Origin of the sequence: Roseovarius sp. A-2 (assembly GCF_002072155.1) — a bacterium.
Lineage (GTDB): Bacteria > Pseudomonadota > Alphaproteobacteria > Rhodobacterales > Rhodobacteraceae > Roseovarius.
The window spans coordinates 1-57,122 of the sequence record NZ_BDIY01000020.1 but is presented as its reverse complement, the minus strand read 5'-3'; the positions used below and the strand labels follow the sequence as shown (position 1 = coordinate 57,122).

Annotated in this window: 53 protein-coding genes and 1 riboswitch; of the genes, 28 read left to right on the top strand and 25 right to left on the bottom strand. The window is 59.7% G+C overall.

The annotated features are described in order from the left end of the window. The first annotated feature begins 213 nt into the window (after positions 1-213). From BHD06_RS17765 to repC, 4 genes are all read left to right on the top strand, one after another. Positions 214-552 carry a DUF736 family protein gene (locus BHD06_RS17765; protein ID WP_027238685.1) on the top strand — a complete coding sequence of 113 codons (339 nt, stop codon included), beginning with the start codon at positions 214-216 and terminating at the stop codon, positions 550-552. A gap of 492 nt (positions 553-1,044) precedes the next feature. Next, positions 1,045-2,256 (top strand): plasmid partitioning protein RepA, encoded by a 1,212-nt coding sequence (gene repA, locus BHD06_RS17760; protein ID WP_080458319.1) that lies wholly within the window; start codon positions 1,045-1,047, stop codon positions 2,254-2,256. A 103-nt stretch (positions 2,257-2,359) separates the two neighbouring features. Further along, positions 2,360-3,355 (top strand): plasmid partitioning protein RepB, encoded by a 996-nt coding sequence (gene repB / locus BHD06_RS17755; protein WP_080458318.1) that lies wholly within the window; start codon positions 2,360-2,362, stop codon positions 3,353-3,355. Positions 3,356-3,515: 160 nt separating this feature from the next. After that, complete coding sequence (repC, locus tag BHD06_RS17750) at positions 3,516-4,796, top strand: plasmid replication protein RepC (protein WP_080458317.1); 1,281 nt, start codon at positions 3,516-3,518, stop codon at positions 4,794-4,796. A 12-nt stretch (positions 4,797-4,808) separates the two neighbouring features. Here the strand turns inward: repC and BHD06_RS17745 are convergent, their stop codons facing one another. Further along, entirely contained in the window at positions 4,809-5,906 is a 1,098-nt protein-coding gene (locus tag BHD06_RS17745; RefSeq protein WP_080458316.1) for a tyrosine-type recombinase/integrase, read from the bottom strand. 156 nt (positions 5,907-6,062) lie between these two features. Between BHD06_RS17745 and BHD06_RS17740 the strand changes: the two genes are divergently transcribed. From BHD06_RS17740 to BHD06_RS17710, 7 genes are all read left to right on the top strand, one after another. Continuing rightward, complete coding sequence (locus tag BHD06_RS17740) at positions 6,063-6,947, top strand: DUF1403 family protein (RefSeq protein ID WP_080458315.1); 885 nt, start codon at positions 6,063-6,065, stop codon at positions 6,945-6,947. 2 nt (positions 6,948-6,949) lie between these two features. Next, positions 6,950-7,540, top strand: a complete 591-nt coding sequence (locus tag BHD06_RS17735; RefSeq protein ID WP_080458314.1) for an SMC-Scp complex subunit ScpB — start codon at positions 6,950-6,952, stop codon at positions 7,538-7,540. Between the two features lie 300 nt (positions 7,541-7,840). Continuing rightward, positions 7,841-9,175, top strand: coding sequence for a DUF4365 domain-containing protein (locus BHD06_RS17730; protein WP_080458313.1), 1,335 nt, complete (start codon positions 7,841-7,843; stop codon positions 9,173-9,175). Then, positions 9,172-10,647: a hypothetical protein gene (locus BHD06_RS17725; protein ID WP_080458312.1), complete on the top strand. Its 1,476-nt coding sequence runs from the start codon at positions 9,172-9,174 to the stop codon at positions 10,645-10,647. The genes BHD06_RS17730 and BHD06_RS17725 overlap by 4 nt, the downstream gene beginning before the upstream one ends. 243 nt (positions 10,648-10,890) lie before the next feature. Further along, the gene (locus BHD06_RS17720; RefSeq protein ID WP_080458311.1) at positions 10,891-11,487 is read left to right on the top strand and encodes a helix-turn-helix domain-containing protein; all 597 of its coding nucleotides are present in this window, start codon (positions 10,891-10,893) and stop codon (positions 11,485-11,487) included. Next, entirely contained in the window at positions 11,480-12,697 is a 1,218-nt protein-coding gene (locus BHD06_RS17715) for a type II toxin-antitoxin system HipA family toxin (protein ID WP_254892466.1), read from the top strand. The genes BHD06_RS17720 and BHD06_RS17715 overlap by 8 nt, the downstream gene beginning before the upstream one ends. A 12-nt stretch (positions 12,698-12,709) precedes the next feature. Then, on the top strand, positions 12,710-13,501 hold the full coding sequence (locus tag BHD06_RS17710) for an AbiJ-NTD4 domain-containing protein (protein WP_080458309.1): 792 nt from the start codon (positions 12,710-12,712) through the stop codon (positions 13,499-13,501). A gap of 210 nt (positions 13,502-13,711) precedes the next feature. Here BHD06_RS17710 and BHD06_RS17705 read toward each other — a convergent pair whose 3' ends face one another. The 3 genes from BHD06_RS17705 to BHD06_RS17695 all read right to left on the bottom strand — a co-directional run bounded on the left by BHD06_RS17705 (position 13,712) and on the right by BHD06_RS17695 (position 17,009). Beyond that, positions 13,712-14,890 carry a reverse transcriptase family protein gene (locus tag BHD06_RS17705; RefSeq protein ID WP_080458308.1) on the bottom strand — a complete coding sequence of 393 codons (1,179 nt, stop codon included), beginning with the start codon at positions 14,888-14,890 and terminating at the stop codon, positions 13,712-13,714. 199 nt (positions 14,891-15,089) lie between these two features. Then, complete coding sequence (locus BHD06_RS23140; RefSeq protein WP_217805690.1) at positions 15,090-16,304, bottom strand: hypothetical protein; 1,215 nt, start codon at positions 16,302-16,304, stop codon at positions 15,090-15,092. Between the two features lie 123 nt (positions 16,305-16,427). Beyond that, a complete protein-coding gene (locus tag BHD06_RS17695) occupies positions 16,428-17,009 on the bottom strand; it encodes a plasmid pRiA4b ORF-3 family protein (protein WP_080458306.1) in 582 nt (193 codons plus the stop codon). Between the two features lie 924 nt (positions 17,010-17,933). On the opposite strand from BHD06_RS17695, the gene BHD06_RS17685 reads away from it, so the two are divergent. From BHD06_RS17685 to BHD06_RS17650, 9 genes are all read left to right on the top strand, one after another. After that, positions 17,934-18,272, top strand: a complete 339-nt coding sequence (locus tag BHD06_RS17685) for a DUF736 family protein (protein ID WP_080458305.1) — start codon at positions 17,934-17,936, stop codon at positions 18,270-18,272. Positions 18,273-18,906: 634 nt separating this feature from the next. Further along, complete coding sequence (locus BHD06_RS23820) at positions 18,907-19,083, top strand: hypothetical protein (RefSeq protein ID WP_254892465.1); 177 nt, start codon at positions 18,907-18,909, stop codon at positions 19,081-19,083. Positions 19,084-19,495: 412 nt separating this feature from the next. Beyond that, positions 19,496-20,116, top strand: a complete 621-nt coding sequence (locus BHD06_RS17680) for a helix-turn-helix domain-containing protein (RefSeq protein ID WP_080458304.1) — start codon at positions 19,496-19,498, stop codon at positions 20,114-20,116. Then, positions 20,109-22,049 carry a relaxase/mobilization nuclease domain-containing protein gene (locus BHD06_RS17675; RefSeq protein WP_080458303.1) on the top strand — a complete coding sequence of 647 codons (1,941 nt, stop codon included), beginning with the start codon at positions 20,109-20,111 and terminating at the stop codon, positions 22,047-22,049. Before BHD06_RS17680 ends, BHD06_RS17675 begins: the two co-directional genes overlap by 8 nt. 14 nt (positions 22,050-22,063) lie before the next feature. Beyond that, positions 22,064-23,977, top strand: a complete 1,914-nt coding sequence (locus tag BHD06_RS17670) for a type IV secretory system conjugative DNA transfer family protein (RefSeq protein WP_080458342.1) — start codon at positions 22,064-22,066, stop codon at positions 23,975-23,977. A 225-nt stretch (positions 23,978-24,202) separates the two neighbouring features. Next, positions 24,203-24,460: a hypothetical protein gene (locus BHD06_RS17665; protein WP_217805689.1), complete on the top strand. Its 258-nt coding sequence runs from the start codon at positions 24,203-24,205 to the stop codon at positions 24,458-24,460. A 139-nt stretch (positions 24,461-24,599) separates the two neighbouring features. Further along, on the top strand, positions 24,600-25,823 hold the full coding sequence (locus tag BHD06_RS17660; RefSeq protein ID WP_080458302.1) for an SIR2 family protein: 1,224 nt from the start codon (positions 24,600-24,602) through the stop codon (positions 25,821-25,823). Beyond that, positions 25,816-27,693 carry an ATP-binding protein gene (locus BHD06_RS17655; protein ID WP_080458301.1) on the top strand — a complete coding sequence of 626 codons (1,878 nt, stop codon included), beginning with the start codon at positions 25,816-25,818 and terminating at the stop codon, positions 27,691-27,693. The genes BHD06_RS17660 and BHD06_RS17655 overlap by 8 nt, the downstream gene beginning before the upstream one ends. Before the next feature lie 9 nt (positions 27,694-27,702). After that, positions 27,703-27,906 carry a KTSC domain-containing protein gene (locus BHD06_RS17650; RefSeq protein WP_217805688.1) on the top strand — a complete coding sequence of 68 codons (204 nt, stop codon included), beginning with the start codon at positions 27,703-27,705 and terminating at the stop codon, positions 27,904-27,906. Positions 27,907-27,954: 48 nt separating this feature from the next. On the opposite strand, the gene BHD06_RS17645 is transcribed toward BHD06_RS17650, so the two are convergent. Further along, positions 27,955-28,890, bottom strand: coding sequence for a hypothetical protein (locus tag BHD06_RS17645; protein ID WP_176214392.1), 936 nt, complete (start codon positions 28,888-28,890; stop codon positions 27,955-27,957). On the opposite strand from BHD06_RS17645, the gene BHD06_RS17640 reads away from it, so the two are divergent. The 5 genes from BHD06_RS17640 to BHD06_RS17620 all read left to right on the top strand — a co-directional run bounded on the left by BHD06_RS17640 (position 28,864) and on the right by BHD06_RS17620 (position 35,427). Continuing rightward, a complete protein-coding gene (locus BHD06_RS17640) occupies positions 28,864-29,955 on the top strand; it encodes an exonuclease SbcCD subunit D (protein WP_254892464.1) in 1,092 nt (363 codons plus the stop codon). The two genes, BHD06_RS17645 and BHD06_RS17640, sit on opposite strands and share 27 nt — an antisense overlap. Then, positions 29,952-33,032: an AAA family ATPase gene (locus BHD06_RS17635; RefSeq protein ID WP_080458297.1), complete on the top strand. Its 3,081-nt coding sequence runs from the start codon at positions 29,952-29,954 to the stop codon at positions 33,030-33,032. Before BHD06_RS17640 ends, BHD06_RS17635 begins: the two co-directional genes overlap by 4 nt. A gap of 394 nt (positions 33,033-33,426) precedes the next feature. Further along, complete coding sequence (locus tag BHD06_RS17630; protein WP_080458340.1) at positions 33,427-33,675, top strand: hypothetical protein; 249 nt, start codon at positions 33,427-33,429, stop codon at positions 33,673-33,675. Positions 33,676-33,784: 109 nt separating this feature from the next. After that, complete coding sequence (locus tag BHD06_RS17625) at positions 33,785-34,726, top strand: toll/interleukin-1 receptor domain-containing protein (protein ID WP_080458296.1); 942 nt, start codon at positions 33,785-33,787, stop codon at positions 34,724-34,726. A 179-nt stretch (positions 34,727-34,905) separates the two neighbouring features. Further along, positions 34,906-35,427, top strand: coding sequence for a hypothetical protein (locus tag BHD06_RS17620; protein ID WP_080458295.1), 522 nt, complete (start codon positions 34,906-34,908; stop codon positions 35,425-35,427). A 139-nt stretch (positions 35,428-35,566) separates the two neighbouring features. Here the strand turns inward: BHD06_RS17620 and virB11 are convergent, their stop codons facing one another. The 13 genes from virB11 to BHD06_RS17550 form a co-directional block, all read right to left on the bottom strand. After that, positions 35,567-36,556 carry a P-type DNA transfer ATPase VirB11 gene (virB11, locus tag BHD06_RS17615; protein ID WP_080458294.1) on the bottom strand — a complete coding sequence of 330 codons (990 nt, stop codon included), beginning with the start codon at positions 36,554-36,556 and terminating at the stop codon, positions 35,567-35,569. Continuing rightward, positions 36,556-37,983: a TrbI/VirB10 family protein gene (locus tag BHD06_RS17610; RefSeq protein ID WP_080458293.1), complete on the bottom strand. Its 1,428-nt coding sequence runs from the start codon at positions 37,981-37,983 to the stop codon at positions 36,556-36,558. Before BHD06_RS17610 ends, virB11 begins: the two co-directional genes overlap by 1 nt. Before the next feature lie 2 nt (positions 37,984-37,985). After that, positions 37,986-38,708: a TrbG/VirB9 family P-type conjugative transfer protein gene (locus tag BHD06_RS17605; RefSeq protein WP_080458292.1), complete on the bottom strand. Its 723-nt coding sequence runs from the start codon at positions 38,706-38,708 to the stop codon at positions 37,986-37,988. Positions 38,709-38,713: 5 nt separating this feature from the next. After that, the gene (locus BHD06_RS17600; protein ID WP_080458291.1) at positions 38,714-39,394 is read right to left on the bottom strand and encodes a virB8 family protein; all 681 of its coding nucleotides are present in this window, start codon (positions 39,392-39,394) and stop codon (positions 38,714-38,716) included. 17 nt (positions 39,395-39,411) lie between these two features. After that, positions 39,412-40,425, bottom strand: coding sequence for a type IV secretion system protein (locus BHD06_RS17595; RefSeq protein ID WP_080458290.1), 1,014 nt, complete (start codon positions 40,423-40,425; stop codon positions 39,412-39,414). Continuing rightward, positions 40,426-40,851: a hypothetical protein gene (locus BHD06_RS17590; protein ID WP_080458289.1), complete on the bottom strand. Its 426-nt coding sequence runs from the start codon at positions 40,849-40,851 to the stop codon at positions 40,426-40,428. Between the two features lie 8 nt (positions 40,852-40,859). Continuing rightward, positions 40,860-41,627 (bottom strand): type IV secretion system protein, encoded by a 768-nt coding sequence (locus BHD06_RS17585; protein WP_080458288.1) that lies wholly within the window; start codon positions 41,625-41,627, stop codon positions 40,860-40,862. After that, the gene (locus BHD06_RS17580) at positions 41,624-42,730 is read right to left on the bottom strand and encodes a lytic transglycosylase domain-containing protein (RefSeq protein WP_080458287.1); all 1,107 of its coding nucleotides are present in this window, start codon (positions 42,728-42,730) and stop codon (positions 41,624-41,626) included. Before BHD06_RS17580 ends, BHD06_RS17585 begins: the two co-directional genes overlap by 4 nt. 202 nt (positions 42,731-42,932) lie before the next feature. Next, entirely contained in the window at positions 42,933-45,311 is a 2,379-nt protein-coding gene (locus tag BHD06_RS17570) for a type IV secretion system protein B4 (protein WP_080458285.1), read from the bottom strand. After that, positions 45,301-45,579 carry a type IV secretion system protein VirB3 gene (locus tag BHD06_RS17565; protein ID WP_080458284.1) on the bottom strand — a complete coding sequence of 93 codons (279 nt, stop codon included), beginning with the start codon at positions 45,577-45,579 and terminating at the stop codon, positions 45,301-45,303. The genes BHD06_RS17570 and BHD06_RS17565 overlap by 11 nt, the downstream gene beginning before the upstream one ends. Positions 45,580-45,594: 15 nt before the next feature. Continuing rightward, entirely contained in the window at positions 45,595-45,876 is a 282-nt protein-coding gene (locus BHD06_RS17560) for a TrbC/VirB2 family protein (protein ID WP_080458283.1), read from the bottom strand. Between the two features lie 16 nt (positions 45,877-45,892). Continuing rightward, a complete protein-coding gene (locus tag BHD06_RS17555) occupies positions 45,893-46,450 on the bottom strand; it encodes a lytic transglycosylase domain-containing protein (protein WP_080458282.1) in 558 nt (185 codons plus the stop codon). Positions 46,451-46,529: 79 nt separating this feature from the next. Further along, positions 46,530-46,844: a hypothetical protein gene (locus BHD06_RS17550; RefSeq protein ID WP_080458281.1), complete on the bottom strand. Its 315-nt coding sequence runs from the start codon at positions 46,842-46,844 to the stop codon at positions 46,530-46,532. A gap of 132 nt (positions 46,845-46,976) precedes the next feature. On the opposite strand from BHD06_RS17550, the gene BHD06_RS17545 reads away from it, so the two are divergent. Further along, positions 46,977-47,555: a hypothetical protein gene (locus BHD06_RS17545; protein WP_080458280.1), complete on the top strand. Its 579-nt coding sequence runs from the start codon at positions 46,977-46,979 to the stop codon at positions 47,553-47,555. On the opposite strand, the gene BHD06_RS17540 is transcribed toward BHD06_RS17545, so the two are convergent. The 3 genes from BHD06_RS17540 to mce form a co-directional block, all read right to left on the bottom strand. Continuing rightward, entirely contained in the window at positions 47,549-47,749 is a 201-nt protein-coding gene (locus BHD06_RS17540) for a hypothetical protein (RefSeq protein ID WP_080458279.1), read from the bottom strand. The two genes, BHD06_RS17545 and BHD06_RS17540, sit on opposite strands and share 7 nt — an antisense overlap. 76 nt (positions 47,750-47,825) lie before the next feature. Further along, the gene (locus BHD06_RS17535; protein WP_080458278.1) at positions 47,826-48,035 is read right to left on the bottom strand and encodes a helix-turn-helix domain-containing protein; all 210 of its coding nucleotides are present in this window, start codon (positions 48,033-48,035) and stop codon (positions 47,826-47,828) included. Between the two features lie 305 nt (positions 48,036-48,340). Next, positions 48,341-48,745, bottom strand: a complete 405-nt coding sequence (gene mce, locus BHD06_RS17530; protein ID WP_080458339.1) for a methylmalonyl-CoA epimerase — start codon at positions 48,743-48,745, stop codon at positions 48,341-48,343. A 269-nt stretch (positions 48,746-49,014) separates the two neighbouring features. On the opposite strand from mce, the gene BHD06_RS17525 reads away from it, so the two are divergent. Beyond that, entirely contained in the window at positions 49,015-49,668 is a 654-nt protein-coding gene (locus tag BHD06_RS17525) for a GntR family transcriptional regulator (RefSeq protein WP_080458277.1), read from the top strand. Positions 49,669-49,733: 65 nt separating this feature from the next. Here BHD06_RS17525 and BHD06_RS17520 read toward each other — a convergent pair whose 3' ends face one another. The 4 genes from BHD06_RS17520 to BHD06_RS17510 all read right to left on the bottom strand — a co-directional run bounded on the left by BHD06_RS17520 (position 49,734) and on the right by BHD06_RS17510 (position 53,765). Beyond that, entirely contained in the window at positions 49,734-50,495 is a 762-nt protein-coding gene (locus tag BHD06_RS17520) for an ABC transporter ATP-binding protein (RefSeq protein ID WP_080458276.1), read from the bottom strand. Beyond that, positions 50,492-51,550: a FecCD family ABC transporter permease gene (locus BHD06_RS17515; protein WP_376764862.1), complete on the bottom strand. Its 1,059-nt coding sequence runs from the start codon at positions 51,548-51,550 to the stop codon at positions 50,492-50,494. Before BHD06_RS17515 ends, BHD06_RS17520 begins: the two co-directional genes overlap by 4 nt. Beyond that, positions 51,547-52,557 carry an ABC transporter substrate-binding protein gene (locus BHD06_RS23130; RefSeq protein ID WP_139784781.1) on the bottom strand — a complete coding sequence of 337 codons (1,011 nt, stop codon included), beginning with the start codon at positions 52,555-52,557 and terminating at the stop codon, positions 51,547-51,549. Before BHD06_RS23130 ends, BHD06_RS17515 begins: the two co-directional genes overlap by 4 nt. A 101-nt stretch (positions 52,558-52,658) precedes the next feature. Further along, positions 52,659-52,849, bottom strand: a riboswitch (cobalamin riboswitch). 349 nt (positions 52,850-53,198) lie between these two features. After that, the gene (locus BHD06_RS17510) at positions 53,199-53,765 is read right to left on the bottom strand and encodes a recombinase family protein (RefSeq protein WP_080458274.1); all 567 of its coding nucleotides are present in this window, start codon (positions 53,763-53,765) and stop codon (positions 53,199-53,201) included. 140 nt (positions 53,766-53,905) lie between these two features. On the opposite strand from BHD06_RS17510, the gene BHD06_RS17505 reads away from it, so the two are divergent. After that, complete coding sequence (locus BHD06_RS17505) at positions 53,906-56,857, top strand: Tn3 family transposase (RefSeq protein ID WP_080458273.1); 2,952 nt, start codon at positions 53,906-53,908, stop codon at positions 56,855-56,857. The last annotated feature ends 265 nt before the right edge of the window (positions 56,858-57,122 follow it).

The window sequence follows — 57,122 nt, the reverse complement described above, 5'->3', positions numbered from 1 at the left end:
TCCCTGTGTCTGAGTTGCATGACATGCTGGTCGCAGCTGTCGTCCCGTCCACAAAGGTTGTCGCCGATCTTTTTCCCCTGCCCCTGCGGGCCATTCCTCGCGGATCAAAAAGACCGGCGCCTGCCCCTCTCCGCTGCGCTTCGCCTTCGGTGTGGCCGGGCCTTGGCCAGCTGCAAGGTGACCATCATTGCAACGCAAACTAGGAGAAGAGCAATGACCACGAACTGCATCAAATTCACCAGCGCCGACATCGAAACCGCCAAGGGCGTCGGCTCCATCTCGACCCTGACCTTCGACCTCGACATCACGGTCGAACCCGTCGCGAGCGCGAACCCGATGGCCCCCACGCACCGCGTCCTCGGCCGCTCCCCGCGCGGCAAGCTGGTCGAGTGCGGCGGCATCTGGAAGAAGCAGAACAAGGAGACCGGCGCCGACTACTACACGCTGACCATCCGCGACCACGGTTTCAACGCCAACCTCGGCAAGGCCGCGAACCAGGACGATCTGTCCCTGCAGGCCATCATCCCCTGGGGACCGAAGGACGCCGCGTGACGCATAGAATCGGCTGGGGCAACCCAGCCGATTCCCGCTGTTTCCCTTCGCGCTGAGACGCATTCCCCGCATCTCGGAGTCAGTGGTTGGTGCGCTTGGTGGAGGCAAGTTATCACTGCATTGGCGCAAGGTGACGATGACGCACGCCGGTTCGGAGGAGACGGGTTCGTGGTTCAACTAGCGTTCTGAGGCTTCGAGCATCTTTCATTTTGACAGCCGTGCAGCGTGATAAAATAAAATAATAACAGATAGTTATGGCGTAACTGGCGTGAGGTTGAAGTTGACTGCACATCTGAGCTAGTGACAGTTTCCCCTAGATATTGGGTAGCTACATTCTTCGATCACTACACTTTGTCGAGACATCTAGGCACGCTGGTGGATTGGGTAAGATCTAGCCGCCGGGTGAAAATCGTTGTTAAGACTCGTTTTTCCGTGTAGATGACACTTTAACGAGCGAAATCGCTGAAAAAGCGATATTTAGAGGACAGGCGGATGCGAGAACGGTCTTTTGCGGCTGATACGAAGGATCAACCCTTCGACGAGGTCATCCTTCAGCAAGGAGAGTTGATTTCCGACCGCCTCAATATGTTGCGGCAGGAACAGTATCCTCCGGACGCCCAAAAAGGTCTACGTCAGTTTTCATTGGCCGAAGTTGCCTACTATCTCGGCGTAACACAGTCGACCATTAAGAAGCTTCATCTCGAAGGCAAAGGTCCTGAACCTGAAACATCGTCGTCCGGGAGGCGCAGCTACTCGGCCGAGCAGATGCTGGAACTGAGAGCTTATCTCGACAAGCATGGTCGTCCCGGAAAGCGCCGTTATGTCCCCTATCGGCAGCCTGGCGAAGAACTGCACGTTGTGTCTGTCGTGAACTTCAAAGGTGGTTCCGGAAAGACCACTACCGCCGCCCACCTCGCGCAGCACTTGGCGTTGAAAGGGCATCGAGTTCTTGCGATCGACTTGGACCCTCAAGCCTCGCTCACAGCTTTGCACGGCATTCAGCCAGAACTCGACGACGTGCCTTCGCTCTACGAGACACTTCGGTATGATGACGAGCGCAAACCGATCTCCGAGGTGATCCGGCCAACAAACTTCCCCAACCTAGATATCGTTCCGGCAAGTCTTGAGCTTCAAGAGTACGAATACGATACCCCGGTTGCTTTGACGAGCAGCGATTCCCATGAGGGCCGTGCCTTCTTCACTCGTATATCGAAGGCGCTTAACGAGGTTGATGACCGCTATGACGTGGTCGTAATCGATTGTCCTCCTCAGCTGGGCTACCTCACGCTCACTGCTCTGACGGCTTCATCTTCGGTAATTGTGACAGTCCATCCTCAGATGCTGGACGTCATGTCGATGAGCCAGTTTCTCCTGATGCTGGGCGGGATCATGAAGACGATCCGTGATGCTGGAGCGAACATGCGCCTGAAGTGGTTCCGTTACCTCGTAACGCGATTTGAACCAACGGACGGTCCCCAAAAGCAGATGGTTGGGTTCCTCCAGGCGATGTTCCCAAATCAGATGCTGTCGAATCCTATGTTGAAATCTACGGCGATCTCCGACGCTGGGATTACCAAGCAGACGCTATACGAAGTTGAACGGTCTCAGTTCGTGCGGACTACTTACGACCGCGCCGTGACGTCTTTGAATGATGTGAACGACGAAATCGCTGAACTGATCCACAAGGCTTGGGGGCGAGAATGACTGTGGTTTTGACAGCCGTGCAGAACGCTAGTTTTGACAGCCGTGCAACTGTCGAAATGCGGGCTGCGCGCCGGTTGGATTCTGACGAAAGGGAGATGGCTTGATGGCTCGCAAAGACCTCCTGAAGAGCGTTATGGCCGGTTCGACGGAACAGCCGAAGGATTCCGGTCGCTCTGGATACGCAATGCGCGGTGCTTCGAAATCGATGAAGGTTTCGATCGATAGCCTTGCGGAGAACTCGAAGCGTCTCCTTGAAGGAGAAACCATTGTCGAGATCGATCCGCAACTGATCGATGTGTCATTCGTTTCGGATCGGCTTAGTGATGACGATGTTGCTTTCGACGAACTGAAAGCATCGATCGCAGCGGGTCGTCAGGACACGCCAGTATTGCTTAGACCGCATCCGGAAGCGGATGGCCGCTATATGATCGTCTTTGGGCATCGCCGTGTGCGAGTTGCATCGGCGCTCAGCCGTAAGGTTCGCGCAGTTGTAAAGCCAATGGACAATGTGGCTCATATTCTTGCTCAAGGGCAGGAAAACACTGCGCGCGCAGATCTCTCTTTTATTGAGAAGGCCCTATTTGCGAAGAGCCTCTTGGATATGGGGCAAGCAAAGGACGTGATCCAGTCCGCCCTTACCATCGATGGGACGTTGCTTTCACGGATGCTGTCAGTGGCGCAGAACGTCCCCCGACACGTCATCGAACAGATTGGGCCGGCCAAGCAGATAGGGCGTGATCGCTGGGAAGATTTCAAGAAGTTGGCTTCGGAAACATCGAATGACAAGATCCTAAAGGAAGCTTTGGAGTTCGACGGGTTTCAGGACCTCGACAGTGATGCTCGCTTTGAGTTCCTGCACAGCAAGCTGGCAGAAGCGGGCAGGGCGCCGAAGCGCCGAAAAACGCGTGCCACGCCCAAAAAACGAACCTGGACTGCCGGCAAAGGCCGCATCAAGGGCGTCATCGGTCGTTCCGGTAAGGCATTCAGCATTTCGCTTACGGCACAAGATTCAACCGAGTTCGGGGACTTTCTCTCGGGGCGGCTTGATCAGCTGTACAGCGAATTCCTCGCGACGAAAGAGGAGCAGTCAGAACAATGATCTAGGCAAAAGAAAAGCCCCCAAGCAGCGTGGCCTGAGAGCTAATCTGAAAAGTTTGGTCGCTTAGAAGGTATCTCTCCCGCGAATCACTGTCAACAGGAACGCCACTTCGGCGAACGGCTTTCTTTTGCCTCCACATAACTGGAGGTGAGAAACAGGCATGAAACATACAGGTTGGCGCAAGCCGACACCGGGTCTTGGCATTGCAGAGCAGCTTGCCCAAGCCGGTGAACAGGTAGCTATACCCAAAACACGGGCCTTCGTGGCTGTGAAGCGGGTGGGAGCCTACATTGGCCTCAAGGCCGGAGACATGATGCTCCTCGACACGCTCGGGGCCTTTACCCAGGCCCAGGACTGGGAGGAGGGGCAACGCCCGATCGTCTGGGCGTCGAACGCCTATCTGATGGAGCAGACGGGGTTCTCGCTCTCCGCGCTCAAGCGCCATGCACGGCGTCTGGCCGAGATCGGCGTGATCTCCTTCCAGGACAGCCCGAACGGCAAGCGATGGGGCCGTAGGGACGCCGAAGGGCGCATTGTCGAGGCCTACGGCTTCGATCTGTCGCCGCTGTCGGCGCGTGTCGAGGAGTTCGAGGAGCTCCATGCCGATTTGCAGGCCGAGCGCGAGCTCTGCCAACGCCTGAAGCGCCAGATCACCGTGGCACGCCGTATGATCCGCGCTCGGATCGAGGCGGCCGTCAGCAGCGCGCTGCGCGGGCCCTGGACGCAATTCACGAGTCTCTTCGAGGAGCTTCTGGACCGGCTTCCGCGCCGCCATGAAACCTCCGAGCAACTTGCGCGACTCCTGATGTGGTTCAAGGAGCTTCAGGAGCGTGTCGAGGTGGCGTATCTCAAGGCAACTGAGGTCGCTCAAATTGTGGAAAACACACCCGAAACCACCGAACAAGTATGTGAGAAGACTCAAGATATGAACCCCAGGGAGGTCATTTCTGAACCTCATATACTAATTACAAACCAACTTAATCCTGTAATTAGTAATTCCTCTGAAAAAGAGGAAGCGGCGGGTGCGGTGCCCAATGCTCCACCCGAAGAGCGAGTTGATAGGGAATTGGAAGACTGGGTTGCCGAGGTGAGCAAAAAACGGACGGCGCTCGACCTGCCGACAATCATGCAGGCCTGTCCAGAATTCGCATCCTGGGCGCGCAATATGGGTGGATTCCTGAAGGATTGGGGCGATCTGCACCGGGTTGCCGGTCAACTCAGGCCGATGATCGGGATCTCAGAGCATGCCTGGAATGTGGCGCAGGACCGAATGGGGACCCAGGGGGCCACGGCCGCGTTTGCGCTCGTCTTCGAGAAGCACAGCGCGGGCGAGGTTGCTTCGCCGGGCGGATATCTGCGGGGCATGGTCGAGAAAGCCGGGGCAGGGGAACTGCATCTCGAGCGCAGCTTCTATGGTAGGCTCAGCGGGCAGGCCGCGTGATAGGGCGGGGGCTCAAAGACCGGCGGCCTTGGTCAGGTTCACGCGGAACCGGTCCCGGCGGCGCTGGTAGCGGCGGGTCATCTCGGCTGAGGCATGCCCCAATTGCTTTTGGACATAGCGCTCGTCGACTTCGGCGGAACTGGCCAGACCGGCGCGCAGCGAATGGCCGGAGAACAGCGCCAGGCGGTCTTTCTCAGGCAGGTCCGACCGGATGCCTGCGTCCAGGACCGTGCGCTTGATCAGCCGGGCAACGTGTTTGTCATTCAGTCTCCTTTCCGATGCGCGTTCGCCATCGCGCGAGGTCCCTACGAAGACCGGCCCGAAGTCGATGCGTCCGAAGTGCAGCCATTGCTCGAGCGCATGGACGGGGCAGGTCTGATCCTTGGAGCCGCGGCCGATTTCGACTTCACGCCAACCGGTCTTGGCGTTGAGGGTGAGCAGGGCGCCTTTCTCGAAGATCTCGATCCAACCTCCGGAATCCGGCGTATCGTCTTTGTGCACGTCGAGACTGACGATTTCCGAGCGTCGGAGGCCCCCGGCATAGCCGAGGAGCAGGATGGCCCGGTCCCGTAGCCCGCGCAGATCGTAGGGCAGGGTGGCCACCATTCCGAGAATGTCCTCGGCCATGATCGCTTCCTTCTGCACCGGTGGACGCGCGTGCTTGCGCTTGATCCCGGCCAGCACGGTGGCGATATGGCGGTTCTTGCGATCAAGTGTGAACCCGCGCTGCGCATAGTTCCAGGCAAGGCCTGACAGGCGACGTTCGATGGTACTGACCGATAGGGCAGGGGAGGGGCCCGACCCGGAGGCGAGATCGGCGAGGTAAAGCCCGATCATCTCGGCCGAGGGGGGCAAAGGGTCGGCACCCTTCATTCGGCACCAGCGCGCGAAATGCGCCCAATCCTTTGCATAAGCCTTAAGCGTGTTGTCGGAGGCCGCGGCGCGCGCGTAGTCGCGAGCGGTGTCGACCAAGCGATCGAGATTGCCGGAACCGGCGACATGAGCGGGCAGGGCGATGCTGTCGCTTTTCTCTTGATCGCTGTCGTCGTTCTGAGCGATACTAAACGCACCAGAGTTTGATGATGTCGACTTCTCGTCCTCTGAGGCCATTTTCCAGTGAATCCAGTGATGAAATTAGACTGATTTTCAGCATATCTTTTCACGTCCGATAATGCAAACTTATTGGACATAGCGGAGAGCTGTAAGGTGGGGCGGTTTGCACATCATATAGTGGACAAAAGCGCCGTGACGGGATAGTCTTGTGGCATGACTTTTGCCGGACCCGATCACATCAGCGACTTTGCCACGCTACCCCGGATCCCCGCCTGGGTCACCTCCGCACGCGCTGAAGCCATTGAAGATGTTGCGTTTTTGTCGGGCGCCGCGCTGAACCACCTGCATCTTGTATTGGGACGCGAGGAAGTCCCCCTAGTCTTGTTGCGGGACCGTCTGGCGCTGCGCGCAGCGGAGGCTTGTGTCGCGTACTCTGGCCGACCAGAGAGGGCAGGGGAGCTGCGCGACGCGGTGCAGTTTTTACTGCCCGGCGACCACCCCGGCCCAGCGGGTGAGGTCTACCTGTCGTGGCGGAGAGTCGTCGAGCGGCCAGTGTCGGTCAAGACGTTGTACCGGGCGCTGCCGGCCTTCGAGGCGGAGCAGATTGGTGCTTGGCTGGACGTGGGGCAGGGGATGCCGGTCACTCGGGCGGCGGCGGTGCTGGAGGCGGTTCTGGTCGCAGCGCCGCGGGCTGAGGGATCGGCGCTGATCGTGGCGGAGGCGGCACTGGCACAGGCGTGTGGCTGGGACCACCTGGTTCCCCTGCTCGCCGCCGGGCTGAACCGCACCGACCTGCGCAAGCGCGGCGGGGACCTGCGGCTGGCCTGTCATCGCGCCGTAGCCGCCTCGACCGGTGAGGCCGTGCCCCTTGCGCTGGATCTCGCCCGGCGGGCCGCCCATCTGAACGCGGTTTCGCCGCAACTGCGTGCCAAGGGGGCAGGGGAGGCGGTCGGGATGTTCCTCACGCGGGACGTCGTAGCGCCCGCGGCGTTGCCCTTGCCCGATCGCGCCGCGCGGCGGCTCTGCGACCGGCTGGTCGATCTTGGCGCGGTGCGCGAGCTGACCGGCCGCGACACCTTCCGGCTCTACGGGGTGTGAGCATGGCGAAGGATCGCTCGGAATCTGATCTGGACAGTGAATTGGCCGACCTGCTTCCGGAGCTGCGCTGGCGGGAATGGATGCGGCGGATCGAAGCGGTGCTCTTTGCCTCCGCTTCGCCGGTCCCGCGCGAGGACTTGGCCCGCGTGGTGGGGCAGGGGGTGTCGGTCGACCTGCTGGTCGAGGACCTTGCCGCCGATCTGGATGGGCGGGCCTTCGAGATCGCCCAGGTCGCTGGCGGCTGGATGTTCCGGACGCGGGCGGCCTACGCCCTCGCGATCTGCGCAGTGGCAGATGTCGGCGAACAGCTGCTGGATTTGAGCGAGTTCGACATCGCGGTCCTGGCCTCTATCGCCTACCATCAACCGATCACGCGCGACGGGCTGAAGGACATCTTCGGCAAGGAAATCAGCCGCGACCTGATCGGTCGGCTGCATGCGCGCGACCTGATCGGGACCGGGCCGCGATCGCCAAGGCGCGGGGCACCCTATACCTACGTGACGACAGAGCAGTTCCTGGTCGCCTTTGATCTGGAGTCGCTGCAAGACCTGCCGGATCGGGAGCAGCTGGTGGATGCGGGGGTTGTTAAGTAGCCGCTTCAAGTCGGCGTCGGCTGACGAACTGGCATAGAAATCATCCCGACTTTGCTCTCGCGGATGCTACCTCGCGACATCGTCGTCGGCAGCAACGAATTTCATCGTGACGACAACGTCAGTCGTGTTGAAATCTGGTCGGGAAAGCTTGATAGACCCGTTGACCGGTCAATCCAAGGGTCGCCTACTCTGTTCACCTTCGATCATTCAATCCATCATGGCCTACATGTAGTATCCGAGGCCTTACGAAACGCTGATTGAAGTGCTATCTCTATCATATGGAAGGAACGGGTTGTTGGCGTGAACAAGAAGATTACTGCCAGTCAGCGAATTGGCGAAATCGGAGAGAAGGCGGCTAATCTTCAATTCTTGCGAATTGGGTTCCAATTTGATGGGCGTTCACGGCTGGAAGCAGGGATAGACGGCATCGCTGAGGTGATGTACGATGATCAGCCGACTGCGAAGATGATTGCCGTTCAGGTCAAGGCTACTGAGCGTGGCAGCTATGTCGGCGAGACGGACGCCGGTTTCACCTATCGTGTCCGCGCTTCAGATTTCGACTACTGGCGTGGCTCCAACCTACCCGTGATCGTAGTTCTCTACAGGCAATCAGATGACACGTTCTTCTGGAAATCGCTCGAAAACCTCGTTGGCGAGGCCGAACGCACATTGCAGTTCGACAAGGAGCGCGACGTCTTGGACGGACGTGCGAAAGATCGCCTCGCTGCCCTGACCGTCGCCAAGCAAGGACACGGTTACTACGTCCCGCCACTTGGGGGAGGGGAGGAAGCGATCATCAACATGGCGCCATTGCAGCTTCCTGAGGAAATCTTCGTCGCACAGACACAGCTCTCCACCCAGAAGGCGCTCGCCCGGATGAATAAGGTCCGGGAAGGCCAACGGTACGATTGGATGATCGATGAAACCTCGCTTTGGACATTCTGCGACCCACTAACCACACCCGTTCGCGACCTGGTCGAACGGGATCAGGTCGAACGGATCGAAACCGACTTTCTGGCACAACACGACGCAGTGGATCAGCAATACAAATTTGCTGGTCTGTTGCGACATACTCTGGGCAATGACTTTCGGGATTTGCTTGGATGGGACCGAAAGAAAAAACAGTTCTACTTCTTGGCAACACCTGGAGTCGTGGCGCGCAAGTTTCGCTATCTTGGTGCGAAGCAGAAGACACAGGCCGACGTTGTCAGCGTCTATCAGAAGTCGAAGGGGGAGGGGCCCATCGACTATGTACGGCACCATTCATTCCATCCCCGGTTCGAGCGCTTGGCGGACCAATGGTACCTGATCGTCAACCCATCCTACTACTTCACTTCGGATGGAGAACGCGCGCTCAACTATCCGGATGCCTTGTTGTCCGGGAAGAAGCGCCTCGACACAAACAGCACAGTTCGAGGCCAGGTGATCATGTGGCATCGATTGCTGTCGGGTATGGAATTTGAAGATGCCGGCGCACTGCTGACACCCGACACCAAGACGGATCGCATCATCAAGTTTGGTGACCCGCCTTCCATCGAACTGCCAAAGAGCGTGCCGGAGGACGTGTGGGGCGCGAAGGCGCAGAAGTCGAAGAAGCCGTCCGGCTCGAATGAACAAGGCAGCTTCGACCTATGAGCGACTTCAAGACAAAAATCTTCCCGGAGCCGGAACTGGAATTTGGTGACCAACACCATCATCCTGATCCGCGATTGGGGTTGCTACAGGCGGGCCCGCTGCAAACGAACCTGGGGGACACGATCAAAGTCGGCGTTGTTGGCAGCGCTCTGACCGTTGAAAAATCAGGCGAGTTTTTGAATGCGATCGAAGATGGGTTCGAGGGTAAGACCGAAAAGCACCCGAACCTGCACCCAGACTTTCCCGGGCTGAGAAACCAGAACCCCTATCGGTGCCGGTTTGAAATGGTGGCTGCCGAAGATGGTGTGCTGACGAAAGGTCAGATCGAGAAGATTGCCAAGGAACCGAGCGACGCCCGTGCTGTGGAGATGGCCGTCGACGCAGTTATGGCGCAACTGGAAAAGCTGGAGGCGCATCATGAACGGCCGGACGTGGTTATGGTTTCGCTCCCTGTCAAGCTGATCGAACGAGTCTGGAGGAACGAGCAGGCGCGCGATGACGAAGTGATTGAGGACGAAGCGGCCAAGGTGAAAGCTGGTAAGGAGACCTCTCCAAACTTCCGCGGCTTGCTCAAGGCCAGAGCGATGGACCTGAGGTTCTCAACTCAGATTGTCTGGGAGGATGTCATCAACCCCGATGCCAAGATCCCTCGCAAGATCAAGGAGAACTCTGACCGCCAAACCCAAGATCGAGCTGATCTCGCATGGAACCTTATGACGACGCTCTATTATAAGGGCAGCGGCAAGGTGCCCTGGCGCCGATTGCCGGAGGAAGGTGAGTTCACCGCCTGTTACATTGGCATCAGCTTCTTCAAGGATGCCGAAACTGACGAGATATGGACCAGCGCTGCACAAATGTTCGATGAGCGGGGCAGAGGCTTCATTCTTAGAGGTGGTCCTGCGCAGTCAGAGTCACGGGGTCGCCATCCGTTTCTCACCATCGATGAGGCTCACAAGCTCACCGAGAGCGCCTTGGCCGCCTACAAGTCGGTCCATAGAACGATGCCGGCACGCGTGATCGTCATGAAGACGTCGCGCTTTCGCGAGGACGAGGCCGAGGGTGTTGGCAAGGCGCTCGACGAGGCAGGTGTGGAACTGCGCGATCTCGTTTGGATTCATGAGAGCTATTCAGTCAAGGTGCTGCGCGACGGCGACTTCCCTGTCCTCCGCGGCACCTTCGTTGAACTGGACGGCAATGGGCTGCTCTATACCAACGGCAGCATTCCCTACTATGGGACCTATCCCGGCCTCTATGTCCCGAACCCCCTGTTGCTCTGTCCGCACCCGCAAAGCGAGAGCACGATCGAACAGATTGCGAAGGAAGTTTTCAGCCTCACGAAGGTGAACTGGAACTCGACCCAGATGAACCAACGCTTGCCGATTCCGATCCGAGCAGCCCGTAAGGTCGGTGACGTGTTGAAATACGTTCCCTCGGGGCAGAAGGTCAGCAGTGACTATCGGAAGTACATTTAGAAGCTGCACACCGAGCACGCCGTCGGCTCCATGGATGCTGTTAAGAGCATCTGATCGTCGTTCCTCGAAGCTCCCGAGTTTCCAGCGGATCTTTTTTGGCAAGTGAATTCTCTGGTGTTTGATGCATAAAAGCACATCATGCGCATGCCTTGATGTAGAATTCCACATCAATCTTGAAGTCTGCTTCAGTGAATGATATGTTTATGCATATCATAAATGGTAAACGAAGCAGCAAGATAGATCATGAGTTACGCAACTGAGCACATCGCAGAGTCGCTCAAAGCCGCGCGGGAACGCAAGGGGCTCTCTCAGCGCGCGCTCAGTGCGAAGGCGGGGGTTCCACAGAGCCACATTTCCAAGATCGAGAACGGGGCGGTCGATCTGCGTCTGTCCAGCCTGGTCGAGCTTGCACGCGTACTTGATCTGGAATTGACTCTGGTCCCGCGCAAGAAGCTGCCTGCCGTTCGGGCGATCATTCGCGGTGATGATGGTCGCCGTGACGTTCAAAGCGCGCGCAAGGCGACGAACCTATTGCAGCGCCTTGATGACCAGATAGCAGCACTCCCCAGTGAAACGCTCTCTGAGATTGTCGTTCAGGAGTTGCAGCGCCGGGCGCGCGAGCTGATGCACTTCAAACTTTCAGCCGATGATCTTGTTCAGTTGCAAGAAGCGTCTGCTTCCATGCAGGAGTTCCTGAGCGATCCGCGCAACCTGGAGGCGGTCGAGCAGGCGCAGAGCCAGTTGCGCATGTTGCGCAACGCACTCGCCCATGGGGCGGGTGCATCTGCACCATCCTTGCCGCGTCCGGCCTATCGTCTGGATGGTGACGATCATGGCTGATGTCAGCGTCCTTGAAGTCCTGCTCTACGGAGAGCCGATAGGTACGCTGACGCGGGTCAGCGGCGATACCTCGCTCTTTGCTTTCTCTGAAGGCTATGTCGCCGATGTGGGCAGGTCGGTTCTGAGCCTTGGCTTCAAGAATGAGCTTGGGGAACTGACCACTGATTTCGGTACGCAGAACATGCACTTACTGCCCTTCTTCTCCAATCTTCTGCCCGAAGGTCACATGCGGGACTATCTCGCCGAGCGCGCGGGCGTAAAGCCCGTCCGTGAATTTTTTCTGCTCTGGGTTCTCGGCGAGGATCTTCCCGGCGCGGTCACCGTTCGGCCTGCTGATGGCGAGGCGTGGCCTCCCGATGCTGATAACGGTGATGATCATCATGATGATCATCGCGATCAGGCTCTGAGGTTCTCGCTGGCAGGCGTTCAACTGAAGTTCTCCGCCTTGGGAGACAAGCAAGGCGGTCTTGCAATACCGGCCAAGGGGGTTGGCGGCTCCTGGATCGTTAAGCTACCTGCGCAAGGGTTCGATGCCGTCCCCGAGAATGAATTCTCGATGATGACGCTCGCACGTCTGTGCGGCATGGATGTTCCGCCGATAAGGCTGATCGATGTTGCCGAGATCGGCAACCTGCCCGAGGGCATGGATAAGGTTAGCGGTCAGGCGCTGGCGGTCGAGCGGTTTGATCGTCTGAGTGATGGCAGCGCTGTTCACATTGAAGACTTCGCGCAAGTCTTTCGTGTCTATCCCAAAGACAAGTACGAGAAGGCAAGCCAGCGCAACATCGCACAGGTACTGGCCGCTGAATGCGGAGAGAACGACATCGCCGAGTTTATCCGGCGGCTGACTTTCAATGTGCTGATCGGCAATGCCGACATGCACCTCAAGAACTGGTCGCTGATCTATCCGGATCGAAGGCAGGCGGCGCTCGCGCCGTGCTACGATTTTGTCTCGACTATTGCCTACATAGACGACGACAAGGCGGCGCTCACCTTTAGCCGCACCAAGAAGTTCTCCGGGTTCTCGCAGGACGAGCTGTCGCACCTGGCTGCAAACGCCGGTCTATCCAAGAAGCTGGTTCTGGGAACCGCACGCGAGACTGTCGCGCGCTTCCATGAGCACTGGCAGGCCGAAAAGGGAAACCTGCCGCTGACCGCGGATGCGATCAAGGCGATTGAAGCCCATTTGCACACAGTGCCGATAGCGTAGGGGATTGACAGAATGGCAGAGAGTTTTTCGAACCGGCACGGCTACCGCAGCGCAGCCGCGGAGATAACCGTTCACGAGGACGCGCCCGAAAACCTGCGCTATGCGATCCCGCTGATTGGGCAGGACATCGGCATGAGCCCGTCCGTCATGCGCCGGATCATCTGTCAGGTGTTGCTCGTCCCGCCTGACCGGAACAACTGGTCGGAGCACCCCAACATCTGGGAAGAGGTCGTCGGGCTTGTTGCCGACTGTCCTTGGTACAAGGTCTATGACATTGCTGAAGCGTTCCATACGGCACTCGCGCAAGGGTTCAACGACAATGCAAGCAGGTTCGATGACCGGCTGAATCAGTTTTTTGTCGAAAATGGCATCGGCTGGCATATGAACGACGGCCAGATAGTCTATCGCGGCTCCGAAGCATTTACCGGCGCGACACAAGAGGCCGTCGAAATCCTCGAACAAACCGGGCGCAGTGCCGCCGCACGCGAGATCCACGAAGCGCTGCGCGATATTTCTCGGCGGCCGGAGCCGGATGTGACTGGGGCAATCCAGCATGCCTGCGCTGCGATGGAAGCGACCGCGCGGGATCTGGCCGGCGATTCCAAAGCAACATTCGGCCAGCTTGTAAAGCGATTGGACCTTCCAAAACCTCTTGATACCGCAACCGAGAAACTGTGGGGCTATGCGTCCAATAATGCTCGTCACGGGTTGGAAGGACAGCAGGTTGATACGCCAGAGGCCGAGCTGGTTGTCAGTGTAGCCTGCGCGGTCTGCACCTATTTGGCCAAACGCGCGGTGATATAGCCGGCCTGAACAGTCTGATGAAGTGACTGGGATTTCAGAGATACTGGAGTAACGTAGAAGGCCGACACTTAATTCACAGGACCGGTTCAAAATCAGTGCGATCTCAGGCTGGAAAGACCTTCTAGGTTCTCCGGCGGTGATTTGAGCTCAGAAGCTTCTCCAAATTGATGAAAATCCGTAGGTAGAAGACGCCCATCGAACCGATTAAATTCACCTCCTTGTCTGCGACCAATCTGACGAGTCTAGAATCGCCCGACATTTCGCCGCATAGACCGGGTCGATCTGACCGGCGAACGCGATAAGGCCCAACAGATGTTGGCGGAGGCCTTCAACGGAGGCGAATCCGCGCCGCGCTGCATGTTGGACCGGCCCCTGATCGGGAGCGCTTATGTGATACAAGTGCTTTCGAAGCCGCGAGCGGAAATCGCGTGTCAGCTTCGGCGTGTCCCCGTCCACCAAAAGGCCGAGCACGACTTTCCGTGCTCCCGGAGAAACAATCGTCGTCTTGGATTGGTTCGGCGCCAGTCCTCGAGCAGCCAGGGTCTCATACACTCGCCCGACCAGATCATGTGCGCGGGATCTTCCAAACGACTTTCGTGTCGTTGAAAAGGTGAGATCGTCTGCATAGCGCGAGTATCGGACGCCGTAGGTCTTCGCGATAGCAGTCAGTCTTTCATCTAGGTCGCGCACTGCGAGATTGGCCAACATTGGACTGGTTGGTGCGCCTTGCGGCAAAACGCCAAGCAGGTCTCGTGGATAAAGCGATGTCAAGGACGAGTGCCGAAATTTGGGAGTGCGTCGCTGGGGCAAGACAGCTGTATCGTTGCGATGTTTGTCGCGGAGACGGGTGCACAAGCGCGCAAGCTCAAACGCGACCAGCGGCTGGTAGCCTCGCTCCAAAAACACCCGATGCGCGTCGATTTCGGTCACCGATTCGAAAAAGTTCCGCAGATCTATCTTGACCATCCAAACTGCGCGACAGTGGCGCGCCGCGGCCTGGGCCAACCGAGACCCAGGTGCAAAAGCCGTGCTCGCCGAATGGCATGGTGCATGGCGCAGGACTTCGGACGCGATCCAGGTTTGGACTCTCAGCAAGGACGGCTCCGGCACGGCGATTGTCCGATAACGCGGAGGTTGGCCCGCGATCGGGCGTTTGCGGATCGAGAACTCCCGATAAGGGTCCGCATCCTGCCTTGAGACATATGCTGTCAAAATGCCGACATCGACGCCCGTCAAATGCCCCAGATGGCCAAGGGTCAGGATCGGCGGGCCTGGATTTGCCTGCCGCAATGTGTGTTCAGCTGTCGCAACTGCATTTTTGAGGATGGATTCATCCACACCCGCCGCAAGGCCCTCGGCGAAGTAGCGTTGAGAGTTCCACGTTCGCATCTACTATCCACCCTTCAGGGTGAGCTTGATCGGATCGCAAGTCAGCCTACCGCTGCGGCGACCGCAAGGTCGTGCGGTTCGATCAAGTTGAGCATCAAGCGAAAGCTTGACCGTGAGCTCATCGCAATCGACGGCCCAGGCATCACCTCCTGCGGGCAGGACGTGACACCAACGGTGCCGGTCGTTACCCCGGCAACCACTAGACATCGCGTGGCACTCTCAACGCATTCGGAAAGTACATCGTGTCGTCGCCTTGGGGAAGGGGGCTCTTGCGGTCCTGGCGGATCAGTCGTGACGCAACCATCCGCCCTCGTTCGGTCAATTGATGCGACGCGTTTATCCAACCCCAACCTTTCAAGCGGTCAAGGCTTTCGCACACATCATCGATGTTCATGCCGAGACGACCCGATATCGCTTCGGAATGACGGGGGGATCGGCGTAGTGCAGACAGGATGATCGTTTCCAAGCTCGTCGGGCGCAGAATTGCCCCGGTGTCCGACGCCTTGGCAGACGCTTCGATACGCGCTCTTTCTTTCTCTGGAGTGTGCGTTTCTTGGTAGGGGGAACCAGCTGTACTGGATGCTCGCTCCGGTACCAACGCCGACCATTTTCGTGCATCCTTCCAGAATATCGAAGGTGCATTGTTCGGCATGCCGTGATCAAACGCCAAAAGCGCCCCCACTTCGCCATAGCCCAGGGGTTTGGACCCCGGTGGCGCATAGCGACGACACAGCTCTTCCATCCGCCTGACTTTTCCTCGGGGAAAGACCGTTTGAATTGTTGGGCATCGTGTCACCAAGCTGACGGTGGGCGATGAGGCGTGATCCTTTACGCGTTCGACCCCAGCTTCTGTCCCTGCGTAGGCCACCACTTCGAAACAAAGGCCGGAATGACTGCGCCTCGACCACCAGCTGCGCACTGTCCGCAGCCTCCATGCGGCATTGAGATAGTTGATGACGCGATCTCCGCTTCCGATGAAGTCCGTTACCAGAACGAACCGGCGCGCGCGCTTCTCGCGAATGATGTCGGCCCCAGGGTTGAGAAGGATCGACTTTCGATGGCGCTTGTGCAACTGGGTCAGGACGTTGGCGACAACCCCTTCACTGCCTATTTCTTCGGCGACCTGTCGCTGACGAGGCACCAGCGGCGGTCCGACGCGGCCATATGCGCGCACAGTCTTTTTCCCTTTTTGCATTTTACTCGCGCGGGACGTCTCGGGAAACAAACGGTTGGGTTGCCCTTTCCATTTCTTACGCTCTGTTTCGTTGTAAAGTGCCACGGGGTTGGGACCGATCCTCAGGCGGTCTTCAAGGACCCGCGTCAAATCGCGGCGAAAAGCATCACCCGGGACAAGCCGGATGAGTGACGCGAGGATCGCAGCATCCGCCCGGTCCGCTTCTTCGAATTGATCCACCCATGCTTTCACCAACGGCTGCATGATGGTCGAGCTTGTAGTCACGTCGGTACCTCGATCTCAGTTCTTCAAAATGGTTGCGGGGTTCGCCATATGGATCGCGCGCCAAGCCAGCGTCAGGAGTCACTTTAGTCCGCGACACTCTTTCGCCCAAACGAACATCGCACCGACGGCAGCATTGGCTTGCTGCACGCTGAACACTTCCGGTTCGAACGCGCCGGCCCATTGCTTTGTATCACGATGTTCCGGGTGGCGTTTGTCGGTCAGCGCGTCGAGAAACTCTTCGTAAGAGTAGGGCCCTCCACAGTCCTCTGGCGGGCACGCTCGCTCTCCGGCAACACAGGCGGGAAAGTCCAGATCTGGTCTTCCGGTTGGTTTGCTAATCTTCTCGACAGTGACGAGGTGCCGCCAACCATCGCCGAAATCATAAGTGTATGTGAACTGACTGCCTTTCTTGACCAGCTTTCCAAGAGTAAACCTCTTCTCGTCCTTCCGGCCATCGTCAGGGTCCCAACTGTCATCACTTTCGTCGCGGGCCTCGAACCTGTCTTCGCCAATCTCGAACTCATGCAAATGATAGTCTTGCCAAGGCATAACGCCCTGGAGAACGGAATGCAGGATGTCCAAGCTGATGTCATTCGGAACGAGGATCCGGCGCCAGATGGGTGGTTTGATGCCAATAAGTTCGATTTTCAGCTCAATCAAAGTGTGTTCCGCCTGTCTCGATGGCCCTGCCGTTAAAGTAACTTTTGATTCTTAAGGTGAGGCATTCAAGGGGAACATTGGCCCCTCCTGCCCTTTGGTCAGGACCGCGCCCTACTCGGTCGGCTGCACGCAGCCGCCCTCCCCGCGCTGAAACGCCGCCTCTCCCTGCGACGTGCCGCTGGCGGTGCAGTCTCCTCCGGAGCCAGCCCGGCCAGCCGTCGCATGGTCGTGGCAACGCTTCATCTCGGCCATTCGGTAATGGTCGCTGGGGCGGGCGTGTGACATCAGTGATCACGTACCTCGCGTCTCGGCCGGTGTTGGTCCTCGCTTTGTCGGACACGCAGCTCCGCGCCGCGATCATGGGTCGCAAACGATGTCCTACGACCTCCGGATTGCATTGGCCGCAGCTGGCAGAAGGTCGGTGATGGTCGTGCTGTGCAAACCCAAGCTATCGGGTTGCCGTAGAGTGTCAGTTCGAAATCCCGGTGATCCGAACAGGTTGTCGACGCTTCGACGGTCTCCATGCTGCTCTTCCAGACAACACACATCGGGTTGCCACGGAAACCAGCCGTTGCGGCACGTGAGCCAGGGTCAGGCAAAGCTCTGACTGGTCGGGATGCGGCTCGGAGCGAGAGGACAGAAATATCGCCACCACAGGCATTTCTCTCTTTCGGCTGTTCCCCCAGGTTTCCTTCGTGGCCACCGCACTTCTCCTTTTGTCTGAGTTGCATGACATGCTGGTCGCAGCTGTCGTCCCGTCCACAAAGGTTGTCGCCGATCTTTTTCCCCTGACCCTGCGGGTCATTCCGCGCGGAGCAAAAAGACCGGCGCCTGCCCCTCTCCGCTGCGCTTCGCCTTCGGTGTGGCCGGGCCTTGGCCAGCTGCAAGGTGACCATCATTGCAACGCAAACAAGGAGAAGAGCAATGACCACGAACTGCATCAAATTCACCAGCGCCGACATCGGAACTGCCAAGGGCGTCGGCTCCATCTCGACCCTGACCTTCGACCTCGACATCACGGTCGAACCCATCGCGAGCGCGAACCCGATGGCCCCCACGCACCGCGTCCTTGGCCGCTCCCCGCGCGGCAAGTTGGTCGAGTGCGGCGGCATCTGGAAGAAGCAGAACAAGGAGACCGGCGCTGACTACTACACGCTGACCATCCGCGACCACGGCTTCAACGCCAACCTCGGCAAGGCCGCGAATCAGGACGATCTGTCCCTGCAGGCTGTGATCCCCTGGGGTCCCAAAGACGCCGCCTAAGCCAACGGCCAGACCGCTCCGGCGGTCTGGCTTTTTCTCGTTCCGGGAGAACTTGCCCTCGACCGGTGCACTATAGGTGTCCGAAGGATGCGGCATATTTCGGACGCGGCCGCAGAGCCGGGCAGTGGGACTGGATCGGTCGCTGACGCGGCTTCGATCTTTCTGTTCTGTGACAACGTGCATCGCGCGAACCCGGGTTGGAACCGAACGTCAGCAAGGAGAACTGGGAGCCCGCTGAGCGAGCCAAGCGCACCCCTACCGTCGGTCGAGCAACCTGCGTTCGGGGGTGTCTTTGCGAGGCTCCCGGAGGCGCCGAACTCACCCTGCGCCGCGAGGGTGCAAACCGCAGATCACCGTCATGCTTCGGGGGCGACGTCTCACGTCAGGGCCATAGCCGCGCGCCTTTCCGTCGACCTGTTGGCCTTAGAGATCGCTAGCCCGGGGTCGAGCGGTCGGCAACGCCGGGGGCAGGTTTCTGGACGGCTGAGCCTTAAGCGCTGCGGTGCACCGCTCACAACAAACCCGCCCCCGGCGTGCTCCATTTCATTCCGCCCCGTGCCGGGTGCAGCCCGCTCTCATGCCCCCGGTCTTTTCCACGATCCGTCCAACGACGATCAACGGAAAGGATCACACCATGACACTCGAACAATCCATCGACCTCGCCGAACTGCAAGCCGACATGGCCTTCGATGCTTACCTCGCCGCCTTTGATGAAGACGCCCATCCCGAGACCCTCGACAGCCTCGAGACCGAGGCGCTGATCGCCCGCAGCCGCTATGATGACCTGCGCGTTCGGGGGCTGGGTCACTGACCCAGATACCCCTGCGGGTCTTCGGATCTGCAGGGGTCTGACGCCGTCTCTCAGAAGCTTCGTGACGCCCTTAGAGGGCGTGACCCGCGCCATCCCGCGCGGGCCGTTTTCGTGTTCCTGGCGCCCGATCCGTGACCGGCTCGAGCGTTTGGTTTGTCTGTCATCGCGTGCGTCTTGAACACAAGTTTCCGAAGCTTTTTCGACCTGGTTGTCCTGCATCGATGAGGGCGGGATCCGTTCCATGTCGCGCCGCGACGCGGGGTCTTGATGGCGTTCAATGCTAGCAGAAATACACATCATGCAAAACGTAATATTGCGCAATGTGATGTATTGAAGTATAAGCGAAGGAGAGAAGGAAGACGTTGGCAGGATATGACCAATGTTTGCACATTTTGTCCGAGGGGTCTGACCCGTGCCGAGGCCAGCGAAAAACCTGAAGCTTGAAGAGCGCATCGAAGTCGCGCGGCGCTTCGCGGCGGGCGAGAGTGCCAAGGATCTGGCGACGGCGTTCGGCATCTCTCCGCGCCACGTGAACCGGCTGGCGAAAGAGGAGGCGGGCGAGGGCATCGCGGTGCGCGATCCGAGCGAGACGGTGGCGTTCCGGGCAAGCCGATCCGAACTGGAGGCCTTCGATGCGGAGTGGCGCGAACGGGGTTTTGCCAACCGGTCGCAGGCGCTCAATGCGGTGCTGCGCGGACGGTGCGGTTTCCTTGATGTACCCCGCGATCTGGTCGCCGAATTCTGCGCCGCGTGGCGTCAGGCGAGGGACGTGAACGACGCCGGACTGGTGCTCGCCAAGGCGGTCCATCGCGGTCGGTTGGAGGTCTCGGAGGCGGACCGCGCGGTGCTGATCGAACTGCTCGATCTGGCGCAGTCCTTGAGCCGTGAGATGGGCCGGATGAAGGATGCGGCGCAGTCGCTGCGTGCTCAGGAGTGGCCGCAAAAGGAAGACGGGCAGGGGGCGGAGAGCGCGGTTCTGGAGGGCAGCCCGCGCGAGACCGTGACAGGTTTGAGGCTCGTCAGAAATGGCTGATCCGCTCGCCCTCTACGCCTCGGTCATGGGGCGGCTCTGGGAGGATGAACGCATCCGGGGTCAGGCCGCGGCGCGGATCGACGCGCGGCTGGCGGGGCGTCGGCAGGGGCGGAGTTTCGCGCGGGTGGGGTCGCTGTCGGCGCGAAACGCGCTGAAAGCGGCCTCGGGGCAGAGCCGGGCGGCGGTCTTCAAAAGGATCCGAGCCGGAGGCTGCAAGACGCGTGCTTCGCTCGGGGCGCAGATTTCCTACATCAACGACAAGGCGGTCTATACCTATTCGACGATGACCAATGCGCTGACCGATGCGGCGGTGCTTTCTGAGGAGCAGAAAGAGGACATCATCGAGGACTGGGCCGGGACCTGGCGCGGCTCGACCAAGCTCGGTTTCACCTCGCACATGTTGCTGTCCTTCCCGACCGACGTGACGGTCGACCAGGTCCGCGACATCGCGATGGACTGGACGGAGCATTTCTTCGAGAGCGGCGAATTCGGCGACCAATGGGACTACGTCCTCGCGGTCCATGACGACCGCGCGCACAAGCACGCCCACATCATCCTGAACAATCGCGGCGTCGATAAGGGCACCTGGTTCTCCTGCTGGGCCGAGGGTGTGATGTCGCCGCAGCTGATGCGCGAGAAGCAGGCTGAGATAGCGGAACGCTACGGCGTAATGCTCGACGCCACCACCCGGCTCGAGCGCGGCATCTTCGAGAAACCCGCCGGGATCGAGGAGATCTACCGCGCGAAGGAAGAGGCCCGCCTGCCGCGCGAGATTGTCATGACGGCCCAGGAATCCGCCATCGCTCAGGCGCAGGTGGTGGGCTTTGCCAAGGACTACAAGAACCTCGCCGACCTGCTGGACCGCATGGACCGGCACCACATGGCGCGTGCCGTGCGCGGCATGGCGGATGGGCTCGGCTCCGGCACACCGTGGAACTTCACCGAAGGAGAGATAGACATGAAGGACATCAAGACCGTCGGTGACGCGATCGACTATTCCGAGCGCACGATCGAGGCGCTGCGGCTCAAGGCCGAGGAACTGGACCCGGCCGAGCGCGCCGCTTTTGAAGCCAAGGCCGCGCCGATCATCGCGGATCTCTCGCAGATGGTGCCGGATCCGGAACTGCGGGCGCGGTTCGGTAAGCAGCTCGAAGAACCCTATCCGCCGGGGGCGGGCAGCGAGGTGCTGATCGCCGCGCTGCGGTCCGGCAATGACGAAGGGCTCCGTGACGTGCTCGAGCGCGCCGAGGAGGTGGGCATGGACAGCGAGGAGCTGGTGGCGCGCATCACGGCGGCCGGCACGCGGAACTACGGCATGGCACAGGACTGGGTCGAGCGGGACATGAACGCGGTGCTGGCGAAGGACGGTCTCAGCGTCGAGACGGCCAATGACGACCAGCTCGATGCCGCGCTCGAGAAGGTTGACGGGGTGATGGACGCGCTGATGGAAAGAGCGAAGGAGATGGGCGTCGAGATCGGCCGCACCCTCGCGGACGAGGAGGAGGCGACACTGCCCCTCATCGACGAGGACGACCGGAGGCCCAACCCCTACCTGCAGGACCTCGCCGACATGCTGCGGGACGGCAAGCTCACCGAGGAACAGGAGGAGACCGTCGAGCGGACCCTGCAGTCCGAGCTTTTCAAGGAACTGGGCGAGGAAGGCTTGGCCGAACTTCGGCGCGGCAACTACGAGGTGCTGGACGTGGCCCTGCCGAGCAAACTCGACCAGATCACCGTCACGCAGGAATTCCTGGAGATGACCTTTGAGGAGACGGGCGATCAGGCCTTCACCGACCGCGCCGCCGGGTTGCAGCAAGACAAGGCGACCGAGGTCGCGCGGCTGCGCGGCCAGCAAGAGGCGCAGGAAATGGGGCGTGATCTTGCCCGAAACAAAACGCTAGACCGCGGTCTCGACGACGAGATGGAATTCTGAGGGGGATGACCACCATGACCAAGACACTTCCCCTCTGGGCCGCGCTTCTTTTCGGTGTGATCTGCGGCGCCGTCATCGGCACCATCGTCGCCGCTTTCTACCTGACTCTCGCTTTGAAAACCGGGTTTCAGAGTTTCGACATGTTGGCGCTGTGGAAGGCCAGCGCCGGCACCCGCGCGGCGCACCCAGAGGCCTTCATGGTGGGGTTTGGCGCTGTCGGCTTCGGGGCGATCGGGCTCGGCGCCCTGGCGTTGGCCTGGACCTGGAAGAAGGAGCGGGACGACTACGGCTCAGCTCACTGGCAGACCAAGGCGGAGCTGAAGAAGAACGACATGTTGCAGGCGCCGGGCAAGGGCTTTGCCTGCGGCAAACTCGGTGCGCCGACCTCCAAGGCGGAGTTCATCTCCTCGACCACGATCCCGCATGTGATGATGGTGGCGCCGACCCGGGCCGGTAAGGGTGTGGGTTTCGTGATCCCGAACCTTCTGAGTTTCGCGGGATCGGTGGTGGTGCTCGATGTGAAGGGCGAGAACTTCGAGAAGACTGCACGGCTGCGGGCGCTCAACGGCGACGAGGTCTATCGCTTCAGCCCGTTTGATTGGGCCAATGCCACGCATCGCTACAACCCTCTCGCCCGGATCGCGAAGGCCCCGACATTCGCGCAGCGTTTCACCGAGGTCTCGATCCTTGCCGACCTCTTCCTCGACAAGGACAACAAGACGCTCGACACCTTCTCCGAGGCTGGCAAGTCGATCTTCGTCGCGGCCTGCCTGCTCGCAATACAGCGCGGCACGCCGAACCTTGGCGAGGTGAACAAGATCGTCGCCGGGGGCGAATACAAGAACGCGCAGTACAAGACCTATGCTGACGAGGCCGAGGAAGACATCCTGCGCGAGCTCTGGACCAATGCGGCCTCAGCCTCGTCGCGGCTTCTCACTTCGAACATCCAAGCCCTGATGACCGCCGGTCTCAAGCAATGGGACAACCCGGCGGTCCGCTCGGCCACCGAGGCGAGCGACTTCGATTTCTCGACCTTCCGCAGGACCCCGCAGTCGCTCTACATCGCTGTCTCCGAAGATCACATCGCAACCCTTGCCCCACTCCTGCGCCTGATGTTCGCCGACCTCATCGCCTCGATCCGCCTGAACGAGCCGGGCCCGGATGAGCCCTGGCCGGTCATGATGATGATCGACGAATTCCAGCAGATGGGGGCCATGCCCTATCTCGAGCGCGCGATCCATTCGCTGGCGAGTTACGGTGGCCGCGTCGCGATGATCGCGCAGTCGCTGGCCTCGCTTGACCGGATCTACGGGCCCGAGGGCCGCGAAAGCCTCGAGAACGGGGCAGGGCTCAAGCTCTATATCACGCCGCGCGATCAGCGCACGGTCAAGGAGGTCTCCGCCGCGGTCGGCAGCACCACCCGCGAGGCGGTGACCCGGATGTATGGCCGCAACAAGGGCTTCCTCGGCGCGACCTCGACATCAGCGCGGCTGGAAGAACGGCCGCTGCTTTCCGAGACCGAAGCGCGCCTCATGGATCCCGACGAGGTGATCATCCTCGCCTCGCCCCAGCACCCGATCAAGGCGAGCCGGATCAAGTATTACGACGATCCCTTTTTCAAGAACATGCTGGCCCGCCAGGAGGGCAAGCCCTTCCCCTATCCGCCGAGTGTGCAGGGTGTTGGTCCTTGGGGCGGCGATGGCGGTGATGAGGCCGGCGCAGACGAGCAGGAGAAACCAGCCGAACGCGCGCCTGTCCGGGACCGTTCACAGCGCCGCGAAGCGCGCGCGATGAGCGTGATGGCGATGGAGGCCGGGCGTGGGCAGCCTGAGCCCGAGACGCTCGAGCGGGAAGCGGCTGTGCCGAAGGAATGGGAGGCGGCGATCGACCGGCAGGAGGATTTCATCGAGGAGTTGTTGGGTGGGTGAGTGCCTTGTCGTTGCCAATGGATCATTGCGGTCATACCACTGCGTACCCTGTTGCTAATGAGGGGCCCGTCAACGGCGACGTGGTCAGCGAACATGGCGTCGAGTACAGCGGAGGTTCGGAAAGGCCTATAGATCCATTTTGCTCTCTGTCCTGTTGACAGGCGAGTCGATTGATCCCTTTGTAGTTGAAAGCTTGGCAAATCTCTTTGTTGCAGGAGGAAAAGGATGGCCGGGGGGCAAGTTGTTTTTGTTTCGCGTAATCGAGGTATGATCGTAGTTCAGCACAACGACGGCTTCGCGGTCGTTGAACTTCTGGGAAGTGAGGGCGAACTCCAGATTGGGGATGACGTAAAAGGCGATTGGGACGCGTTGGGCGGCGAACCTATTTTCAAGGACGATGATGAGCACGATGCATACTTCCAAGGAAATTGGGGATCTTCTGCTCTTGCTGTCGAAATTGCTCGCAGCGCGGGCGGTGGGTAGGCGGGTCGACAAATGCTGATTCGATGATAGGGCTTCCGACGAGCCGCCTTCCAGAGGGTCATAGTGCCGACCGAGAGTGAAGTACTTAGACGTTTTCATTGAGCCGGACGGCAGAGAATAAATTAAGGGAGAGCTGTTTGTGCCAAATTTTCACGATCCTATTCGACACCTGAAATATCTTCGTCAATCCCTATCTCAGGACAACGAGGCAATTGGCTTCTTTATTTCTGCTGGGTGCCCACTGTCAGTTCCAATGCCTGAGGAACAGTGGCCACTTATACCAGACGTGAAAAATTTGACCGTTGCGATTAATAGAGCGCTGAATGGCAATCAAAAGTATAACTTGTTGCTTGCTGAGCTGACGAAAGCGGGCAAGGATAAGGAGAATATTGAAGACATCTTGAGCTTCCTGCGGGGACTGTTGGCGGTTTCGATCGGCGGCGATGTTCGAGGGCTGTCCGAAGCTGATCTTGAAAGCCTTGAAAAGGCAATCTGCGTTGAGATTGTTGGCAAGCTTGATGTATCGCTGCCGGAGATCGAGACCCCCTATCACCGTTTGAGTAAATGGGTGCGATCAATCGATCGCAAGGTTCCGGTCGAAATTTTCACGACTAATTATGATCTACTTCTCGAACAAGCTCTCGATGACCTAGAGGTTCCCTACTTCGACGGGTTTGTAGGATCACGTAGATCGTTTTTTGATTTGCGCGCGGTTGAGGATGATTTGATACCCGTTCACTGGTCACGATTGTGGAAAATTCATGGCTCAATTAACTGGTATCAAACAACAAAATCTGGCGAAAGGAAAGTCTGCAGGTCTTCTCAGCCTGTGAAAGATGCTTCACATCTGATCTACCCTTCGCATCTAAAGTATGAAGAAAGCCGCAAGATGCCTTACTTGGCACTTATTGATCAATTGAACCGGTTCATACGTCGGAAATCGTCTTTCTTGGTGCTTAGTGGCTACTCATTCAACGACGGCCACCTAAATGATGCAATCGTCAATGCACTAAAATCCAACCCGACGGGAATGGTGCTTGCCCTTCAGTTTGGAACGTTTGAGCTGAGCAAAGACGAAGGAGTAGGATTGCGATATCCAAAAGCCTACGAACTTGCAGAGCGGCAACATAACCTCAATGTTTGGACATATGATCAAGCGATCATTGGTACAAATTTGGGGGAGTGGAAACTCACTAAGAATTCAGATGATGAAGATAAGGACATCAAGTCATTCGTTTATCCAGTTAAAATTGAAGGCGAGAGCGGCGCCTCAAGACCAAACGTCAAATTGGGGGATTTTGCCGAGTTCACGAACTTTCTGAAAAAGTTCATTGGCTCTGGAGTGGGTGACCAAGATGCTTAGTGACGATAGCTATCTTGGCGACGTCCAGGACGTCAGCGGCACCAATGTTAGCATTTCTATGTCTACCAAATCTTTGACTGGATTTGTGTACATCGATGGGCAGGGGTACAGAGCTGGGCAAATCGGCAGCTTTGTGCGTATTCCCATCGGTTTTGAAAACCTGTTTGGCATCATAAGTCAAGTTGGTGCCAGTGCGGTGCCGGAAGCGCGAGCCGAAGTCTCCGAAAACAACAGATGGATGACCGTTCAGTTGATTGGAGAAGGCCCTAGAAACGGATCGTTTCAGCGGGGGCTTTCTCAGTACCCAACGATTGGGGACAAAGTGCATTTGGTTTCTGAGAAGGAACTCAAGGATATCTACGGGCAACCTGACAAGCCCTATTTTGTGAAGCTTGGTCACATATCCAATGCAGAGTCGATTCCGGCGTTGGTCGACGTCAACAAGTTGGTAACTCGACACTCTGCTGTCGTAGGGACGACAGGGTCAGGAAAATCGACCACGGTTGCGAGCCTAATGAACGCACTTTCGGATAAGTCAAAGTATCCATCTGCTAGGATTGTAATGCTTGATCTGCACGGCGAGTATGGGCGAGCTCTACGTGACAGGGCAAATGTCTTCAAGATTCTAGGCAACCCAAGCGAAACAAAGGTCGATAGGCAACTTCTCATTCCGTTTTGGGCTTTGAACTTTGACGAACTATGTTTGGTAGCTTTTGGTGAATTCGGGAACGAGAAAGACAGAAACATCGTGATGGAAAGGGTGTTCAAGTATAAGCTTGATTCACTCGTGAAATGCCCTCGTAAAGGTGTAACCAAGGACACGCTAAGCGTCGACTCTCCCGTACCTTTCAGTCTTCATGATTTGTGGTACGAATTATATGTTGAAACATTTGCGACCTATTATCGTGGACGAAATGGCGATCCCAAAGACAATTTGGCTTATGAAGTTGGCTCCGATGGAAAAGAGTTGAAAGGAAATTCCCAGCTAGGACTTCCTCCCACATTTAAGAATATTGTTACCGACGCTGGAGCGGACAAGATAGGCTATTTGCCGGGAGCGCTTAGCTTGGGAAAGCAAGTTCTCCTCTTGGGAACGAAATTACGAATTCCGAGATACGACTTCATCTTCAGGCCCGAGAAGTTTCTTCCAAAATCTGATGGGGAGATTGCTTCTGATATCGACGAACTCTTGCGTGAATGGATGGGTACTGATCATCCTATCTCAATCCTGGATCTTTCAGGAGTTCCGGCTGATACACTTCAGACTACAATTGGTGTCCTGCTTCGGCTGCTCTACGAGGCGGTTTTTTGGGGGCGAGATCTGTCGCAAGGGGGGCGCCATAGACCGCTCCTATTGGTGATGGAGGAAGCTCATATTTATCTGAATGATCGCGAAAAAAATATGGCATCAGCTATCGTGCGGCGCATAGTGAAAGAAGGAAGAAAGTATGGCGTTGGCGCGATGATCGTAAGCCAGCGGCCGTCTGAGATCGATTCCACGATCCTTTCGCAATGTGGAACCTTTTTTGCGCTTCGTTTGACCAATGCGTCGGACCGGTCACACATTTCATCGGCAATGTCCGATAATCTCGACGGACTTACGGGAATGTTGCCAATTTTGCGAACCGGCGAAGCGATAATATTAGGTGAATCGGTAAAGCTGCCAATGCGAACAACTATTGAACCGCCACCCAAGAATCGGCGCCCCGACAGTCAAGACCCGATAGTTTATGATGAGATACCGCTTGAAGATACTGAGTATCCTGGGGGTTGGGGCATATCAAATGAAGTTGCACCGCGATACGATGAACTCGTAGAGGCATGGCGTGCGCAGAATCCGAAGATATCACGAATTAAAGAGGACGATTAAGAGATGGAAATGCATTTGGTCGACTCTTCAAATGTTTCAGCGATCGGTTACGATGAGGATTCCCAGACGCTTCAGGTTGAGTTCAATAGTGGGGCGACTTATCAATATTTTGATGTTCCTCAGCAGATATTCGAGGGGATGTTGGATGCTGGTTCTGTTGGGCAATATTTAAATCAGTATGTGAAAGGCGTTTTTCGCTATTCTCGAGTTTAGTAAAGGCCCGTTCCGAGGTGCTTTGAGGCCATAGTCCACCTTGCTATGTCATGCATCCATTTCTTCAATCCTTTCTAATTCGAGCCGAGCCTTATCCTGATTTAAACGCCACCGTCTGACAACATAAAACGCGAGCGCCTTGCGCGTTTCGATCAGCAAATGCGTCTTGTCGTCAAAGCCGTACTCCAGCCGGACGGCCTTCGCTTGTGCATCGGATAGATCTGAACGCGGGCGTATCCACAAGCGCACCAAGCTGTTCCAGTCCGTGTCAAATCGCAGAGGGGCAGGCCTCTCCCGCGTTTCCATCTGGGTTTGTTTCGCTATTCGTATTGGGAGATAATCGCGGTACGCTTCGTGATTATAGCTCCAGGCGCGGAGATAAATTGTCTCTCCGTCAAAATGAAACTGAACTGGACTGATCCACTGCGGGTCGGAGAGGCCGCTTGTCATCGAGGTGTGGGTGATCTGGATGTCTCGTTCGCCCTTCATCGCGCGGTAGAGCTGTGCGACGACGGTGGAATCCATCACGCGAGTGGGAAGCGGGATGCTCGCGCCAAGCGATGCCGCCTTGCCATCGAGCAATTCGAAAACCTGTTCCGGGCCCGTGTCAGTCAATGGGCGCTGGTCACCGGTCGAGAAATAGGCCTTCTCTGCGGCGTCGTAGACTGGCGGCGTATTCGTCAGAGAGAGATAGGTTCGAAAGTCAACGGCAGCCTGTGCCATCGAGATATTGAAGCGTTCCATCAAGTCGCGACGGTTCGCCTGACCTCTCCAGGTCAGACATTGGTCGAGGAACAAAATTCGCTCGCGTTGCGCGTGTTTGAGATCTTCTAGGCTCATGCACGAAGCAGTACTTGACTCAGCTCCCAAAGTCCATACATTTACTATACGTATAGAAAATGGATTGATCTTATGCGAATACTTCATACGGCAGATCTGCACCTGGGGCGGCAGTTCATGGGGTTGAGCCTCGAAGAGGATCATGAGGTCATCCTGGGTCAGATCCTTGAAACGCTTGTGGCCGATCGGGTCGATGTTCTTGTCATCGCCGGGGACGTTTTTGACCGTGCCTCGCCGCCCAATTCTTCGATCCGGCAGTTCAATCGCTTCCTCAAACGCGTGGCAGAGGAGACCGAAGCCGCTGTGGTTATGATCTCTGGAAACCACGATTCTGGCGACCGGATCGAGGCAATGTCTGTCTTTTCCACTGCGTCTCGTGTGCTGGTGCGCGGGATTGCCGATGCGGTGGAAGCGCCGCTGGTGTTGCGTGACGCGCATGGCGAGGTCGCCTTTTCCGCACTGCCTTTTTCCTATGAATACGCCGCACGCGAGGTGTTCGGGGATGAAAGCATTAATGCGCCGGCGGAGGTAGTTGCCGCCCAGATCGCCGCGGCGAGGGGGCAGGTGCCTGATGGGGCACGTTGGGTCGTCGTGGCCCATGCTTTCGTCGCGGGGGGTGCGGTCGGCGAGACCGAGCGCGCCCTGACGCGAGTCGGGGGCATCGAAACTGTTCCCTCCGATGTCTTCGATGGGGCGGACTATGTTGCACTGGGGCATTTGCACAAGCCGCAGGAAGTGGGCGCGAGCCATATTCGTTACTCCGGCGCACCGCTCGCTTTTGGGTTCGACGAGGCAGGAAACGAAAAATCCATGACTGTCGTCGATATGAAAGCTGAAGGGGTCGAGATCCGCATCGTACCTTTCCGACCGATCCGGCAGGTTCGCTCGCTTACCGGGGCATTCTCGGATCTTCTGGAAGGAACGCCGTCTGATGACTTCATCCAGGCTATCCTGACGGATGAAAACCCTCTGATCGATCCGATGAAGCGGTTACGCGCGACCTATCCCAATGCTTGCCATCTGGCCTATGCCCGGCAGGAGCGCGCGGCAGAGACCAAGGCGCTCGGCAGCGGGCGGGCTGCGGTCACGCCGATCGAGATGATTGGCGACTTCGTGAAGGTTGTGCGCGGCCGAGAACCAAACGCCACCGAAGTCGCGATCGTCGCGGAAAAGCTCCACGCAGTAGCCTCCGGGGAGGAGCAGACATGAGACCCATTCGCCTATCGCTTCAAGCCTTCGGGCCATTTGCGACAACCGAGGTAGTCGATTTCCGGTCCGCGCTGGAGACGGGTCTGTTTGGAATTTATGGTCAGACTGGCGCGGGAAAGTCGACGCTGTTTTCGGCGATGTCCTTCGCGCTATTCGGGGCGCCGACCAAGACTGATCAGGAACCACGTTCACTACGCTCGGATCACGCCGCGTCGGATCTACCTACCGAAGTCGCATTTGTCTTTGAGCTGGGCGCCAAGACCTACCTGATCCGTCGTCGTCCGGCGCAGGAACGTCCGAAGGCACGCGGTGAAGGGACAACTGAGGACGCGGCAGAAGCCTCGTTATTCGACGTCACCGGGATTCCGGTGGACACTCTTGGTCCGAGTCAGTCTGGCCGTGTCATTGCGGAAAAGAAGGTCTCGCTAGTTGGGCAGCAAGTCGAGGCGCTGCTTGGCTACGGGGCAGATCAGTTTCGACAGATCGTGCTCTTACCGCAAGGCAAGTTCGAGACGTTCCTGGCCGCAAAAACGGATGCGCGGGTCGAGATATTGCGGGATCTCTTCGACGTGAAGATCTATCGCGATCTCGCCGCACGGCTGAAAGAAGAAGCCTCAGAGGCAGAACGAGCGTTGCGCGACCAGCGCGCTCTCTACGTGGCTCGACTCGAGGAACGTGGTTTTGAGAGCGCGGAGGCGCTGGAACTCGGGATTGCCGCAGCCGCAGCCCAAGTCGAAGAAAAGCAGGGCGTTCAACGTGGTGCGGAGATGGCAAACGAAGCTGCGCGCAAAGCTCTGACCGAAGGCGAGCAAATCGAAAAGGCATTTTCTGCTGTCGATACGGCGCAGCGAGCTGTCGATGATCTAGAAAAGAAAACGGGCGAAGTCGAAGAACTAGCCAAGCGGATTGAGGCTGTCCGGAATGCCATGCAGGCCCGTGATCTTGAGAAGGCTTTGCGCGATGCGGAGCAGGATAGCCGGAATGCGGTGGAGGCTGTCACAAAGGTCGAGTCGGAACTAGACATCGCCAATGGCGCGAAGGAAGAGGCGGGAAAAAAACTTGTTGAGGCACAGTCGGGCGAGGACCGGCGGCAGGAAGTTCAGGCTGACCTGACAAGGTTGGAGGCGATCGAGAACCAGGTCGGTCAGGCATCGGCTCTTAGAAGCGCGTTTGACGATGCTGCGAAGGACGAAGCTTCAGCGAAGAAGGCTCTGACCGAGGCCATAGATGCCCGAGAGAAGCTCAAGTCTCAACGCGATGCGACCGATCTGGCGCTTGATCAAGCGCGAAAGACCGAAACGATGCGAGGCCAGCTGACCGGTGAGTTGGCCGAGGTCAACCGAGAAAGAGTCAAGGCAGCGACGCATGTTAAGGCGCAAGAGGCTGTCGCGGATGCTCAACGAAATGTTGAAGCGGCATCGAACGAACTGGCAACAAGAACCGACGCGGCGCAAGCCGCTGATGCGGCCTTGGTAAATGCCGAGGCACGGCTTTCGCGCACGCAAGCGATCATTTTGGCCGAAAAGTTGACCGAAAGAGCGCCCTGCCCTGTCTGTGGTTCCTATGATCATCCTACGCCTGCCCATGGTACGCCCGAACAATCTGGTTTGACCGAAGCGTTTCGGAGTGCGCAGGTTCAAGCGAGAACTGCCTCCGAAGCCAGAGTTCGGGCCGAAAGCGAACTCGGCAATTTTCGAATGCGGCTGGACGAAAAGAAGCGGGCGCTGGAGGAACAGGAACGTCCTGAGGCCACGTTGGCGGAACTCGAAGCTGAAATTGCACGGCTTGAAGGCGACGTCGCCGCGCTTGGAGAAGTGGTCGACTTGGACGCGATGGCGGAGAAGTTGGCCCAACTCAAGCTGAAACTGACTGAGGCTGAAGCTGCCGAGGCTACGGCGCGCACCGCTGCGGGAAAGGCCGAGACCGATCTTGCCGGCGCGCGCGCCAAGCTGGACACAGTGATCGAGGCCTTGCCGGAAGGTCTGCGCACGCCCGAGGCGGTTGTCGCTCGACGGGAGGCTTTACAGAGAGAGCAAAGGCAACTCTCTGAGGCGCTGGAAGTGGCGACGCAACAGGACCGAGCCGCCGGTGAAATGCTCACTCGTGCGCAAGAGCAGCTTGAAGCAGCAAAGCGGGCGCGCGACGCGCAGCAACAGCGCGTGAAAAAGGCGCAAGATGATTTTGGTGCTCGGCTTGCCGAGGTCGGGCTGGACAAAGCGGGATATGATGCTTTCAAGGCGCATTTCCCGACCCTCGATGCCGACCAGAAGACGGTATCCGATCATCGTGAGGGCCTGATCGCGGCTCGCACGACATTGCAGAACGCCACAGCCGCTTGCGCAGATCGTGAACGCCCGGATATTGCCCCGCTTCAGCTGGCGTTGGCAGACGCCACCCAGACCTTGAACGCGGCCAACGCTGCACTTGCCGCATCGCGAACGGATGTATTGTCATTGACCAAATTCAAGGAATCGCTTGCCGCGGCTCTGACCGAAACCGAGCGGCTAGAAACTGAGACCGGTCCGCTCCGGGGGCTGGCTGATCTGGCTAACGGCAAGAACGATTTCAAGATGACACTCGAGACCTTCGCGATCGGAGCAATGTTCGACCAGGTTCTCGAGGCGGCGAATATGAGGCTCGACCCAATGACACGTGGTCGCTACCGGCTAACGCGCGGGCTCGAGGCATCTGGCGGTCGCGGCAAGCGTGGGCTGGAAATCGAGGTCTTCGACATCAACACCGGCAAGGCGCGCCCGACAGCCACGCTGTCAGGCGGCGAGACTTTTATCGCGGCGCTGGCCCTCGCGCTTGGGCTCGCTGATGTGGTCGAGAGCCTTTCGGGCAAGATCCGGATGGACACAATCTTTATCGACGAAGGCTTCGGAAGCCTCGACACCGAGAATGGGGCGGGCACGCTGGATCAAGTGATCCAAGTTCTTGCTGCGCTGACAGAGGGGAGTCGTGCCGTGGGCCTGATATCCCATGTGGGGCTGGTGCAGGAGGCTATTCCACAAGGCTTCTACGTGCGTTCAACCCCAAGCGGCAGCCGGGTCGAGGAAAGGAGGGGGCTGGGATGACGGAACGTTGGTATTACCGGAAGGCACACACCCGCCGTCTGTCGTCGGGGCGCACGGTATCCGTTCGTGGCGGTTGGGCAGTTCGAGGCGATTGTGAAAGCAAGAAGGGCGCATCCTTCAGGCGGACTTGTCCAATATGCGGGGCGCTGATCGTAAGCGTGGGCATGCCCAGAGGAGGGTGGGTCCATTTTGAGGGCGGCAAAGGCCTGACACGTATTAAACATCCGTGCCTGCATCTTGGTGAAGGCCTGAGCAGGCGGCGCGACGAAGACACGTCAGACCTTTTTGAGGCGAGGCTACCATTTTGAAATGTCACTGATGAAGCTTGCGAAAAGTTGGCTCCAATCCCACAGCTGGTATCTAGAAGCAAACCAAACACCACATGGAGGATAATATGGCGGTAAATCGTAAAGGAACTTCGACCAAGGTTGCCTCGCTTGCAGCAGACACCCTTTTCAAACCTGGCTCTTCACAGATCGCCCGCAAGCTTGCTGGTTCGGCGTTGTCTCAGTCAAAGACCAGTCGGCAAACCGGAGCGGAAATGGAGGACCTCGCGTCAAAGGTACTTCGCAGCGATCGCTATTCTGAAAAGACAAAGACACTTGCCGCTTCGGTGTTGTCCCAGTCGAACAAGAAGCGCTGACTGTAGACAGTATATCAGTGGTTTCGGGCGCAAGCGTTACAGGCCGTGTCTCGCGTAGGTAGCGCTTTGGGTAAATCATGAACAAACATTAAACATTTGAGTTGAGCAGATGCGGGCATTCATTTCTTATTCTCATAACGACAAGGCCGCGCTTGATCGGCTGCACGTCCACCTCAAGAACCTTACAAGGGAAGGGCGTATTGAGACCTGGTATGATCGAAACATCTTGGCTGGTGGCGAACTGGACGCTGAAATTGAACGGGAACTGGAGGCTTCCGACCTGTTCCTGCTCCTGGTGAGCCCCGACTTCATCGCATCCGACTACTGTGTCGAGCGCGAAATGAGACGCGCGCTTGAACGCCACGCCGCAGGGACCGCCCGTGTAGTGCCGATCATCGTGGAGGAATGCGATTGGAAAGCGATGAGGGAGTTGCGCCAATTGAAGGCCGTGCCGACGGACGGCAAGGCGATCAGCGCATGGGCCAATCCAAACACCGCTTACCTAAATGTCGTGCAGGAGCTTCGACGCATCATTGAAGCTGAAGCCCTACCTGCAGCTGCGGCGAAGGTAGCCGATGAGCCGTCGGCCACACGCCCTCCGATGGCACGCTACCGAGCAAAGCGGCAGTTCGACCAAATCGACAAGGGTGATTTCCGCGATGCTGCCTTCGCCACCTTCAAGGATTACTTCCGACGAGCGATCATCGAAATCGACTCAATCGATGGATTTCGCGGACGCTTCGTTGACAGAAGCGCGACCTCTTTTGGGGCAACGGTTGTCAACAGCGGACATCGAAATGGTACGGCCCACATCTCAGTGCACTGCCGTAGCTCGCAGGTCGCTCTTGGCGATATTTACTACTCGTTCAACGAAAACGCCGGTGACAACACAGCAAACGGCGGTTTCAAAATTTCGGCCGATGATTACGAGCAATTCCTGATTCAAACCATGAACGTCTTCGGTAAAGGTGACGAACGGCTGACTCCAGAGCGAGCAGCTGAGGTGCTCTGGAATGAGTTCATTGGCAACGCAGGTATCAGCTATGACTGAGCGTATTCAGTTCCGCTGCAACAATTGTGGGCACCGCTTCGAAGTCGAAGTGGTCGATGAGTACGAACGTCGCGAGGCTCGCCGTGAAAAGCGGCCGACCAGCGCGGTGCATTGTCCGGAATGCTATCGAACCGATATCCGGAGGGGTTGGGAATGAACGCTCGTGAGGGAGACCACACATGCGAAGCACTTTGAACGCAAAATCAGCCGCTCTAGCCGAGGAGCCGAAAGGTACGCTGTTTCTCCTCAAGAGGTACGGCCATCAGCCGATCTATGGCATTAAGCTTTCCGAACCATTGGATCAGCCCAACGACAAACCGACGGTTCTGCTATTGAACCCTGACTTCGGGCGTGAAGGCGAAGCCAATTGGCATCGGATATTCCAATGGGAAGCGGACGAGTGGTGTATCTCCTTTGGAACCGACTGGATATTACAGCCTGATTTCGCGGCTTCTTCGCTGTCTGAGATGAACGATCCGCAGCAAGAGGCATGCCTGACGATCGGGCCCCAGGGCATTCACTTCCGTGCGGCACCTGGCGACGGATTCCGGGTCTCCTATCGCCACTTCATCCATGTTGACACCCTAGATCCGGTGAAGGATCTCGGAAATGCCGCCTTCCACCTCAACTCGTACCGAATCTTCTTGAACCGAGAGGATTGGGACAATGGGCACCCCCCGATCTTTCAGCACGGCGTCTAGGCGACAGCCACCTCTCCTTCGAAGCCAGGAACAGATACTTGCTATGTCATAGGGTGATCGTTGCGCCATATGTGTCCGAACGTTTCACCGATATCACTGCACTCAAGACGTCGCTAATCTGCTTTCAATCCGTCAACGTTCAATGGCTTCGTCCACCCGGCAAATAGAACTCCGTAATCCCCCGCTTCCCCTCGGCCCGCCCAAGCTGCACGATCACATCGATAGATTTCCGGATGTATTCGCGCACTTCGGCGAAGGTCAGCGGTGTGCCGGCCTGCAGCACCATGATCGCCAGCCGGTCGATGGCGAGTTCTGCGGTTTCCGCGTGGATGGTGGAGACAGACCCGCCATGACCGGTGTTGATCGCTTCGAGATATGTCAGGGCCTCGGCGCCGCGCAGCTCGCCGACGATGATCCGGTCGGGGCGCATACGGAGAGAGGCCTGGAGAAGGGCGTTGGCGCTGCGTTGCGAGCCGGCACCGCGGTCGGCCAAGAGGGCGACGGTATTCGGCTGGCCGGGGAAAAGCTCAAAGGCGTCTTCGATGGTAATCAGCCGCTCGTGCTCGCTCACATGCGTCAGAAGGTGGCGGGCGAAGGTGGTCTTGCCGGTTGAGGTGCCGCCGCTGATCAGGACGTTGAGCCGGGCCTCGACCAGAGTCCGCAGCGCCGCCTCGAGGTTCTCCTCGGCGAGACTGGCAATGTTCTTCATCTTCTCGGCGCGGAGCGCGTCGAGCGAGACGGCCTTGCCGAAGAGATAGGCGGGGGCGTAATCCCGGACGCTGCCCGAGGCGAAGAGACGGATCGTGATCGAGGCGCCGCGATCGATGGCGGGCGGCACAGCGACCTGGACCCGGAGTGGCCGGCCCGCATATTCTACCTTGCCGGAGACGAGGGGGTTCTTTTCAGAGACGCGGGCCTTGGCGTCGCCGACGATGGTCTGGGCCATGTTGAGGGCGGTGGTGCGATCCACGGTCTGGCCTTCGTGGCGCATTGTGGCGTCACCCGCGACCTCGAGCCAAACCTTGCCGTCCGGGTTGATCGCTATTTCGACCACGTCGTCACGCCGCAGAAGGTCGCGGAACGGGTCGAGATAGCGTTCGAGGTACGAGGCTGGCGACGCCTGATCCATCAGTAAATCACCACGTCTCTATCTACGAGCACGGTGACCGAGGCCCCCTGATCGACATAGATCGTCGGCGCAATCGAGACCTGATCGGCAATGACGGACCCGACCGCGTCCTGAAGATCGCTGCCGACATCGCCCAGAACGATGCTGGTGGTTTCATTGTTGGCACTTTCCGCCGCGACGGCCGGTGCTGCCCCGATCACGGAAATCAGCGCCGCCCCGCCGAAGCGCTCGGCGAACTTGGTGTCGACGAGGCCGGTCAGGCCCGAGCGGCCGAGTTGGTCCCCGCCGACGGCGGCAATTTCCATCGAGGTGCCGTCCGGGGTCAGAACGCGGGTCCAGACGATCAATATGCGCTTCTGGTGCATGTCGATCCCTGAGCGGTACTGGCCAAAAAGGCGGGAGCCGCGGGGGATCAGGATCTGGTCCCCGGAAAAGGCCGGGACTGGCTCTGAGACGACCGCCACGACAGACCCGGGCAAGTCGCTGTTGATGGCGGTCTGGAGCGCCGCCTGGATGACCGAGCCTTGGGTCAGCGTGCGCTCGGGGTGGGTGAGGCGGGCGGCCTCCTGCACCTCGAGCGGGCGGGCTGTCTGCAGGAACCGCTCATTGGCAGAGAGCTCCGGCCCCCCGGCGCCAGCAGCAGCGGCAGGTTCGGCCACCGCCGCGCCACTTTGGCCGCCACGCGGACCATCGGCATAGACCACGGCGGGGGATTTGATCTGCGCGGTCAGAAGCTCCTCGGCGACCCGTTCGGCCTCGCGCTGGCGCTGTTCCTCTTCCTGCCGGCGGCGTTCTTCGAGTAGGCGCTGATCGGCGATCAGCCCCTCGCGATCGAGCTCAGCCTCGAGCCCCTCGCGCTGCGCCCGTTCGGCATCGAGCATCGCCTGCAGCCCCTCGATGCGGGTCTCGGTCTGGCGCCGCAGGTTGGCAAGCTCGGCCTCTTTCTCCGCGATAAGTGCTTCCAGTGCTGTCTTCTGCTCGTCGAAGGCCTCGCGCAGATCCGCGACGGCGGACTGGATTTCCGAATTCCGCGCGGCCTGGCTGGCGGCGAGGGCCTCGCGCAGCTTGGCGATTTCGGCCAGCACCTCGGCGCTTGCCTCCGGGGCAGGGGCGGCGGGTACGTCGAGCGCTTCCTCGACGGCGATCAGCGCGTCATTGACCCGTTGCTCGGTCTCGTCAGGCGGGAACTCCAGCCGTCCGCCGGTGCCGGGGCGTCGGTCCTGGAAGGTCTCGACATCAGAGGTCTCGAGCGCACTGTCGCCTTCCTGCAGACCTGTCGCCAGGAAATACGCGACCCCGGCACCGCCAAGGGCGAGGGCGGCAGCGAGCGCGCCAACCCCGAGGCTGTTGCCCCGGCGTTTGGATTTGCCGCGTTGGCTGAACTGATCGAGGCGGTCCTGCAGATCGGGAGGGGTTTGATCGGCCATGGTCAGTTGCTCACATAGATGGCGCTCTCGTCGCGCATCGCACAGATCGCCTCGTCGCCGATGCGCAGCGTCCAATAGGTGTTCACCCCGAGCACCCGGACGGTATTTCCTTGTTGGGTCCAGTTCACGGTGCGCTCGCGGCCCTGGTCGTCGGCCTTGAAGAGGGCGGGCTGACGGCCGTTTTCCGGGAAGACGAAGTAGGTATAGCGCCCGTCGTCGTAGATATGGCTGGGGCGGAAGTCGCCCTCGCCCGAGACGCGGTAGTTGTAGTTGCGTGGCGCCTCGAACCCCTTGGGCTGGGAGGCCCCCGTGGCACGGCGTTCTTCGTCGGGGTAACGGAAGCGGACCTCGAAGAACATGCCTGTCCGGTTCGGGATCGAACCCTCGCGCAAATGGAAAGAATAGGTGCGGCGGTTGGTGATGACCGTCATGTTGGTCGAGGCATTGGCCACATGCGGTTTGATGGTCAGCACATTGCCAAGCTCGGGGATCGGATCGACCTGGAAGCTTTCGGTGTCGCCGACGATCACTGCTTCAAACTGCTCGCCCGCCCCGAAATGGATCGTCGTCGAATGCCTCAGATCCGTTTCGATCCGGTAGACCTGGTTTTCATTATAGACGGCGGTGCGGATGCGAATATCGAGCGGGCCGCCTTGCGGCGTGGCCTCGGCGAAGGCGGCAACAGGCATGGCAAGCGCCAGGAGCAGCGCGGGCAGGGATTTCATGGGGGTCAGTTCTCCAGGGTCTCGGCGTCGACGCGGTAAGAGGTCACCACGAAGCCCAAGGGGTTGGCCCAGACGTCCTGAAGGCGCTGGCGGGTTACGGGTTGGAAGTCGTAGCCGACTGTGGCGGCGTAGGACCGGGTGACGGTGCGCGTGTCGCGCGGCCGGCGCAGCGTGCGGGTGAAGCGGACCTGAGCCACGCCGCGCTCGATCTGGTTCACCGACTTGATCACCACCTCGATCTTGGCGTCGCGGCCATAGACGGTGATCGGGTAGTCCTCGTTGTTGGAGGACCAGAGATCGCGCAGCGTGCGGGCGGCATCGCCATCCGAGCGGTCGAGGACCGAATTGATGCGCTGCTCGCCATCGGTCAGGTCATAGGTCTCTCGGTCATCCACATAGGCCACGAGATTGGCCTGGATGATGGCGTCACTTTCCGAGAGCGTCAGCGCCTGGACGGCGGCAACCCGGTCCATCTCGCCGGTTTCCTTGTCGACCACGACGACGAAGGTCTCGGTCGATTTGAGCGGAAAGAGGCTCGCGCCCGCAACCATGCCTGCCACGCCGACCAGCACGCCTGCCGCCGCAACGAACCAGGCAAAGCGCTCGCGCCGTCTTGGCCCGTAGATGAAATCCGCTTCAAACGCGTCGCGGTCAGGCGCGGGGGAACTAGGTACCGTCTTCTTCAAAGTCGTCGTCTTTCACATCAGGGTTTGCGGAAGGCCTTGGCGGCGGAGAGAAGCGCGCCGGGGCTTTGCCGGATCATCTCACCGGTCTTCACCACGCCTGCATTGGCCATCTGGTTCAGCTCGTGCGGTGATTTTCCGGTGACGAGGCGCGAAGTGGTGCCGGTGCCATACTGGCGCGTGTTCACAAAACCCTGACGCGCGAGGCCAGTCAGGCCCACGGCATTGGATGCAATGCCGACAACGCCGGTGAGGTTGGAGGCGATGTAGGGGACCGAGGCCATGATCCCGGCGCTGAGGATGAGGATCACGAGGAAGGGCAGGATGAGGCTGACGGTCTCGACATCGCCGGGATCGGCGGAAGCATCCCCGATGGCCTCGGCGATGGCGACGATGATGCCCGCTGCGCCTGCGGCGGCGACGGGCATGAGCGCATAGCCGATGGTGGCGCGGGTCCAGGCCTCGAAGAGGGACTGGGTCGGCTTGAACAGCGAGGTTACGATCATGAAGGGGGCGATCACGATCATCAGCGCGAAGACAATGCGGGCGAAGGCGATGATCCCCGCGGTGACGGCGGCGAAAACGGCGGAAAGGACGAAGAAGATGGCACCCAGAACCGCCCCGAAGACCCAGCCCGCGCGGTCGCCGATCGTATCGCCATAGGCTGTGATGCGGGCCACCATATTGTCGAGGCTCTCATAGACCCCGGCCTCATCGCCCGAGCCGGTAAGCGCGAGGATCGAGGCACCGATGGAGTCAGGCACTTGTGTGACCACGCCATAGATGACGCTGAAATTATCCCAGCTCTGCGCGAATATGCCCACGAGCGTCACCTTCATCCCGAAGGCAAAGCCGGTGCCGAAGGGCAGGGGACGGAGCTGCATGACCGCGTTGATGCCCAGAAGGACAAGGAGCAGGGTCGCGCCCGCCGAGATGACATTACCGACGGAGGCCGCCGAAGAAACAAAGCCGTCCTGCGCCACGGTGTTCACTGCGGCGTCGACCTGGCTCAGAATGTCGCGAATAACGCCCATCTATTCCGCACAGGCCTCCACGACTTGCGCCTCGAGCGCGTCGGCTTGCGCGTAGAGATCGAGCACCTTGAACGGCAGGCGTGGGTTGTCCGAGGTCTGGAACCGGGGCAGGGCATCAAGTGCCTGATCCCAGGTGAGGTCGTCCAGCAGGCAGGTGCAGGTTTCCGAGGCGAGCGCTTCTTCGGCGATCAGGATGCGCAGAATCGCCCGGTAGCCGTTGCGCAGGTAAGCCGTTTCGGCCAGATCGGCGGGCGGCTTCGGAACCCGGCATGCGTCCTTTTCGTCCCGCGCGATGGCCATCGAGTTGAAGGGCGTGTCGCCGGAAGGGTTCGTGCTCGGGGTCTGGGCCAGCGCGACATAGGGCAGGGGAGCCAGAACAAGGGCTGCGAGACAAAGAGACCGAACTGGAGCCAAGCTGCGGGCCATGGATTGCCTCATGGATCTACCGCCATCGAGCGGAACTTGCGCTCGTCCGCGAGGGTCGCGGCATCGACGACGCCAAGCTGGCCGGCACTGACGCCTTGCGCCGCTTCCAGCCGCCAGATCTGGGTCAGGATGATCCCGAGCTCGGCGGTGACGCGGGTGTTGAGATCGACGGCGGCTTTCAGCCCGTCCTGATCATCGATCAGTCCGACCATGGTCTCGAGCCGCTCGAGGCTTTGCCCGGCCTCTTCGTGGCTTTCCTGCGCGGCGACGGAGAGCATGGCACTGGCCCCGGCCGAGGCGGCGATGCGGTTGTCGGCAGGCTGATCCGATCCCGAGAGGGTGCTCAGGCGCTCCGAGGTGAAGCCACTGCCCGAAAGCACCCGCTCGACCGAGGCCGACAGTTCGGCACCGGGATTGAAACCGCTCAGGAAATCGCCGCTGGCCAGCGACTGCGCGGTGTTCAGCGGGGCGACCAACTTGCCGCGCAGCGCTCGGAATTCTTCGACCGTGGCGAAGAGTTCTCCGAGCCCGCTGCCCTCGATGAGGGAGGTCAGTTGTGCCTCGAGGTTCGTGAGCTGCGACAGCTGGGTCTCCAGCTCCAGCCGCATGGTGGCGAGCTGCTGCATCTGGACATTCAGGTCCTCAGCCATGTGTTCGAGCTGCGCGACGAACTGCTGTAGCGCTGAACCATCGAAAGTCGGCACGCCTTGAGCCGAGGCGGGCGAAGCAAACCCGAGTGTGGTGACCACCGCGGCGGTCAGGAGAAGCTGTCTCATTCGGGAACTCCCATCTGCATGAAGTCGCGCTCGGCCAGCCGGTCGGCGACGAGGTGCTGCGCATAGGCCGCCTCACGCTGATGGTTTGCCGCCATCAGCCGGACGCGGAGATTGAGGATGCGACCGATCTCGGCCTTGGCGTAGGTGTTGAGCTCCCAGGCCGCCTTGGCATTGGGTTGCGCGTCGATCTGCAGGATGATGGCGCGGAGGCGATTGATCACCTGTTCGGTGGTCGCCGAACTGTCAGCCGCATAATAGACGCCTGCTTCGGAAATGCTGGCATATTCGGCCAGCGCAAAGTCCGAGGGGGAGAGCGTGCCGAGCGCTTCTGCACCCCCAACGACGGCGAGGTATTCGTTGTAGAACTTCGAGATGTGGCGCACGTAGCCTTGGGTCTCGGCAAAGGGCGGCACGCCACCATATTCGATCACCCGACCGGGACCCGCATTATAAGCCGCGAGCGCATGGGGGATATTGCCGAAACGGTTGAGCTGGGTCGTGATGTAGCGCGCCCCGCCCCGCAGGTTGTCTTTCACGTCATAGCGGTCAACGCCGAGATCGGAGGCCGTGCCGGGCATGAGCTGGGTGAGCCCATAGGCCCCGACCGGGCTTTCGGCGGCGACGTTGAAGCGGCTTTCCTGTTTGATCAGGGCCTGGAAGAGACAGCGCCACTGGGTGGCCGAGAGACCGGCGCGGGCCACACCGGGCGCGCCTGCGAATTCGCCCGCGACTTCGACGATCATCATCTCGACCGTCTCCCGACCCTCACCAAAAAGGCGATTGTTCATCGGACTCGGATCGGTATTGGGATAGACCGCCGCCACCCCGAAATCCGCATTGCCCTCGAGCGCGTGGATATCAAATCCGGGGCCGGTGATGGCCGCAGTCATCTCCTCAAGGACGCGCAGCTGATCGGCCTGCACGTCCGCCAAGGTGGATTCGGTCCGATCCTTGTCCTGCTGGACGCCCAGATCCTCGGCCAATGCCGTCACCCGCGCGATGGCACGTCCGATGGCGGAATTATCCTGCGTCGGCACGCCCTGGGCGTGCGCGGGCAGGGCAACAAGGCAGAGCCCGGCGAATATGATTGCGGCGCGGCTCATTCCGAACGGGGCAGGGGTTCGAAGGTGCAGTCGGGTTTGGTCGTCTCTTGAACCGGAGTGCCCATGGTCGAGAAGGAAAGCGCGGACCGCGTCACCTGCGGCGCGCCGTTTCGGCCAAAGCAGGGCGAGGTTTTCTCGGTGTATGTCTCGCAGGCTGAGAGAAGGCTCGCGGCCGCGCAAAGCGCCAGGAGGGGTTTTGAACTCACAGTACATGTCTCCAGAAATCGGGATTGGCGCGCCAATCGGCCGGAACGCGGGCCTCGCCGGTGGCGCCGCCGCCAAGGATGGGCAGGAGGTCGCCGAGCGCGGAGAGATCGGCATCGACGAAGACGCTGTCGCCCGCCGAGCGCACAAGCGCGATGCGCTGGCCGATGGTGGGCTGGACGAGAAGGGCCGCCTCCTTAGCGTTCACGCGTAGGAAGTCGTAGTCCGAGATGATGGCGCGGTCGTTCGGGAAGAGGATCTGGGTCGGCACCGTTTCGACGATGGTCTTGCCGACGCGGCTGTCCCGCAGCTGGCTCGGATACTGCGTCATCATGATCACGACGCAGTTCATCTTGCGAAGCGTGACCAACCAGGTCTCGAGCCGCGCCCCGAAATACGGGTCGTCTAGGAGCTTCCAGGCCTCGTCGAGCACGATGATGGTGGGGCGGCGATCCTCGACCACGCGTTCGATTTGGCGGAAGATGTAGGAGAGGACCGCCATCCGCTCGGTGGCCATGTCGAGGATTTCGGTCATATCAAACCCGATTATGTCGCCGGACATCTTGAGACCGCGCCCGTGCTCTGGCGCCTCAAAAACCCAGCCATAACGTCCGCCGGGCGCCCATTCGGCGACACGGGCTTGCAACTCGCCATCGTCATCGAGCGACTGGAACAGGGTCTCGAAACTGGAAAACTTCTGGAGCGCGCTCCCGGCATGGGCGTTCTGGGTCACAGCGCTCTGGATATGGCGCGACTGCTCGCCGGTCAGCGTGCCATTCCGTGTGAGAAGTGTCGCGAGCCAGTCCGAGAGCCAGGCGCGACCACGCTTGTCGGTCTCGGTCATCAGCGGGTTCAGACCTGTCGGCACGCCTGCGCGGATTTCATTGTAGCGGCCACCGAGGGCGCGCACCGCCATCTCTAGACCGCGATCCTTGTCGAAGAAGAAAAGCCGCGCGCCGACCCGTTGCGCCTGCGCCGCGAGGAAGGCGGTGGTCAGCGTCTTGCCGGTGCCGGTCCGGCCCAGCACGAGCGTATGGCCGACGGTCGGTTCCTTGCCCGCATTGCCTGCCTCGTGGAAATTGAAGCGATAGCCCGAGGTGCCGACCGTTGGCAGGATGGAGATATTCTGGCCCCAGGGGGATTGGTCCGGGCCGCGACCCTCGACGCTGCCGTGAAGCGCCGCGAAGTCGGCGAAGTTGATCGAGGAGATCGGCGTCTTGCGCGCCCGGTAGCCGAAGTTGCCCGGGCTTTGCGCGAAATACGTCGCCTTCAGCGCCATGTTCTCGCGCACGATGACGGACATGATCTCCTGGCCGACACGCTTGATCTGGGCGGCGGCGCGCTCGAGCGTGTCGCGGTCGGGGGCATAGACGGCGATCGAGAGGTGATGGTCGCCGAAGGCGATGCGCCCCGCCTCCTGATCGTCGGCCGCTTGCCCAAGTTGTTCGCGCAAGGAGACGGCAGCATCGTCGGAGGCATGCATCTGGCGGATGATGCGCTGGATGCGTTCGGCCATGATGTTGTTCGGGATCGGGCTGAAGGAGTTTGTGAGCACGATGTCGAGCGGCAGATCGAGCGCATCGAGCAGCGTGACGTCGGTGAGCGCCGGATAGGTTTTCATCGAGAAGAGCGCGCCGTATTTGACCGTGCCTGTCACAGCGTCGGTCAAGGTGACAACGTCGCCGTCGAAGGTCGCGCGGCAATTGCTCAGGGTGTGCGAGAGGGGCAGGGCGCTCTGGCCGAAGGCAATCGGAGAGAAGCTGCCCGCATTCAGCGTATTGAGGTAGCCCAGCCATTCGCCGCCCGACTTCGTAAGCCTGACGGGGTTGGCCGAGGAGAGCGCCACCTCGAAGAAGCCCATGACCTCGTTCAGTTCCTGCACCCGCGTCGCGCGGTCCTTGACCCAGGCCTTGCGGGCGAGGGAGCGCAGGAGCGGAATACGCGCGGAGATGTCGGGGCGCCGGATGACGCTGAGATAGAGCTGGCGCTTGGCCGGGCGCAGGTCTTTGACATGGGCCTGCCAGCGCGCGTCGATCGCCGCGGCGAAACTGTCCCCTTCGATGGGGCGCATCCCGAGATCCTGCGGGACCGAGATCCGGTGAATGTAGAAACCGAAGGCGTTACCGGTCTGGGCGACGATGGCCGCGATCGCGCGCTTGAGCGCATCGAGCCGGGCGTCCTCAGTGGTCATCGGGTTCAGACCATCAAGCCGCAAGGTCGCCATCAGATCGCCCTCGCGCAGGACCATGACATCGTCATCGGCGAGGGCAAAATACGGTAGGTGCTCGGCGAGATAACTCTCCCGCGCGAACGCCCCGCCGCCAGCTTGAAGCAGAGCGGTTCCGTGAGTGGAAAGAGTGCCTGCATCAAGCGCCAAAGCTGTCGCCTCCGTGCAGGGCCCGGTTCTTCGCCGGGCGCACCGAGCCGTAGGAGACGCGCAGGACCTCGAAGAAATGCGGCTCGCGGTCGGCGACGAACCAGAGGATCGGATAGGCGACAAGGCCGATCAGGAAGAACACCATGGACTTCGTCCAGATGAACGGCAGAACGACCCCGGTCGCCAGCACCACGAGGTATCCGACAGGGAGGCCCAGATACTTGGGCGGACGGGCGAGGCCCAGAAAAAGGGGGGATCGTTCTGCCACTGCTCTACTCGGTTCTCAGGAGAAGCCGTCAACGATGGTGCCGGCCGAGAAGATCAGCACGATCCCGATGATGACCGAGGCAAACCAGCCCCAGTTGAGCCGTCCCATCATGCACATGAAACCGGTGCCGATGACCGCAAGCGTGGCGACCGCGATCCCGATCGGACCGGTCAGCGCGGCCTCGACGGTTTCCAGCATGGTCTGGATCGGCGACAAGTCTTGCGCGAAAGATGGGCTTGCGAAAGCCGCCAGGGTTGTGGCGATAGGCAAGAGGCGGCTGAGGCGATGTCGAAGCATGCGAAGTTCCCTTGTTCTACTGAAGATCGATGAGGACCGGAGCGCGCGTAGGCACCCGGACTGCGACGCGGATGTCCGGCGTGGAAACGGGTGTGCCTGCCAGCCGGGACCGGATCCGGTGGATGCGTGCGATGTAGTCGCGGGTCTCGGCGAAGGGTGGGATGCCGGAATACTCGACCACGCGGTGCGGCCCCGCATTATAGGCGGCGAGCGCCAGGTTGATGTCCTTGAACGTGGCGAGCTGCGCGAGCAGGTACCGCGCTGCGCCATCGAGGTTCTGGGAGGGATCGCGCGGATCGACTCCGAGGCTGCTGGCCGTGTCCGGCATCAGTTGGCCCAAACCATAGGCGCCCTTAGGGCTCAGGGCAGTCGGATTGTAGCTGCTTTCAGTCTCGACCAGGGCGCGGAACAGGAACTGCCAGTCGTCGTCACTCAGACCAACCTGGCGGAGGGCGCGGTTCCCTTGGTGGCGATCTGCGGTGGCGCGGATTAGAGCAAGGATTCCGCTGTGACTGGAAGGCGGCGTGGCGTCCAACGAGGCCAGAACGACCTCGGCCTCAGCGCTATGTTCCAAACCAGCCCATGCAGGGCGCTCACCGTGGAAGGTCCAGCCAGAAGTCCGGGCAGCCCCGTCGCGGGTGAAGGCGATTACGTCAGCCGCGCTCCTCGAGGGTGATGCTGTAATCAGGACCAAAGCGCAGATCGCGCCCGTCACCAAACTCGAGGTGATGTTTGAAGAGCCCCGGCCATATGTTGAAATACCGCGGCTCTGGCCCGTGCGGGGTGATCCGGGTCGAGACCAGAATGGCTTCCGGCTCGCCCTCGCGCAGGTAGATGCACTGGTAGCGCGGCTTGCCATCGTCCGTGAACCCCACGAGTTCATACCGGCAGCGGTACGCGATGCCCTTCTCGGACAAGTCTTTGACACCATCGATGGTGATCAGGATCTGGTTGCGCGCTATCGGCATGTTCGGACTCTCCCCACGAGAGCCCTTCTACTTCACGACACTAAGGCCATAAAGTCATATAGAGTCAATACGACATATTGCAGAGAAATACATATTGCGCGATAGTCTGCGCAACTTGTGCGGGAGGGTGAAATGAAGCGGCAGATCATGGCAGCTGCATTGGGAGTGATGGCGGTGTTTGGAGCCCCGGAGAAGGCGCAGGCTTATGACATCGACTGCGCCATTATGCTCTGTATGGCAGGTGGTTTCCCCCCGAGCGCGGTCTGCGCGCGGGCCTATCGCACCATGATCCGCCGCATCACGCCTTGGCCGAGCCTGCCGCCCTTCGGGGTCTGTACCTTCGCTCACGTGCCGGTCGAGCTGGGCGGACCGGGTGGAGAGGGCGAACTCGACACCAATCTGCCCGAATATGAATGGTTAAGCCGAACCCATGTGATCTGGTTCACCGGGCGATCCTACGAGCCGCGTGACGAGCCGCGTCAGTGGGACTGGTCGATCCGCTCCTGCGATCGCGAGAACCGGACCTGCCACTACATCCAGCGGGTCTACGGATCCCACACGCCCTGGCCCGCGACATTCGTCTCGGAAAGCGGTCAGGAGATCGCCTATCCGAACAGAGGGGGCCTATGGCACTTCTATTCCCGCAGCATCATGGTCGAATACGGCGACTACGAGGGCAACATGGGCCAGTCGGAGTGGTTCTCTTATTGATTTTCTTCCTGGGGCAAACCGAGCGAAAAATGTCTGATCGTGACGCGCTCCAGATCCACGTTCTGCGGATCCACCTTCCAATCTCGCCACACGACACCCGTATTCCAACGGTAATCGGTGAACACATGGGTCTCGCGCGTTTCTTCGCGTAGGTATCCTTCTTGGAAGGGCCAGCCTGTTTTTTTCTTGCGCATAGAACTCCTGCCATGCCGTTAAACTAGCGATTGCGGCGCATGAAAGCCGAACCGAGCGATGGCTGGCGGGAAGGAGCTAGCGTTTTTTGAAGAGTTCGGCTGGGTCGACCTTCAAGGCCTTGGCAATGCGCTCGAGAAGGTCGAGAGAGGCTGCGAACTTGGCGTTCTCGACCTTGCCCATATGGCCGCGACTCACGTCGGCCCGATGAGCAAGCTCCTCCTGGCTCAGGCCGCGGGCGCGTCTCAAGTCCTGGATGTTCAGTGCTACACGGTCCCGCAAGTTCATGCCGTTGAGACGGACATGATGCGTGAAATATCGCCACGCGATATATGTTACATTCGTCGTTCAGATGAGATAATGTCAAGCGCGAGTACAGTCGCCAAGTCATTTTTCTGATACGAGCGATAACCATTCTCTTGGGGGTTTTATTGCATTGATGCCGCTGGCGTTCGCTTTGCGAGACTCCTCAAAGCACTCTCAGTGCTAATCTTGGCAAATGTCTGTTGCTGGTTTTCTGTACGGGATCGTGAGAAATTTTTGCGCGCCCCAAGTCAGGTCAGAAGGATTTGAGATAACGAAGTGAATCTACCCTAAGACTGCTCAATCTCTATCAATGTTCCCTGAAAATCCTTCGGGTGCAGAAAAAGAATTGGCTTTCCATGCGCTCCAATTTTAGGATTCCCATTTCCAAGAAATGTCGCGCCTTTTGACAGAAGCTTATCTCTCGCAGCGATAATATCTTCGACCTCGTAGCAAACATGGTGAATGCCGCCTGAGGGGTACTTATCAAGAAATCTAGCGATGGGGGAGTTCTTTCCAAAAGGAGTAATCAGCTCGACTTTGGTGTTGGGCAGTTCAATAAAAGCAACCGTAACACCATGTTCGATCTCATCCACTGGCAAAGTCACTTTTGCACCCAGTAATTTTCGATATTGATTTGAGGCGAATTCAATATCGGGAACCGCGATTGCTATGTGATTCAGGCGACCAATCATCAATATTTCTCCGTGAGTTTCTATGCTCAAAGCCTTAGGGCTACGAACTCCATCCTTCGAGCCTGCATCCATGATCAACTATCCTGTTTGTTGTCTGCTTTTGAATCACCGATCAGTAGGATGGTTCGCGCTGTTTGTAGCGCAACTGGGCGAGATGTAGCACTTGCGCTGGCCGATGTGTATACGAAATTCGAAATGTTGACCTACTTTCCTCACTACGGTATCCAGAAGGGGGAGGTGGTTGAGGTAGAGACGTAGGATATCTGACAATGGAAGCACTCGCTCCTAACAAGACGCTGGTAGAGAAAGCATACGAAGCTCTGCTCGAAGCCATCTGTTGCGGTGACGTGAGACCTGGCGACCGGCTCAATCAGGACGAGCTTGCACTCAAGCTCAACGTGTCTCGGCAACCCATCAACAGCGCAATCGCGATGCTTAAGGCGCAACGCTTTGTGCAGGATACCGGCAAGCGCGGTGTCATTGTGGCGCCGATTGACCAGAACCTCTTTGACTCCATTTATCAATTCCGGACGGTGGTAGAGCCGCTGGCGGTGGAACTTGCCTGCGAGCGGATGACCAGCGAGGCCGTCGGTCTCGGACGGGAGATCATTGCGCGCGGCAAGTCATGCGTGCAAAGCGCCGATCACGCTGCGGCCCTGCAGGCGGACATGGATTTCCACAGCCTGATCTATCAGCTCAGCGGAAACCTGATCATTGTTGATACGATGATGCTGAACTGGCGTCATCTGCAACGCGCGATGAGCGAGGTGCTCAGTGTTCCGGGCACCTCCCTGAGGGTCTGGAAAGAGCATGAGCAGGTGTTCAGTGCCATGGTGCGCGGTGACGTGCGAAGCGCCGCCGAACTCATGAAGGCGCATATGGTGAACGCCGCGCCGCGCCAGATCCGCCTGCAGAGCGAATGATCCTGCGCGCGGGATGACAGCCTGTCGCCGAACGCTGCCGGAGCCTTGCGGCTCAGGGCATGTCCCTAAAGGGCATGGGAAAAATGCAGGCTTGGCGATCCGTCCGGCGCCGCATGGCGGGTTGCCGCCACGCCGAAGATCTTGGCAAGCAGGTCTTCGGTAAGCACCTCCCGGGGAGTGCCTGCCGCGACAAGTCGGCCCCCGAACAGCACCCCGATCCGATCGCAGGCGGTGGCCTGATTGAGGTCGTGCAGCGCGACCACGCGGGTGATGGGCAAGCCGCGTACCAGCGCCATCAGCGACAGCTGATGCCGGATGTCGAGGTGGTTCGTCGGCTCGTCCAGGAGCAGGACATCGGGATCCTGGGCAAGGGCGCGGGCAATGTGGACACGCTGGCGCTCGCCGCCCGAAAGGGTATGCCACAGTCGCGACGCAAAGGCGGTCATCTCGACGGCGGTCAGGGCGCGCTCCACCGCAACATCATCCGCGCCGCCCCACCCCCGAAGCGGCGAGAGATACGGCGAGCGGCCCAGCTCCACCGCGTCGCGGACGGTCAGGCGGTCCGTCGTTTCGGCCTGCTGTTCGACAAACGCGATGCGACGGGCACGGTGCCGCGCGGGCAAGCCCCCCAGATCCCTGCCATCCGCCAGGACGCAACCCGAGGTGGGGCGATGCAGCCCCGCAAGGCACCGCATCAGCGTGGATTTGCCCGATCCGTTGGGGCCGATGAGGCCAAAGAGTTCGCCCCGTCCGATGTCGACCGAGATGTTCTCGAGCAGCGGTGTGCGATGGACCCTGGCCGAAAGCTGCCGCAGCTCGACCCTCATCTGCGCGCTCCTCGCAAGAGGATCAGCGCAAAGGCGGGGGCGCCGACGAGTGCGGTCACGACCCCGATTGGCAGCACCTGTCCCGGCACGAGAATGCGGCTGATCACGTCGGCGGCCACAAGGAATATCGCTCCGGCCAGCGCCGAGGCCGGAACGAGGCGGTCGTGACGCGTGCCCACGATAAACCGCATGGCATGGGGCACGACGAGCCCGACGAACCCGATGGCGCCCACCTTTGACACCAGCACCCCGACCATCACGGCCGTCGCGGTGATGAGGCTGCCGCGCAGCACTGGAACGTTGATGCCAAGCGAGGCGGCGCCGTCCGCGCCGAAGGTAAAGGCGTCGAGCCCGCGCCGGTGCCACAGGCAGAGCGCCACCCCCGTAAGCGAGACGGCGGCACAGGCACTGACATCCTCCCATCGGATGCCCGAAAGGTTCCCCATGAGCCAGAAGATGATGCCCCGTGCCTGCTCGGCATTGGCCGAGCGGGCGATCGTGAAGGCGGTCAGCGCATTGAACATCTGCGAGCCGGCGATCCCCGCAAGGATGATCGCGGCGGCGGCCTGTGTGCCGCGTCCTCCTCCCGCGCCGCCGCTGACGGCATGGGCAAGCACAAGGACGCAGCCAAAGGCAAAGAGCGCACCGGTCAGCGCGCCGAGCGACATCGAGACCGCGCCGCCCCCCACGCCCGCGACCGTCACGAGCACCGCGCCGGTCGAGGCGCCCGCCGAGAGCCCCATCAGGTAGGGATCGGCCAGCGGGTTGCGCAGCAGCGCTTGCAGGACCACCCCTGTCAGCGCCAGCCCCGCACCGCAGCATGCGGCGACGATGGCGCGCGGAAGGCGGTAGCTCCAGATGATCCCCGCATCTATCCGGTCCACGGGATAGCCCGCGCCCCAGAGATGGTTCGCCAGTGTTCGAAGCACGGTGACGAACGGCAACCTCGTCTCTCCGATTGCCGTTCCGGCCAAAACCGTCATTCCCAGCAGGAGAGGCGCCAGCCAGAGGCCGCGCCTCACCATGACGCGTGCGGGCTCGGCCACCATGGTCATTCGAAGGACATCTCCGAGAGCGCCTCGGACAGCGTCTGGAGCCCGTAGACCGAGCGCATCGTCGCGCTCATCGCATGGGCGTCCATCTGCACGATCCGTCCGGCCTGCACGGCCTTCATCTGGCTTGCGACGGGGTCGGTGCTCAGGAATTCGAGCTTTTTCTCGACATCGTCCGCCTCGAACCGACGACGGTCCATGGAGGCGATGACGATCACGTCGGGATCTGCCCGCGCGATGCTTTCCCAGCCGACGGTTGGCCATTCCTCGGCCGACTCGATCACGTTGTCGATGCCAAGCTTCGACATCATGTAGCCCGGTGCGCCGAGCTGCCCGGCAACAAAGGGGTCGATCTCGAGATCGGCGGAGGAGAACCAGAACACGGCCGACAGATCGCCCGGCAGGTCGAGCGCCTCGGCGCGGGCGATGGCGGCCTCTTCGGTCGCCTGGAGGTCCGAGATCAGTGCCTCGCCCGCCGCCTGCACGTCAAAGATCCTTGCCAGCTCACGGATGCCCTTGTAGACCGATGCCGTTTCGAAGGCACCGATGCGCGTGCCATCCCCGCCGGTGGAGTTGTCCTTGGTGTCGCAATCGGCCGGCAGGATATAGGTCGGGATGCCGATCTCGTGGAACATGTCCCGCGTGCCGACGCTTCCGGTCTCGCCGACGTGCCATTCATACTGCACAGCAACCAGCCCGGGCCGCTTCGCGACCACGCTCTCGAAGCTGGGATCGTTGTCGGCCAACCGTTCGATCCCCGCATTCACTTCGGCGAATTGCGGCAGGACCGGGTTGAACCAGACGGAGGTGCCCGAGACCCTGGGCGCGAGGCCGAGAGAGTAGAGGATCTCGGTCGCCGACTGGCCGATGGTCACGGCGCTGTCCGGCGCGGCATCGAAGGAGAGTTCGAGCCCGCAATTCGTCAATTTGAGAGGGTAGTTCGCTTCCTGCGCGTGCAGTGGCACTGCGGCACCTGCCAGCAGTGCAGTGGTGATCAAGGTCTGTTTCATCTGATCCGTCCCGTCAGATAGGACCGTGGGGGAGGAGACGCGAAACGGACTGCAGCCAGGCGGCAACGACATGTTTCCCGCCCCGGCACACCCCGTCCGGTCGTGGTTTCAATTTCGTCGGCAGGTCTCCTGACTGACGGGTCGTCGCAGCTCTCGCCTTCCCGGGATGGTCCCAGTGGCTTGTCGAGAGGCACTCGCCGCCTACAGTTGCGGGGGCAGTTCCGTTTGCCGGCCGAGGCCGGAACGGATTCCCTTTTCATTCCCTATGGAAACCGACGCGACGATTACTGGCAGGATTTGCCGCAGGCGGCAAGGGCCACGTGCCCGGTCATATCCCGATCGGACGACGATGCCCGATCAGCCCTTCGCCCCCGTGCGGCTACCCTTCCCGGGGCCGTCTGCTGTCGCCTTGCTTGCCCTTTTGAGGGTCTTTCCGAGAGGAGCGCATGCGCGAGGCCTAGGGCGAAATTCCACTCGATTCCACCTATCCCGGGCATATGGACGACAATCGCCCGGGCGACCATCCTGATTGCGCTTAGGCTGTCTCGTTTTATTCCCGCTTTCTCCGAAATTCTTTAATGGCCCCATCGGAAGGTTTCTTCGTAGAACCACGCTAAGGGAGAACGAAGCCTGAACATGGCTTACAGCGTGGCATTTCTGATCGCCTTGTAAGCTGTTGATCTGCCTATGCCGAGGTGTTTTGCGGCTTGAGCGACGGATTTACCTGCGCCGACGAGATCTTGGAGGGCTGAGATTGTCTCGGGGTGCAATGGCGGGCGCCCAGGGGTGCGGCCATGCTTTCGAGCGTTGATCAGGCCGTCTTTGGTGCGCTCAGAGATCAGGCGGCGCTCGAAATGCGCAATGGCCCCGAAGACATGGAACACGAGCTCTCCGGCGGCGGAAGTCGTATCGATCCGCTCCTCGAGGCTGATCAGATTGATCTCTCTGGCTTTGAGGCCGTCGACGGTTTCCAGGAGTTCCTTGAGCGAGCGCCCCAACCGATCGAGGCGAATGATGGCGAGGGTGTCGTTGGGTCTGGCCTGATCAAGCAAGGCTGTCAAACCGGGCCGGTTGAACGTTTTGCCGGAGATCACGTCTTCGAACACGCGAATAGCGCCGTGTTGTAGCAGCCGATCTTTCTGTCCGGACAAATCTTGGTCGACGGTCGAGACCCTTGCGTATCCGAGGATGTCGCCAGTGCGTGGCATGGTGTCTCCAAAACGGCCGTTTTAGGGCCTAATCGCAGGTGGTGACCTTAATCCCGGATTTGTGCAGGATATCTGTCTTTTTAACAGTCTCTATAATATTGGGCGTCTTCAAACTTGCAACAACGTTTTGAGGACGCCTTATGGCCCGTAGACTTCTTTCCTCCCGCGCGTATGCGGACCTCTTCGGGGTGCCGACAGATTCTGAAGCCTTGATCCGTCACTATCTGCTGAGCGGAGATGACATTGATCTGATCCGTACTCGCCGCCGCGCCGAAAACCACCTTGGCTTTGCGGTGCATATTTGTCTGCTGCGCTACCCTGGTTTGGGGTGGAGCGAAGACATCATGCCGCCAGCTGAACTGATCGCCTGGCTTGCAGAGCAACTTCAGATCGATGCTTGTTCTCTCGGTGAATATGCCGTCAGGCGAAATACGCGGCATGAACACCATGCCCTCGCGATGCGCCATTTGGGTCTGTCCCCTTTCGGATCTGAACATGTGCAGCAGGCGGAGGATATCGCCACGAGGGCGGCCTTTGCGACGGATCATGGCGTGACGATTGTCGAGACGCTGATTGCGGACCTGCGCAAGCACCGTTTGGCGCTGCCGAGCGTGGACACGCTTGAGCGCCTCGCCTTGAAGGGCCGGGCGCGCGCGCGAAGGGAGGCTGCCGCGGCGCTGTTTGATGCCCTCTCACTGGAGCAGCGTGACCATTTGCAGGCGCTCTTGGTGAATGACCCGTCCGTAGGGCAAACGCGGCTCACGTGGTTGCGCGGCTTTCCGCACTCGACCAGCCCGGCCAGCATGGCCGCGCTTCTGGACCGTTTGAAATATCTGCGATCATTGAATCTGCCGCCAGATCTTGGCCAGGGGCTGCACCCGGACCGGCTGCTCAAGTTCGCGCGCGAGGGTGCTGTAGCGCCCGTGAGCTTGCTGAACGACTTTGGCGTGCGGCGGCGGATCGCAACACTCGCGGCGCAGATGGCGGATTTATCCGTCACGATCACCGACGCGACCATCGCCATGTTCGAGCGATTGACCGGCCAGCTCTTCTCAAGATCCCGCAACCATCAGGAGGAGGTTTGGCGTATAGGGAAGACCCGGGTTGGCAAGCTGATGCAGCTCTTCGGCGCATCCATTGATGCCATGGCCCGCGCACAAGACCTGGGTCAAGACCCCTTTGCTGCGCTGGATGCGGATGTCGGATGGGATACGCTCCTGGGCAAGCGTGACGAAATCGCCAGCTTCGGAGAACTGGCAACCAGTGACCCGCTTTCTCTGGCGACCGAGCGCTATGCGTATATGCGCAAGTTCGCCCCTGCCTTTCTGGAGGCCTTCCAATTCAATGCGACCGATGCGGGGGATGATCTCAAGGACGCCATCGCCTTGCTGCGGGATCAGAACCGCACCGGCAAACGCAAGTTGCCCGATAATCTGCCCATGCCGTTTGCCGCCAAGCATTGGCCGTCGCTGATCGTCCAAGGCGGTCAGCCACAACGGCGCGTGTATGAAACCGCTATTGTGTCCACCTTACGAGACCGCCTGCGTGCCGGGGATGTCTGGGTCGACGGCAGTCGTGAGTATCGCCGGTTCGACAGCTACCTGATGCCCCGGGACACGGCTGAAACTGTCATGCGGGATGCAGGCTTCGAGACCGATCCGGACGCGTGGCTGGCTGATCGCCGGAGCATGTTGGCGAAACGTCTTGACCAAGTGGACCGCGCCTTGAAACGCAATGCTCTTATCGGCGTCCGTATCGAGCGTGGGCGGCTGAAAATCACACCACATGATGCGGTGACACCTCCTGCTGCGGTGCGTTTGGAACGGGCCATCGACGCCGTGATGCCGCGTATCCGCATCACGGAGCTGCTTTGGGAGGTGAATGCGCAGACCGGGTTCCTTGATGCCTTCACTGACCTGCGGTCTGGCAAGCAGCACGATGAACCCGCTGCAGTTCTGGCCACGATCTTGGCTGGAGCCACCAATCTCGGCTTGGAGCGGATGGCCCACGCCTCATCGCGTGTCAGCCATGCGCAACTGACCTGGGCGCAGACATGGTACCTTCGGCCCGAGACATTCGCGGATGCCTTGGGCCGCATTGTCGATGCCCATCATGGTCTGCCCTTCGCGCGACATTGGGGCGCGGCTGAGCACAGCTCATCAGATGGCCAGTTCTTCTCTGCCAATCGTGGCAGCGGACTCATCAATGCCAAGTACGGGCCTGATCCCGGCCTGAAAATCTATTCTTTCCTGTCGGGCCAGTACGGGTCGTTCCATTCCAGCGTCATCGGGGCGACGGCGGGCGAAGCGCCCTTTGTGCTCGACGGTCTTCTGGGCAATCCGGCCAGTTTTGACCCCCTCGTTCACTACACAGATACCGGCGGCGTGTCGGACCACGTCTTTGCCCTGTTCCATCTGTTGGGGATGACGTTTGCCCCGCGCTTGCGCGACTTTCCCGACCGGCGGTTGGCGTGCTTCGGTGGCGCGAAGGCGTGGCCTACCCTGTCGCCTCTGATCGGGAAGCCTATCAATGAAGAGGTGATCCGGCAGCATTGGGGCGACGTCATGCGACTCGCGGCCAGCATCCGCGACAGATCTCTGAAACCGTCTGAAATCCTGCGAAAGCTTGGGGCGTACCGCCAGCAAAACAGGCTGTATCTTGCCCTCGGTGAAATCGGTCGGATCGAACGCACACTCTTCATGCTTGACTGGATCGAAAACGCCGCTCTGCGCATGGAATGCCACGCAGGCCTCAACAAGGGCGAAGCGCGGCACTCGCTGGCCAGGGCCGTCTTTGCCCACTCACAAGGGCGCATTCATGATCGTTCTGACGCGGCTCAACAGAAACGGGCCATGGCGCTCAACCTCGTCATCGCCGCCATCACGTTCTGGAACACGATCTACATGGACAAAGCGGCCAGCCACCTCGCACAGGCCAGCCCGCTCTACGACGCCAAGCTGCTTCCGCATACCTCGCCGCTCGGGTGGGAGCACGTCATCCTTTCCGGCGACTTTGATTGGCATTCTAGAGCCGCTGACCGCAAAATTGCGCGACCGCTGAACATCAGGCCAGCCAGAGACTGGGGAACGTGAAGATGTTCTCTGAAAGTTCCCCCTTAGCGTGGTTCTACGAAGAAACCTTCCGATGGGGCCTTAATCGTCTGATAACAAATAGCATTTGTTGGTTTCAGGGCCATATTTCCGGTTCCCCCGACAGTAATTTTCGAAGGCGCTTGACATTTTTCCAGCAATCGTATTCCGTATACGAAATTTCGACAGCGAGTCTTATAGGGAGGAAACCCATGTCGACACAGATACGCGTTCTGCTTGCGAAGGTTGGTCTGGATGGCCACGACCG

What these genes read in the sequence shown, in the direction of transcription:
- BHD06_RS17765 (WP_027238685.1), top strand. Translation starts at nt 214, where the DNA reads ATGACCACGAACTGCATCAAATTCACCAGCGCCGACATCGAAACCGCC.
- repA (WP_080458319.1), top strand. Translation starts at nt 1,045, where the DNA reads ATGCGAGAACGGTCTTTTGCGGCTGATACGAAGGATCAACCCTTCGAC.
- repB (WP_080458318.1), top strand. Translation starts at nt 2,360, where the DNA reads ATGGCTCGCAAAGACCTCCTGAAGAGCGTTATGGCCGGTTCGACGGAA.
- repC (WP_080458317.1), top strand. Translation starts at nt 3,516, where the DNA reads ATGAAACATACAGGTTGGCGCAAGCCGACACCGGGTCTTGGCATTGCA.
- BHD06_RS17745 (WP_080458316.1), bottom strand. Translation starts at nt 5,906, where the DNA reads ATGGCCTCAGAGGACGAGAAGTCGACATCATCAAACTCTGGTGCGTTT.
- BHD06_RS17740 (WP_080458315.1), top strand. Translation starts at nt 6,063, where the DNA reads ATGACTTTTGCCGGACCCGATCACATCAGCGACTTTGCCACGCTACCC.
- BHD06_RS17735 (WP_080458314.1), top strand. Translation starts at nt 6,950, where the DNA reads ATGGCGAAGGATCGCTCGGAATCTGATCTGGACAGTGAATTGGCCGAC.
- BHD06_RS17725 (WP_080458312.1), top strand. Translation starts at nt 9,172, where the DNA reads ATGAGCGACTTCAAGACAAAAATCTTCCCGGAGCCGGAACTGGAATTT.
- BHD06_RS17720 (WP_080458311.1), top strand. Translation starts at nt 10,891, where the DNA reads ATGAGTTACGCAACTGAGCACATCGCAGAGTCGCTCAAAGCCGCGCGG.
- BHD06_RS17715 (WP_254892466.1), top strand. Translation starts at nt 11,480, where the DNA reads ATGGCTGATGTCAGCGTCCTTGAAGTCCTGCTCTACGGAGAGCCGATA.
- BHD06_RS17710 (WP_080458309.1), top strand. Translation starts at nt 12,710, where the DNA reads ATGGCAGAGAGTTTTTCGAACCGGCACGGCTACCGCAGCGCAGCCGCG.
- BHD06_RS17705 (WP_080458308.1), bottom strand. Translation starts at nt 14,890, where the DNA reads ATGCGAACGTGGAACTCTCAACGCTACTTCGCCGAGGGCCTTGCGGCG.
- BHD06_RS17685 (WP_080458305.1), top strand. Translation starts at nt 17,934, where the DNA reads ATGACCACGAACTGCATCAAATTCACCAGCGCCGACATCGGAACTGCC.
- BHD06_RS23820 (WP_254892465.1), top strand. Translation starts at nt 18,907, where the DNA reads ATGACACTCGAACAATCCATCGACCTCGCCGAACTGCAAGCCGACATG.
- BHD06_RS17675 (WP_080458303.1), top strand. Translation starts at nt 20,109, where the DNA reads ATGGCTGATCCGCTCGCCCTCTACGCCTCGGTCATGGGGCGGCTCTGG.
- BHD06_RS17670 (WP_080458342.1), top strand. Translation starts at nt 22,064, where the DNA reads ATGACCAAGACACTTCCCCTCTGGGCCGCGCTTCTTTTCGGTGTGATC.
- BHD06_RS17665 (WP_217805689.1), top strand. Translation starts at nt 24,203, where the DNA reads ATGGCCGGGGGGCAAGTTGTTTTTGTTTCGCGTAATCGAGGTATGATC.
- BHD06_RS17655 (WP_080458301.1), top strand. Translation starts at nt 25,816, where the DNA reads ATGCTTAGTGACGATAGCTATCTTGGCGACGTCCAGGACGTCAGCGGC.
- BHD06_RS17650 (WP_217805688.1), top strand. Translation starts at nt 27,703, where the DNA reads ATGCATTTGGTCGACTCTTCAAATGTTTCAGCGATCGGTTACGATGAG.
- BHD06_RS17640 (WP_254892464.1), top strand. Translation starts at nt 28,864, where the DNA reads ATGGGGTTGAGCCTCGAAGAGGATCATGAGGTCATCCTGGGTCAGATC.
- BHD06_RS17645 (WP_176214392.1), bottom strand. Translation starts at nt 28,890, where the DNA reads ATGATCCTCTTCGAGGCTCAACCCCATGAACTGCCGCCCCAGGTGCAG.
- BHD06_RS17635 (WP_080458297.1), top strand. Translation starts at nt 29,952, where the DNA reads ATGAGACCCATTCGCCTATCGCTTCAAGCCTTCGGGCCATTTGCGACA.
- BHD06_RS17630 (WP_080458340.1), top strand. Translation starts at nt 33,427, where the DNA reads ATGGCGGTAAATCGTAAAGGAACTTCGACCAAGGTTGCCTCGCTTGCA.
- BHD06_RS17625 (WP_080458296.1), top strand. Translation starts at nt 33,785, where the DNA reads ATGCGGGCATTCATTTCTTATTCTCATAACGACAAGGCCGCGCTTGAT.
- BHD06_RS17620 (WP_080458295.1), top strand. Translation starts at nt 34,906, where the DNA reads ATGCGAAGCACTTTGAACGCAAAATCAGCCGCTCTAGCCGAGGAGCCG.
- virB11 (WP_080458294.1), bottom strand. Translation starts at nt 36,556, where the DNA reads ATGGATCAGGCGTCGCCAGCCTCGTACCTCGAACGCTATCTCGACCCG.
- BHD06_RS17610 (WP_080458293.1), bottom strand. Translation starts at nt 37,983, where the DNA reads ATGGCCGATCAAACCCCTCCCGATCTGCAGGACCGCCTCGATCAGTTC.
- BHD06_RS17605 (WP_080458292.1), bottom strand. Translation starts at nt 38,708, where the DNA reads ATGAAATCCCTGCCCGCGCTGCTCCTGGCGCTTGCCATGCCTGTTGCC.
- BHD06_RS17595 (WP_080458290.1), bottom strand. Translation starts at nt 40,425, where the DNA reads ATGGGCGTTATTCGCGACATTCTGAGCCAGGTCGACGCCGCAGTGAAC.
- BHD06_RS17590 (WP_080458289.1), bottom strand. Translation starts at nt 40,851, where the DNA reads ATGGCCCGCAGCTTGGCTCCAGTTCGGTCTCTTTGTCTCGCAGCCCTT.
- BHD06_RS17585 (WP_080458288.1), bottom strand. Translation starts at nt 41,627, where the DNA reads ATGAGACAGCTTCTCCTGACCGCCGCGGTGGTCACCACACTCGGGTTT.
- BHD06_RS17580 (WP_080458287.1), bottom strand. Translation starts at nt 42,730, where the DNA reads ATGAGCCGCGCCGCAATCATATTCGCCGGGCTCTGCCTTGTTGCCCTG.
- BHD06_RS17560 (WP_080458283.1), bottom strand. Translation starts at nt 45,876, where the DNA reads ATGCTTCGACATCGCCTCAGCCGCCTCTTGCCTATCGCCACAACCCTG.
- BHD06_RS17550 (WP_080458281.1), bottom strand. Translation starts at nt 46,844, where the DNA reads ATGCCGATAGCGCGCAACCAGATCCTGATCACCATCGATGGTGTCAAA.
- BHD06_RS17545 (WP_080458280.1), top strand. Translation starts at nt 46,977, where the DNA reads ATGAAGCGGCAGATCATGGCAGCTGCATTGGGAGTGATGGCGGTGTTT.
- BHD06_RS17540 (WP_080458279.1), bottom strand. Translation starts at nt 47,749, where the DNA reads ATGCGCAAGAAAAAAACAGGCTGGCCCTTCCAAGAAGGATACCTACGC.
- BHD06_RS17535 (WP_080458278.1), bottom strand. Translation starts at nt 48,035, where the DNA reads ATGAACTTGCGGGACCGTGTAGCACTGAACATCCAGGACTTGAGACGC.
- mce (WP_080458339.1), bottom strand. Translation starts at nt 48,745, where the DNA reads ATGATTGGTCGCCTGAATCACATAGCAATCGCGGTTCCCGATATTGAA.
- BHD06_RS17525 (WP_080458277.1), top strand. Translation starts at nt 49,015, where the DNA reads ATGGAAGCACTCGCTCCTAACAAGACGCTGGTAGAGAAAGCATACGAA.
- BHD06_RS17520 (WP_080458276.1), bottom strand. Translation starts at nt 50,495, where the DNA reads ATGAGGGTCGAGCTGCGGCAGCTTTCGGCCAGGGTCCATCGCACACCG.
- BHD06_RS17515 (WP_376764862.1), bottom strand. Translation starts at nt 51,550, where the DNA reads ATGACCATGGTGGCCGAGCCCGCACGCGTCATGGTGAGGCGCGGCCTC.
- BHD06_RS23130 (WP_139784781.1), bottom strand. Translation starts at nt 52,557, where the DNA reads ATGAAACAGACCTTGATCACCACTGCACTGCTGGCAGGTGCCGCAGTG.
- BHD06_RS17510 (WP_080458274.1), bottom strand. Translation starts at nt 53,765, where the DNA reads ATGCCACGCACTGGCGACATCCTCGGATACGCAAGGGTCTCGACCGTC.
- BHD06_RS17505 (WP_080458273.1), top strand. Translation starts at nt 53,906, where the DNA reads ATGGCCCGTAGACTTCTTTCCTCCCGCGCGTATGCGGACCTCTTCGGG.